53 protein-coding genes and 1 pseudogene (1 of these 54 running past the window's edge) are annotated in these 57671 nt (G+C 37.6%); 30 read left to right on the top strand and 24 right to left on the bottom strand.

Translation table 11 applies throughout. The annotated features are described in order from the left end of the window. The 4 genes from typA to EZ449_RS04470 form a co-directional block, all read left to right on the top strand. A protein-coding gene (gene typA, locus EZ449_RS04485; RefSeq protein ID WP_131556779.1) for a translational GTPase TypA crosses the window boundary here: on the top strand, positions 1–18 show its final stretch. The gene continues 1788 nt to the left of window position 1, outside the view; only the last 18 of its 1806 coding nucleotides appear in the window; the start codon falls outside the window, past its left edge; it ends in the stop codon at positions 16–18. Positions 19–1198: 1180 nt separating this feature from the next. Then, positions 1199–2125: a lysophospholipid acyltransferase family protein gene (locus EZ449_RS04480; protein WP_131556778.1), complete on the top strand. Its 927-nt coding sequence runs from the start codon at positions 1199–1201 to the stop codon at positions 2123–2125. Positions 2126–2169: 44 nt separating this feature from the next. Beyond that, the gene (locus tag EZ449_RS04475) at positions 2170–3360 is read left to right on the top strand and encodes a serine hydrolase domain-containing protein (RefSeq protein ID WP_131556777.1); all 1191 of its coding nucleotides are present in this window, start codon (positions 2170–2172) and stop codon (positions 3358–3360) included. Positions 3361–3486: 126 nt separating this feature from the next. Then, positions 3487–4530 carry a hypothetical protein gene (locus EZ449_RS04470; RefSeq protein WP_131556776.1) on the top strand — a complete coding sequence of 348 codons (1044 nt, stop codon included), beginning with the start codon at positions 3487–3489 and terminating at the stop codon, positions 4528–4530. Positions 4531–4595: 65 nt separating this feature from the next. Here the strand turns inward: EZ449_RS04470 and EZ449_RS04465 are convergent, their stop codons facing one another. The 5 genes from EZ449_RS04465 to EZ449_RS04445 form a co-directional block, all read right to left on the bottom strand. Next, positions 4596–5156, bottom strand: coding sequence for a type 1 glutamine amidotransferase domain-containing protein (locus tag EZ449_RS04465; RefSeq protein WP_131556775.1), 561 nt, complete (start codon positions 5154–5156; stop codon positions 4596–4598). A 71-nt stretch (positions 5157–5227) separates the two neighbouring features. After that, positions 5228–5920 carry a hypothetical protein gene (locus EZ449_RS04460; RefSeq protein WP_131556774.1) on the bottom strand — a complete coding sequence of 231 codons (693 nt, stop codon included), beginning with the start codon at positions 5918–5920 and terminating at the stop codon, positions 5228–5230. A 3-nt stretch (positions 5921–5923) separates the two neighbouring features. Beyond that, positions 5924–6670 (bottom strand): glycosyltransferase family 2 protein, encoded by a 747-nt coding sequence (locus EZ449_RS04455; protein ID WP_131556773.1) that lies wholly within the window; start codon positions 6668–6670, stop codon positions 5924–5926. Position 6671: 1 nt separating this feature from the next. Then, positions 6672–7763 (bottom strand): PDDEXK nuclease domain-containing protein, encoded by a 1092-nt coding sequence (locus tag EZ449_RS04450; protein ID WP_131556772.1) that lies wholly within the window; start codon positions 7761–7763, stop codon positions 6672–6674. A 7-nt stretch (positions 7764–7770) separates the two neighbouring features. Continuing rightward, entirely contained in the window at positions 7771–9042 is a 1272-nt protein-coding gene (locus tag EZ449_RS04445; RefSeq protein WP_131556771.1) for a glycosyltransferase, read from the bottom strand. 84 nt (positions 9043–9126) lie between these two features. Here EZ449_RS04445 and EZ449_RS04440 point away from each other — a divergent pair, with 84 nt between their 5' ends. Next, positions 9127–12312 (top strand): S41 family peptidase, encoded by a 3186-nt coding sequence (locus EZ449_RS04440; protein WP_131556770.1) that lies wholly within the window; start codon positions 9127–9129, stop codon positions 12310–12312. A 160-nt stretch (positions 12313–12472) separates the two neighbouring features. Next, positions 12473–13255: a class I SAM-dependent methyltransferase gene (locus EZ449_RS04435; RefSeq protein WP_131556769.1), complete on the top strand. Its 783-nt coding sequence runs from the start codon at positions 12473–12475 to the stop codon at positions 13253–13255. On the opposite strand, the gene EZ449_RS04430 is transcribed toward EZ449_RS04435, so the two are convergent. The 12 genes from EZ449_RS04430 to EZ449_RS04375 form a co-directional block, all read right to left on the bottom strand. Beyond that, the gene (locus EZ449_RS04430; protein WP_131556768.1) at positions 13223–14671 is read right to left on the bottom strand and encodes an alpha-L-fucosidase; all 1449 of its coding nucleotides are present in this window, start codon (positions 14669–14671) and stop codon (positions 13223–13225) included. The genes EZ449_RS04435 and EZ449_RS04430 overlap by 33 nt on opposite strands. 42 nt (positions 14672–14713) lie before the next feature. Continuing rightward, positions 14714–15628, bottom strand: coding sequence for a glycosyltransferase (locus tag EZ449_RS04425; RefSeq protein ID WP_131556767.1), 915 nt, complete (start codon positions 15626–15628; stop codon positions 14714–14716). A gap of 227 nt (positions 15629–15855) precedes the next feature. Beyond that, entirely contained in the window at positions 15856–16617 is a 762-nt protein-coding gene (locus EZ449_RS04420) for a class I SAM-dependent methyltransferase (RefSeq protein WP_131556766.1), read from the bottom strand. A 17-nt stretch (positions 16618–16634) separates the two neighbouring features. Next, on the bottom strand, positions 16635–17282 hold the full coding sequence (locus EZ449_RS04415; protein WP_131556765.1) for a class I SAM-dependent methyltransferase: 648 nt from the start codon (positions 17280–17282) through the stop codon (positions 16635–16637). Further along, complete coding sequence (locus EZ449_RS04410; protein ID WP_131556764.1) at positions 17279–18607, bottom strand: flippase; 1329 nt, start codon at positions 18605–18607, stop codon at positions 17279–17281. Before EZ449_RS04410 ends, EZ449_RS04415 begins: the two co-directional genes overlap by 4 nt. Positions 18608–18639: 32 nt before the next feature. Further along, complete coding sequence (locus EZ449_RS04405; RefSeq protein ID WP_131556763.1) at positions 18640–19332, bottom strand: hypothetical protein; 693 nt, start codon at positions 19330–19332, stop codon at positions 18640–18642. A 39-nt stretch (positions 19333–19371) separates the two neighbouring features. Then, positions 19372–19890: a DinB family protein gene (locus tag EZ449_RS04400; RefSeq protein ID WP_131556762.1), complete on the bottom strand. Its 519-nt coding sequence runs from the start codon at positions 19888–19890 to the stop codon at positions 19372–19374. Between the two features lie 24 nt (positions 19891–19914). After that, positions 19915–20616 carry a YjjG family noncanonical pyrimidine nucleotidase gene (locus EZ449_RS04395; protein ID WP_131556761.1) on the bottom strand — a complete coding sequence of 234 codons (702 nt, stop codon included), beginning with the start codon at positions 20614–20616 and terminating at the stop codon, positions 19915–19917. 48 nt (positions 20617–20664) lie between these two features. Further along, the gene (locus tag EZ449_RS04390) at positions 20665–20982 is read right to left on the bottom strand and encodes a low molecular weight protein tyrosine phosphatase family protein (protein ID WP_131556760.1); all 318 of its coding nucleotides are present in this window, start codon (positions 20980–20982) and stop codon (positions 20665–20667) included. Between the two features lie 66 nt (positions 20983–21048). Continuing rightward, positions 21049–21702 carry a uracil phosphoribosyltransferase gene (upp, locus tag EZ449_RS04385; protein ID WP_131556759.1) on the bottom strand — a complete coding sequence of 218 codons (654 nt, stop codon included), beginning with the start codon at positions 21700–21702 and terminating at the stop codon, positions 21049–21051. 75 nt (positions 21703–21777) lie between these two features. Continuing rightward, on the bottom strand, positions 21778–23046 hold the full coding sequence (locus EZ449_RS04380) for a DUF7033 domain-containing protein (RefSeq protein WP_131556758.1): 1269 nt from the start codon (positions 23044–23046) through the stop codon (positions 21778–21780). 136 nt (positions 23047–23182) lie between these two features. After that, entirely contained in the window at positions 23183–23695 is a 513-nt protein-coding gene (locus EZ449_RS04375) for a DUF6702 family protein (RefSeq protein ID WP_131556757.1), read from the bottom strand. Positions 23696–23786: 91 nt separating this feature from the next. On the opposite strand from EZ449_RS04375, the gene EZ449_RS04370 reads away from it, so the two are divergent. From EZ449_RS04370 to EZ449_RS04350, 5 genes are all read left to right on the top strand, one after another. Further along, positions 23787–24371 (top strand): HupE/UreJ family protein, encoded by a 585-nt coding sequence (locus tag EZ449_RS04370; protein WP_131556756.1) that lies wholly within the window; start codon positions 23787–23789, stop codon positions 24369–24371. 13 nt (positions 24372–24384) lie between these two features. Then, entirely contained in the window at positions 24385–26757 is a 2373-nt protein-coding gene (locus EZ449_RS04365) for a M1 family metallopeptidase (protein ID WP_131556755.1), read from the top strand. A 354-nt stretch (positions 26758–27111) separates the two neighbouring features. Further along, complete coding sequence (uvrB, locus tag EZ449_RS04360; protein ID WP_131556754.1) at positions 27112–29154, top strand: excinuclease ABC subunit UvrB; 2043 nt, start codon at positions 27112–27114, stop codon at positions 29152–29154. 55 nt (positions 29155–29209) lie between these two features. Continuing rightward, positions 29210–29407 carry a YwbE family protein gene (locus EZ449_RS04355; protein ID WP_131556753.1) on the top strand — a complete coding sequence of 66 codons (198 nt, stop codon included), beginning with the start codon at positions 29210–29212 and terminating at the stop codon, positions 29405–29407. 114 nt (positions 29408–29521) lie between these two features. Further along, positions 29522–29776, top strand: coding sequence for a DUF4834 family protein (locus EZ449_RS04350; RefSeq protein WP_131556752.1), 255 nt, complete (start codon positions 29522–29524; stop codon positions 29774–29776). 116 nt (positions 29777–29892) lie between these two features. Here EZ449_RS04350 and EZ449_RS04345 read toward each other — a convergent pair whose 3' ends face one another. From EZ449_RS04345 to EZ449_RS04325, 5 genes are all read right to left on the bottom strand, one after another. Then, a complete protein-coding gene (locus tag EZ449_RS04345) occupies positions 29893–30345 on the bottom strand; it encodes an SRPBCC family protein (protein ID WP_131556751.1) in 453 nt (150 codons plus the stop codon). Positions 30346–30469: 124 nt separating this feature from the next. After that, positions 30470–31396, bottom strand: coding sequence for a TIGR01777 family oxidoreductase (locus EZ449_RS04340; protein WP_131556750.1), 927 nt, complete (start codon positions 31394–31396; stop codon positions 30470–30472). Between the two features lie 5 nt (positions 31397–31401). After that, a complete protein-coding gene (locus tag EZ449_RS04335; protein WP_131556749.1) occupies positions 31402–32217 on the bottom strand; it encodes a DUF393 domain-containing protein in 816 nt (271 codons plus the stop codon). A 96-nt stretch (positions 32218–32313) separates the two neighbouring features. Continuing rightward, positions 32314–32820, bottom strand: coding sequence for a GbsR/MarR family transcriptional regulator (locus EZ449_RS04330; RefSeq protein WP_131556748.1), 507 nt, complete (start codon positions 32818–32820; stop codon positions 32314–32316). Between the two features lie 66 nt (positions 32821–32886). Continuing rightward, positions 32887–33972 carry an alginate lyase family protein gene (locus EZ449_RS04325; protein WP_131556747.1) on the bottom strand — a complete coding sequence of 362 codons (1086 nt, stop codon included), beginning with the start codon at positions 33970–33972 and terminating at the stop codon, positions 32887–32889. 126 nt (positions 33973–34098) lie between these two features. Here EZ449_RS04325 and EZ449_RS04320 point away from each other — a divergent pair, with 126 nt between their 5' ends. From EZ449_RS04320 to EZ449_RS04310, 3 genes are all read left to right on the top strand, one after another. Continuing rightward, positions 34099–36594, top strand: a complete 2496-nt coding sequence (locus EZ449_RS04320; RefSeq protein ID WP_131556746.1) for a YfhO family protein — start codon at positions 34099–34101, stop codon at positions 36592–36594. A 328-nt stretch (positions 36595–36922) separates the two neighbouring features. Next, complete coding sequence (locus EZ449_RS04315) at positions 36923–37777, top strand: UDP-2,3-diacylglucosamine diphosphatase (RefSeq protein ID WP_131556745.1); 855 nt, start codon at positions 36923–36925, stop codon at positions 37775–37777. Between the two features lie 20 nt (positions 37778–37797). Further along, the gene (locus EZ449_RS04310) at positions 37798–38787 is read left to right on the top strand and encodes a glycosyltransferase family protein (protein ID WP_131556744.1); all 990 of its coding nucleotides are present in this window, start codon (positions 37798–37800) and stop codon (positions 38785–38787) included. Positions 38788–39409: 622 nt separating this feature from the next. On the opposite strand, the gene EZ449_RS04305 is transcribed toward EZ449_RS04310, so the two are convergent. Then, positions 39410–40507, bottom strand: a complete 1098-nt coding sequence (locus tag EZ449_RS04305; protein ID WP_131556743.1) for a transposase — start codon at positions 40505–40507, stop codon at positions 39410–39412. A 1-nt stretch (position 40508) separates the two neighbouring features. Then, the gene (locus tag EZ449_RS04300) at positions 40509–41357 is read right to left on the bottom strand and encodes a sigma factor-like helix-turn-helix DNA-binding protein (protein WP_131556742.1); all 849 of its coding nucleotides are present in this window, start codon (positions 41355–41357) and stop codon (positions 40509–40511) included. A gap of 256 nt (positions 41358–41613) precedes the next feature. Here EZ449_RS04300 and EZ449_RS04295 point away from each other — a divergent pair, with 256 nt between their 5' ends. The 16 genes and pseudogenes from EZ449_RS04295 to EZ449_RS04220 form a co-directional block, all read left to right on the top strand. Beyond that, positions 41614–42015 (top strand): helix-turn-helix domain-containing protein, encoded by a 402-nt coding sequence (locus tag EZ449_RS04295; protein WP_131556741.1) that lies wholly within the window; start codon positions 41614–41616, stop codon positions 42013–42015. Positions 42016–42196: 181 nt separating this feature from the next. Then, positions 42197–43177: a DUF6427 family protein gene (locus EZ449_RS04290; RefSeq protein ID WP_131556740.1), complete on the top strand. Its 981-nt coding sequence runs from the start codon at positions 42197–42199 to the stop codon at positions 43175–43177. Positions 43178–43335: 158 nt separating this feature from the next. Then, entirely contained in the window at positions 43336–44070 is a 735-nt protein-coding gene (locus EZ449_RS04285) for a type III pantothenate kinase (protein ID WP_131556739.1), read from the top strand. A gap of 1 nt (position 44071) precedes the next feature. Next, entirely contained in the window at positions 44072–45364 is a 1293-nt protein-coding gene (locus EZ449_RS04280) for an outer membrane protein transport protein (RefSeq protein ID WP_225872229.1), read from the top strand. Continuing rightward, positions 45364–45936: a hypothetical protein gene (locus tag EZ449_RS04275; protein ID WP_131556737.1), complete on the top strand. Its 573-nt coding sequence runs from the start codon at positions 45364–45366 to the stop codon at positions 45934–45936. Before EZ449_RS04280 ends, EZ449_RS04275 begins: the two co-directional genes overlap by 1 nt. A 294-nt stretch (positions 45937–46230) precedes the next feature. Further along, complete coding sequence (locus EZ449_RS04270) at positions 46231–48309, top strand: SurA N-terminal domain-containing protein (RefSeq protein WP_317130423.1); 2079 nt, start codon at positions 46231–46233, stop codon at positions 48307–48309. 62 nt (positions 48310–48371) lie between these two features. After that, entirely contained in the window at positions 48372–48890 is a 519-nt protein-coding gene (locus tag EZ449_RS04265) for a DUF2480 family protein (RefSeq protein WP_131556735.1), read from the top strand. Positions 48891–49305: 415 nt separating this feature from the next. Continuing rightward, on the top strand, positions 49306–50079 hold the full coding sequence (locus tag EZ449_RS04260; protein ID WP_131556734.1) for a DUF3108 domain-containing protein: 774 nt from the start codon (positions 49306–49308) through the stop codon (positions 50077–50079). Positions 50080–50081: 2 nt separating this feature from the next. After that, positions 50082–50651, top strand: coding sequence for a DUF3109 family protein (locus EZ449_RS04255; RefSeq protein ID WP_131557007.1), 570 nt, complete (start codon positions 50082–50084; stop codon positions 50649–50651). 468 nt (positions 50652–51119) lie between these two features. Further along, complete coding sequence (locus EZ449_RS04250) at positions 51120–51392, top strand: plasmid mobilization protein (protein WP_131556733.1); 273 nt, start codon at positions 51120–51122, stop codon at positions 51390–51392. Positions 51393–51534: 142 nt separating this feature from the next. After that, positions 51535–52338 (top strand): relaxase/mobilization nuclease domain-containing protein, encoded by an 804-nt coding sequence (locus tag EZ449_RS04245; RefSeq protein ID WP_131556732.1) that lies wholly within the window; start codon positions 51535–51537, stop codon positions 52336–52338. A 1206-nt stretch (positions 52339–53544) separates the two neighbouring features. Continuing rightward, positions 53545–54597 (top strand): dTDP-glucose 4,6-dehydratase, encoded by a 1053-nt coding sequence (rfbB, locus tag EZ449_RS04240; protein ID WP_131556731.1) that lies wholly within the window; start codon positions 53545–53547, stop codon positions 54595–54597. Continuing rightward, a complete protein-coding gene (rfbC, locus tag EZ449_RS04235) occupies positions 54597–55145 on the top strand; it encodes a dTDP-4-dehydrorhamnose 3,5-epimerase (RefSeq protein ID WP_131556730.1) in 549 nt (182 codons plus the stop codon). The genes rfbB and rfbC overlap by 1 nt, the downstream gene beginning before the upstream one ends. Beyond that, positions 55138–55998, top strand: coding sequence for a dTDP-4-dehydrorhamnose reductase (gene rfbD / locus EZ449_RS04230; RefSeq protein ID WP_131556729.1), 861 nt, complete (start codon positions 55138–55140; stop codon positions 55996–55998). Before rfbC ends, rfbD begins: the two co-directional genes overlap by 8 nt. A 56-nt stretch (positions 55999–56054) precedes the next feature. Continuing rightward, positions 56055–56915 carry a glucose-1-phosphate thymidylyltransferase RfbA gene (gene rfbA / locus EZ449_RS04225; protein ID WP_131556728.1) on the top strand — a complete coding sequence of 287 codons (861 nt, stop codon included), beginning with the start codon at positions 56055–56057 and terminating at the stop codon, positions 56913–56915. Between the two features lie 120 nt (positions 56916–57035). Then, a pseudogene (locus EZ449_RS04220) lies at positions 57036–57671 on the top strand (hypothetical protein); the annotation flags it as partial.

The raw sequence follows: 57671 nt of genomic DNA, 5'->3' as shown, positions 1-57671 counted from the left end.
GGAAAGCAATTCGCTTAAAAAGCCTCACCCCAGCCCTCTCTGAAAGAGAGGGAGTTGGAAAATATAAATTTAAAGCCTCGATGTAATCGGGGCTTTTTACGTTAGAAGCCCCATCTAAATCCTCCCCAGAAGGGAGGACTTGAAAACCAAAGGCACTTGAGAATACCTAAGCTTGATGCAGTTTTTTTGATTATGGGTTTGAGATTACTGCCCTTTTGTATCCCTCTCTTTCGGAGAGGGACGGATACTAATCTGCCGGAGCAGAAACTTTAATAGGGTGAGGCTTTTTACACCACCTAAGAAACAGCTAAGCTTGGTGTGGTTTTTTTGCTGATGGTTTGAGATTACTGCCCTTTTGTTTCCCTCTCTTTCGGAGAGGGACGGATACTATTTTGCCGAAGCAGAAACTTTAATAGGGTGAGGCTTTTTACACCACCTAAGAAACAGCTAAGCTTGGTGTGGGTTTTTTGCTGATGGTTTGAAATTACTGCCTTTGTATCCCTCTCTTTCGGAGAGGGACTGTTACTAATTTGCCGAAGCAGAAACTTTGATAGGGTGAGGCTTTTTACACCACCTAAGAAACAGCTAAGCTTGGTGTGGGTTTTTTGCTGATGGTTTGAAATTACTGCCTTTGTATCCCTCTCTTTCGGAGAGGGACTGTTACTAATTTGCCGGAGCAGAAACTTTAATAGGGTGAGGCTTTTTAACCACCTAAGAAACAGCTAAGCTTGATGCAGTTTTTTTGATTATGGGTTTGAGATTACTGCCCTTTTGTATCCCTCTCTTTCGGAGAGGGACGGATACTAATCTGCCGGAGCAGAAACTTTAATAGGGTGAGGCTTTTTACACCACCTAAGAAACCTAAGAACAGCTAAGCAAGATGCATTTTTTGCTTACTGAAGATCACTGCCTTTTGTATCCCTGCTTTCGGAGAGGGACGGGTATTCATTTGCCGAAGCAGAAACTTATATAGAGTGAGGCATTTTCAGCTTTGACAACTTTCTTTCCCTCCCAGGCTATTAAGGTTGTCAAAGCTTATCGAGATTTTTTTAAAATCGCACTAAAACTTAATCACTCGATTGATTTTCTGTCAAACCTATTTCATAAAACTTTTGGGAATAAAAAACAAACAATTCGATGACATTTGATTTTTCTCTCGACGTTAATTTTGTGCCATCAAACTAATCAACCCCCTATTATGATTAATAAGAGCCTATCCTATTTAGGGATATTTTTATTAAACGCACTTTCTCTTTTGCCACTATTTCTATTATATAGATCAGCTGATGCCTTTTATTTATTAATTTTCTACGTTTTTAAATATCGTAGAAAAGTGGTGAAGGAGAATTTATACCATGCATTTCCAGATAAAAGTGCTGCGGAGCTTAATGCTATCGAAAAAGAGTATTACAAATTCTTATCATCGCTATTTGTAGAGGTAATCAAAATGAAAAGTATCTCCAAAAAGGAACTTTCAAAGCGTGTAAAATTCAAGAATGTCGATTTGGTTGAGGCCTATCTTCAAAATAACGAGAGTGTACTTTTCTGCTCTTCGCATTATGGTAATTATGAATGGGTTTGCATGGCAATCGGATTAAATTTTTCTGGTCAGCATTACCCAATCTATAAGCCTTTAAGCAGTGAAGAATTTGATAATTGGTTTTTAACCATGAGAAGCAAGTTTGGAAACAATATGGTTGCCATGCGCCAAACTTTAAGAGCCATTCAATCAAGTAAAGGTTCGGCGAATATGTTCACTTTCGGGAGCGACCAAGCGCCGGCAAAAGAAGAATCTATTTATTGGACAAACTTTCTAAACCAAGAAACTTCTGTTCAGCTTGGTATAGAAAAAATTGCAAAGAAAACCAATCGTCCGGTTTTTTATTTAAAAATTAACTATTTAAAACGCGGCTATTACGAAGTTGATTGTGTTCCAATTTGTTTGCATCCAGATCAAACTGCGGAATTTGAGATCACCGAAGCGCATACGCATTTCCTAGAGGAAATGATTCAAGAAAAACCTGCTTATTGGCTATGGAGCCATAGAAGATGGAAACATAAGCAAGAGAGAAAAGCTCCGAAAATTGAAGAATTAAGACAGGATCTTTCTGATAGTATGGCTTAAAATTTCCATGCTATATTTTATATTTGTTGGCCTAAGTTTTGTCAATGAAATTCTTTAAAAAAATTATCTTTTATTTCTTCTTGCTAATTATCCTAACCTTTGGTGGGTTATTTATTTGGCAACCGTATTTAATGCGGGTTCTTTATTACCGTCAGCCTGATTCGGTAACTTACAAAGCATTTCCGCAAGATGTCACTCATAAAAGCAATTCCATATTTCATTTTATACGTTCGCCTAAACTAAGAAATGATATAGATACTCTGCATGTTTTAGATGGTAATAATCAATCTATCCCATTTAAAGATTATTTTAAAAATGGTAAATTAAATGCTTTTCTTGTCATTAGGAATGATAGTATATTATATGAAAAATATAGTTCGGGTTATAGCGACAGTACATTAACTACAATATTTTCTGGAGCAAAAAGTCTGGTTTCCATTATGCTTGGAGAGGCTTTGGCTGATGGAAGCATTAAAAGCCTTAATGATCAAGTAACCCAATATATTCCCGAGTTAAAATCTAATCCTGCTTTTAATAATATTACGTTAAAAAATCTTTTGGATATGAAATCAGGATTGGAATTTCAAGATGCATTGGGTGGAGTTGTGAAAGCTTTCTTTTCTGATGAAGCAAAGTATTACTATACACATGATATGGAAGCAGAGCTGATGAAAGTTAAGCTCGTAAACACACCAGGAACAGTTTGGAAATACAAGAGTATTGATCCTATTTTATTGGGTTGGGTAATGGAGAAAGCTACAGGGAAATCAGTTGCAAAATATTTTGAGGAAAAGATTTGGCAGAATATTGGAACGGAATACAATTCCACTTGGGGCTTGGATCATCCAAATGGATTGGCAAATACAGCAAGTCGATTTCAGGTTACCGCAATAGATTTTGCTAAAATTGGGCGTTTGTACTTAAATAATGGGAGATACAATAATCAACAGATTATACCAGAAACATGGGTAAATCAGTCCATCGGTATAGGAAATGAAAAACCTGCATCGGCAAAAGGTTGGCAAAAATCTGCCCATCACTTTTTGTGGTGGATTCCGCAAGAGGGAGAAAATGGCGATTATGCTGCTGAGGGAATGCTCGGGCAAAGACTTTACATCGATCCAAAAACGAATACCATCATTGTCCAATTTGCAGATCATGGTGCAGGAAATTATCCATATAGAAAAATCAGTAGGTATTTAGCTGAGTTGCCGTTTAGTTATCCAAAGTACTAATGTTTTTAACCGCAAAGGGCGCAAAGTTTTTCGCAAAGAAAATGAAGTTTAGCGTTTAACTTTGTGTTCTTTGCGCTTGCTTAAATTCTTTGCGGTTAAATTTTTAAAATGCTACATTGCTGATCAATGGAAAACGACGATGTAAAAATTTCAAAAAAGAAACCGATTTTTCCGGTTACGCCAGCTTTGCAGAAGTATTTGCGAACTTACCAGCGGGAGGCTAAATTGCCGATCAAGTATAGCGATTTAATGCAGTTCAATGAGGCTTTTCCGTTGATGGATAAGTTTGGTAAAGATTCACTTTGGGAGGGGCCGATTTATGCACAGGATCTTATTGATAAACTGCACAATGGCTTAAAGGAAATTTACGCCAGTTTAAAGGCCTCGGGTAATCTTCGAATAGTTGAGCATAAGTACATCGATAAAATTGAATATTGTACTTTCGGCAATACCCATCCGTTTCGCATTCGTATTGTAAACCGACTGAACGATGTATATGATTATTTTTACATCAAAAAAGCAGATGCTTCTCGTATTTACGGATTGGAGATGGAAGAAATTTTGTCACCAAATCAGGTAAATTATTTAGTTGATGGCGATACTTTGGTAGAGGAACATATTGCGGGGATTCCTGGCGATGTTTTTACAAAAGGACAATTATACACTCCAGAATTTAATCCGACCAGAATTGCTAAGGAGTTTGTTAAATTTAATGAACGTTGCTTAATTATGCTTCTCGGCGATATGCGGGCATACAATTTTGTGGTGCAGATTACGCCTGATTTTGATGATATTCAGTTTCGAATCCGAGCAATTGATTTCGATCAGCAATTTTACGAGGGAAATTTAAAAGTCTATTTACCTCAATTTTTTAAGGAGAACTTGCCTTATGTAAAAATGAGCATGGAGCAATTAACCGAAAAAACAGTTTTGCAATATCAGCAGGAGGAAAGATCGTCTATTGTTCACCGGGTTCGTAGCGAACGCCACCGGTTAACCGATCTACGTGATGTTTCGAATAAGGAAGCGCTAACCACTCCAGAAAACATCGCGATGCTAAAACAAGGCATGAGTGAATATTTTAAAGATAATAATTACCTCAGATGTAAAACCATGACGGATATTATCGAGCTAAATATTAAAAATGTAATTAGACAGGTTAAGCTGTAAAGCAAAACGGTCGGCAATAATGCCGACCGTTTCTTGAGTAAATCTAGAAAGAGCGTCCAAAACCCTTAGGCATGCTGACCCTCGTGTACTCCCTCTGCAAATTCCTCTACAATTTTATCGTTAAAAGCAGGTAAGTCTTTTGGCGTTCTGCTGGTTACCAAACCTTGATCTACCACTACCTCCTCATCACTCCAAATCGCTCCCGCATTGATTAAATCTTGAGAAATATTCTTAACGGAAGTCAACTTTCTTCCTTGAACAACATCTGCATTAATTAAGGTCTGCGGTCCGTGGCATATAGCTGCAACTGGTTTTCCATCGGCAAAAAATAATCTTACAAATGCAATGGCATCATCATTTATACGTAATTGATCTGGATTGATTACACCTCCCGGCAAGAGCAAGCCATGATAATCTTCGGCATTTGCTTCTGTAATTGTCTTATCTACCTCAACTTCTATCGACCAATGGTCATGATCCCAAGCTTTAATTTTTCCACTTTTTGAGGAGATGATGTGAACGGTTGCACCCTCTTCTTTTAACCTTTTTACTGGTTCGGTTAATTCAACTTCTTCAAATCCGCTTTCTGAAAGTACAGCAATGGTGCGGTTACTTAATTGTCCCATAATCTTTAAATTTTTAATAGGTGATATATTTAAAGACAGTGGCGAGGGAAATTTTGTTTTTAGAAAATTTCTTATTTAAAAATTTGAAGAGTTGTTTGGTTATCTAGATTTTGAAAGTTAAATACATCAAAAATAACTCTGCTGATAATTTGCTTCAAAGGAATAGCATCTCTAAACCCTGCTAAATCATAGGTTAGGATTAATGCATTCATTTGTTTGTCTTCTCTAAAGCCAATTAATTTGAGTATATTCCTCTTGTCTATATCCAGAATGTATTCTTTCTTCAATTTTTTAAAATTCGAAAGCAAAACTAAAATTTCATGACCAGTTTTGGTAAACTTTAAAGAAAGATCACGACTTTTGTTGAGGTTAAAGATGAAACTTTCTATTCTATTTTCCGCTAAATCAAATACAGCATCGTCAAACTCTTGTCCATCGTTAAAGTAGCCAGTCGTAAAGCTATTCAATAAATCAAGTTGATGATCGATTTGTTTTGAAATTTCTTCATGATAGTTGAAAGCATTATTCTTATTACTTAACTTGTTAAGGTATTCTAGTCTGTTCTTTACTGCTTCAAGCTTAGCTGCATTAGGATTAGTTAGCTTTTCTAGAAAATTAATTTTACGCTGAATTTTGTTCAACACTAAGGAGTGTAAGTGTATAGCCTGATGATCCTGATCAATAACGTCTTCTTTAATCAGGGATTCGATTAATGATTCTTCATCTTTATAGTAAGAGATTAGCACTTTAAGTTCTTCATTCATAGGCTAGTCGTTCGTTCTTCTATGCTTAACAAAGTAAAAAACTAAATTGCCCGCAATGATGATGTGGTTGAGGATATTAGGCATTAATCCATAATATTTTGTGAAGATTTTAAACCTTTCTTTTAGGCTTTCACGATGTTTTTTCTTGCTCATGCCGCCAACTAGGTACTTCGCAACATAACGATGAACGTTTATAATACTCGATGCTTTTTTAGTGGCCTTGATAATCCAATCGATATCGGAGCTGTATTTGTAAGTCATATCGTATGGCGCAATGATACTTCTCTTAATATATATGGCTTGATGACTGATATTCATGCCATATTTAAAGCTGGTCCAATCGAAAATTTCTGGTGCTTCGTGTCGCCTGCGACCTAAACTTTCCCAATTATCGTTATACATTTCAGTTTCGCCATAATATATATCTGCACCTGGTGATGAATCAAAAACATCCTCTACAGTGTGTTCATCGTAAATTTCATCACCCGAGTTCATGAACAAAACATAGTCTCCAGTGGCCAGCGCCAAGCCCTTATTCATCGCATCGTAAATTCCTTTATCAGGCTCTGATACAATTTTAGAAATACTTTCTTTATATTTTTCGATAACTTCAAACGTGCCATCCGTAGATTTCCCATCAATAACGATATACTCTATGCTGGTAAAAGTCTGGTTGATAATGGAGTTTATCGTACGCTCGATATCTCGAACATTATTGTAAACGATGGTGATGACAGAGAGCTTTGGCATATTAATCCATTAATTTTTTAAGGGTTTCAACATCGGGTAAAACACCTTTGTATGCTGCGGGTAAAATAGTGCTTGTTTTATAGGTGGAAACACCCATTGCCTTATTGAAATCCCTGAATGAAAACTCTACTACTTTGTTTTTCTTTTCCTTACAAAGTATAATTCCTATTGAAGGCTGTTCATGTGGTTGCTTTATGTATTCATCCAAGGCAGATAAATAGAAATTCATCTTGCCCATATATTCAGGTTTAAACTTACCTGTTTTCAGTTCGAAAACAACCAAACATTGTAAGCGACGGTTAAAAAACAGTAGATCTAAAAAATACTCTTCATCTTCTACAATTAGCCGGTATTGATTGCCAATGAAAGCAAAGTCTGATCCTAAAGACATTAAAAACTTCTTAATGTTTTGCACGATCTCGCTCTCTAAAACTCGCTCATCTTTTTCGTCATTATCTTCGATGTTGATAAAATCTAACAGATACTCATCCTTAAAAGATTGTAAAGCTTTCTGTCTTATTTCGTCGTTCGTTATTGTTTTTGAAAAATTGTTTGGTAAACTGCCTGTTTTCTGAAAAGTTTGGTTGTTAAGGTGGTTTTTTAATGTGCTTAAACTCCAAAATTCAGTAGCTGTTTTTTGGATATAGAATATCCTTTCGTCTATTTTTTGAGTGCCTTGAATGATTTCTAAATGGTGTGAAAAGCTTAGACCGAAAAATGTTTTTTCTATTTGGGCCGACACTGTCGGTCTAAATTCAATCGCCTCTAAATCAATTACTTGCAATTGGACCGACACTGACGGTCTAATTAGAGAATGCTTCTCCCAAGACTCAAAAAAGAGCCGCATTCTTTTGATATTTGTTGCCGAAAAACCTCTTAATCCCGGCAGTTCGAGTTGCAAATCAGCAGAGAGATTTTCAATAACTTTTGCTCCCCATTTCTCCTCATTAATTTTATTTGAAATGAACTTACCAACCGCAAAGTAAAGTGTTAAAAGTTCTTTATTAACGAGTGTTGCTGCTCTATAACGACTTTGAAGAATCGCCGATTTCAATGCCTTAATGTTATCAAGATGGTTTTTTGAGAGTTCCATAAAGCAATTATTTTGGCTGTAAATCAATTAATGTTTCATACAAATGGATATGCTCTGCTGCAATAACTTCCTCCGAAAAATCAGTTAAAATGCTCAATCTAGCCGCTTTTTGTACTTCTTCCTTGTTTGGGCGATGATACAACCACTCAATGCCATTTGCCAAATCTTCAGCATTTTCATATTCGGCTAAATAACCGTTTTGCATGTGCTTCACCATATCAGGAATGCCGCCGGTAGTAAAAGCGATAACAGGTGTGGCACAGGCCAAACTTTCCATTACAGTATTAGGCAGGTTATCTTCTAACGATGGCGTGATAAAAGCATCAGCAGCAGAATAACATTTCGCCAAATGGTCATCTTTGTTTATCGTTCCTAAAAAAGTTGTCTTGAATGGAAATTCGGGCATTTCTGCGTTTTCCTTATTCCCAAAAATAACCAGTTCTATATTTTCCTTTTTAATTCCAGCCCTACGAGATAAGATTTCCAAAGCCTCAATTAAATATGAAGTGCCTTTATGTTTATCATTTTTTGAGGGCATGAAACCACTCATCAACACAAATTTATCAGGATTGACCTTTAAAATTTTCTTAGCCTCTGATTTTACGTAAGGCTTAAAAATATTTGTTTCTATCGTGTTCGGAATAACTGTTGTTGTCCTAGTACCCAATAAACTACTAAACTTAATTGATTTAGCCATCCAATTGCTTGGCGCAACAATATGAAAGTTTAATTCTTGATAAGCTTTCTGCTTACGCAACCAAGTTTTGTGTGAAATATCATTGTTGCCACTAATTTTTAAAATAGGACAATTGCCACATTGCTGATGAAAATTTTCGCAACCATAACGTACATGGCAGCCACCGGTAAAGGCATTGCTATCATGAAAAGTCCAAACGATAGGTTTCTCCAGTTCATCCAGCTCTGCTAAAAATTTAGGAGTTAAGAAACCATGATTAACCCAATGAAGATGAATAATATCTGCACTCTTCACTTCAGGATGGTTTTTTATCGAGCGGCCAAACCATTGTAAACTGAAAGGCGTTTTAATAGATTTACTCAGCCATTTGGCATAATATCTTTCTGATAAAATATTAAAAACTGCTTTAGCTTTTTGAAAAGGAGATTTGCTAAACGTATCAATTTTTGGATTTTGCCCAAATTTGTAATACACCAAAACTTTTGAATCAATGCCGCTGGCTTTCAGCGCATCGCTTAAGCGTAAACAAGCTCGGCCGGCGCCGCCGTTTCCATCGTATGTATTTAGGTGTACTACTTTCAAATCAATTCAAAAATACATTTTATTGTTTACGAATATAAAATCTGTTACGTATTTTCATCCATCCAAAGCCAAACAAACAAAATCATGATCAAAACCCTATTAAAATCGCTTGCAGCAATGGCATTGTTGCTGCCTTTTCATTCCTTTGCTCAAAATCAAACCTATTTTGCTGCATATCCAGCTTTAACGCCAGATGCGCAAACCATAGTATTTAGTTATGATGGCGATATTTGGAAAGTTCCTGTAAAGGGTGGCGTTGCTTCCAGAATTACGGCCATGCAGGGGGAGGAAGTCAATCCAAAAATTTCTCCCGATGGTAAATGGCTGGCTTTTTCATCTAACCAGTTTGGTAACTATGATGTTTATTTGATGCCTTTAACTGGCGGAGATATTAAGCAGTTAACTTTTAACGATGCCTCAGACGATGTGGATAACTGGAGTTGGGACTCGAAAACCATTTATTTTACCTCAGGGCGTTATAATTCTTTTTCTAGTTACAAGGTTGGTATCAATGGCGGTACGGCTGTTCGATTGTTTGATAACTATTTCAACACTACCCATCATGTTGCAGAATCTCCAAATGGCGAACTTTTTTTTAGTGATACTTGGGAGAGCATGCGTTTTGCAAATCGTAAGCATTACAAAGGTGCTTACAATCCTGATATTCAATCTTATAATCCTAAAACAAAAGCTTATAAACGTTACACCGATTATATTGGTAAGGATTTCTGGACAAGCGTTGATCAGAAAGGAAATATATTTTTTGTTTCTGATGAGGGAAATGATGAGTATAACCTTTACACTTTTATTGGAGGCAAAAAAACCAGTTTAACCAATTTCGATACTTCTATTAAACGTCCGTTTGTGGCTGCAAATGGAACTACTGTAGTATTCGAAAAAGATTATCAACTATACACGTATGATGTTGCATCGAAAAAAACGGAAAAAGTAAGCATTAGCACTTCCAGAAATCAGGTTTTAAGTAAAGAACAAGAGTACGATGTTAGAGCGAATATCTCTGCTTTTGATGCCTCAACAGATGGTAAGAAAATTGCTTTTGTTTCCCGAGGTGAGATTTTTGTGAGTGATGCTGATGGAAAATTTATTCGCAAGATTACCAATAGCGGGGAACGTGCCATGGAATGCAAATGGCTGGCAGATAACAAAACGATTTTATTTAGCCAAACCGCAAGTGGCTATCAAAATTGGTTTACCATTACCGGCGATGGCAAGGGAACCATAAAACAGTTGACAAAGGATAAGGCCAACGATCGCGATATCACCTTAAATAAAACCAAAACAATGGCAGTTTATTTGAGTGGTAGAAACGAGTTGAAGCTGATGGATTTAAAAACATTGGAGAGCAAAACCTTGGTAACTGATGAATTTTGGGCGTTACAGAGTGCGACTCCAAGCTTTTCTCCAAACGATGAGTATGTATTGTTTACGGTTTATAGAAACTTCGAGCAGGATATTATGGTGCATAACATCAAGGGAAATAAAACCATTAACTTAACCAATACTGGTGTTACGGAAACCGGTCCAGCATGGTCGCCTGATGGAAAATATATTTTCTTTACCAGCGCCCGCACCAAGCCATCTTACCCAACTGGAATGAGTAACGCTCATATTTATCGTATGGCGCTGAATAATTACGACGAACCTTATCGCTCTGATAAGTTTGATGATTTATTTAAGGAAACCAAATCTGCAGAAGTTAAACCAGTGGTTACAGAAAGCAAAACTAAGAAAGCAAAAGCTGATACTGCCAAGAAAACGGACGTTAAGCCTACACCAAAACCAGCGAATGTAATTACCATTAATACACAAGATATTTTAGATAGGATCGAACTTGTTGGGCCAAATTTTGGTGGTCAGTATGGTACGGATGCTTTTGCGAAGGGCGATAAAACCTATGTTTTTTTCTCTTCAAACCATGAGGGCGGTGCACCAGGACTTTATCGTACCACAATCGAGCCTTTCGAAGCAAATAAAACAGAGAAAGTTTCCGAGGGTGAAGATTATTCTATTATTTCGGCTGGTGATAAATTTTTTGTCTTATCGAGAGGTGTAATTAATAAATATACTTTGGAGGGCAACAAACTAGATAAGATTGATCATGGATACAAGTTCACTAGAAACCTGAATGCGGAATTTAACCAGATGTTTTACGAAACATGGGTTGGCCTTGATGAGAATTTCTACGATGAAAAATTCCACGGTGTAGATTGGGATAAAATGAAAACCCGATACGCTGCTTATTTACCTTATGTGAACAACCGGAGTGATTTAAGGATTTTATTGAATGATATGTTGGGCGAATTAAATTCCTCGCACATGGGCTTTAACAGTCTTGGAGCTGAAGAGAAGAAAAATCTTACTTACATCACCAATGAAACGGGAATCATCTTTGATAAGGAAAATTCACTTAAAGTAGAACGTATTGCAACAAAAAGTAATGCTAGTCGTACAGGAACAAATATTTTAGCTGGTGATATTTTAACTGGGGTAAATGGGATAAAGGTTGATGAAAAGATAGATCGCGATTATTATTTCAGCAAGCCATCACTAGATAAGGAAATGACATTAACTTTTGCTAGGAGTGGCAAGCCGATTTATGTAAATGTCCATCCCGAAAGCTCGGCCGCACTCAGGGGAAATCTTTACGATGAATGGATTGCCAAGAATAAGAAAAATGTAGATAAATGGGGGAATAATCGAATCGCTTACTCTTATATGAAAAATATGACTGGAGGAGAATTGGAAACGTTTCTTTTAGATATGGTAGAACAGGAAGAAAATAAGGAAGCAATTATCCTAGATCTTCGCTATAATACTGGAGGGAATGTGCATGATGAGGTCTTAAAATTTCTTTCGCAACGACCTTATTTGCAATGGAAATATCGTGGAGGTAAAATGGCTCCCCAAAGTAATTTCGGTCCGGCGGCTAAACCAATTGTGTTGCTGGTAAATGAGCAATCGCTAAGTGATGCAGAAATGACCGCCGCTGGCTTTAAACAATTAAAATTAGGTAAAATCATCGGAACAGAAACCTATCGCTGGATCATTTTTACTTCTGCAAAAGGTTTGGTTGATGGCTCTTCTTACCGCTTGCCATCGTGGGGATGTTATACCATGGACGGCAAAAACCTCGAGAGTGAGGGCGTTAAGCCAGATATTTTTGTGAAGAATACTTTCGAAGATCGCTTGGCTGATAAAGATCCCCAGTTGGAAAGAGCAGTGGCTGAGATATTGAAAGATTTGAAGTAAAGGTTTAACTGGTAATTGTTTAAATCGGTTAATTGTATGGCGATGTCTTACAGTTAGCCGATTTATTTTTTATATACTCAACCATTTTGCAGTTTAAACAATTTTACACTTTAAACAGTTAAGCTTTTTCCGTTTCTTTGGGGTTGGAATTATTTAAAACATGGCAAACTTATTAACCGACAGGGCTTTTTGGGTAAATTATTGGGAAAGTAAAAAAGGACTTGCAGTTCAGCTACCATCAAACTATTTATTTTATCGCCAACTGGCGGATGTTATACAAAAGGGTAACGTTAAAACGGCCATTGAGTTAGGAGGTTTTCCGGGTTATTATGCTGTTTTTTTAAAGAAATATTTCCAGTTGGATGTTACACTTCTAGATTATTTTGTTCATCCACCAGTGGTTAATGAGCTTTTGAAAATTAATGAATTAACCGAAAGTGATATCCATATTATCGAAACAGATTTGTTTAATTATGAGCCAGCCCAACAATATGATCTAGTGCTAAGCTGCGGGTTGATTGAGCATTTTAATGATACAACGGATATCATCAATCGCCATATTGCCTTTGTAAAACCAGGTGGAACCTTATTTATTACGCTTCCGAATTTCAAGGCCGTTAATGGATGGTTTCAAAAAAACTTCGATAAGGAAAATTACGATAAGCATAATATCGATAGCATGAACCCTGCCTTACTCCAGTCGATTTGCGAAAAAGCCGGCTTGAAAGAAGTTAAATCGAGTTACTTTGGTCGGTTTAGTGTTTGGCTGGAGAACGAAGCTCAAAAACCAGTTGGCGTAAAACTATTTAAAAAAGCAGTTTGGCTAACAGGAAAAATTTTCACTAAAATTATTCCTTTCGAAAGCCAAGCATTATCTCCGTATATCATTCTGGAAGCGAAGAAGCCACTATTAACTTTTTTTGTAAAGTCCAATCTCACTTAAGGTAATGCAAACTGGAGATTTGGTGATGTTCAATCTCACTTTTGAGGTGGTAACCGGATTTTCTAGTTTGATTAATCGTTTTGCGCCGATGCTCGTTCCATCGTAAATTTTCTTCCAGCTATTATTTTCATAAATCTCAATGTTATACACTTCTATTCTTTGTCCCAATGGAATGTATTCTTGCAGGCTGATGATATCGAAAGTTTTAGGCGTTTTTAAATCAATCTCTAAACTAGCTTCATGAGCCTTATCTGTAGTCGCCCAGTAACTTTGTTTATTATGATCCAATAGGCTAACAACGTTATAATTTTTACCTCGGGAGTTTGTTGCTGTGATTTGTGCATCTTTTGCTAGGTTATCTGCAAAGGTGTGCTTAACCATGTCGCCAAAAGTTTTCAGGGCAGCAACATCATCATCATGCAGCTGACCTCTTGTATCCGGCGCAAGACCTAAATCCAATCCTGCACCTCGTCCTACACTTTTCAAATACAAATCGAAAAGCATTTCCGGTGTTTTTGGTTTTTCTGTTGGATGGTAAAACCAACCTTTACGCAGCGGAACATCACATTCTGCAGGCATCCAAAATTTGCCATTCCTAATTCCCTCGGGACTTTGTGGGTAGTTGGCCTGACCAGGAACGGCAACGTTTTTTCCCTCCGGAGGAAGCGGCGTAAAAGTTGCCCAAGAAGTTTCTGCAGCATTGCCATTTTCATTACCCACCCAACGAATATCTAAACCTATATCGCTAAAAATATTGGCCATTGGTTGCATTTTTCTGGTGATTGCCCAAGTATTATTCCAATCGTAATAAGTGGTATTATCGATAGAGCGTTTCTCTTTTGCACCGCCATAAAAACCATCGCCACCGTTTGCACCATCGTGCCAGCTCATAAAAAGTTCTCCGTAATTGCTATACAATTCCTTAAGCTGCGCTTGATAAATCGCTAAATATTTATCCGTACCATAAGTTGCATTATTTCTATCCCATGGAGAGCAATAAACCCCAAACTTCAATCCATTTTTGCGGGTTCCCTGCTCGATTTCCTTAACTAAATCTCCATTGCCATTTCTAAAAGGGCTTTTTGTGATGTTATATTCAGTAGTCTTAGTTGGCCAAAGGGCAAAGCCATCGTGGTGTTTAGCTACAAGAATGATTCCTTTCAATCCTCCTGCCTTAGCGGCGTTAATGATTTGCTCAGCATTAAAATCTGATGGATTGAACGTCTTAGGATCAGCATCTCCAAAGCCCCATTCCTTATTTTCGAATGTGGTGGGCGTGAAATGGATTAGGCCATAAACCTCAACATCATGCCAAGCCAATTGCCTTTTCGATGGTAACGCTCCATAAGGTTTAGGTGCTGGCTGGGCATAAATATTAGCCGAAATGAATAATAGTAAAATGAAAATAGACCTCATAATTAATAGCTTAGATAAGCCAAAATACAAAGAATTATGGAACTACTTTGAAAAATATTGAGCTAATTTTTCTCTCACAAAACGCTTTATTCGTGTAGCCATGCTTCCCTTACGTGTGGTTAAGAAGCTTTTAATGGTTTGATAAGCCTTTTTGTTTTCCTCTATTACCCTTGGAAATTCGGTAATTGGTTTTGGATTAATGATCACATTGTAGATGTCATTGATTCCAGAATGGACACCAGTTCCATCGTGCCCAATATTGTTGACTAAAGATTGCGCTGGATTAAGCGTTAAACCCCCTTTTAAAAAGATAGAGGCATACCAACGAATGGCCCAACTATTGTTTTTGCCTTTTTTGAATTCCTGCATCTGCTTCCAGAAATTCATTTTGTTCTCGATGGAAAATGCAGACTTTTTCTTTTTATCGAACTGTTTTATCAAGATGTCGATATCGGGCTCAAAGTTTTTCCAAGCTCGATCCCATGTAGCCCAGCCCCAACTTGTGGCCGCTCTATAAAAAAATGATTGTGGTAAATCATCAGCTTTTAGCGGATACATGTAAGCGCCAATGTGCATCACTTTTTGCTCATCCTTGTAATGGTTCAGGGCATTATTGAAATAAGATAGTGTGTGTGGTGATGTGATTAAATCATCCTCAAAAACTATTATCTGGCCATAATCATTAATTAATTGGGAAACACCAGCGATCACAGAATTAGCTAAGCCAGCGTTTTCTTTACGCTCAATAATCTTGATAGATTTAAAGCCATCTACCTTATTAATGATTGCCCTAACCTCGGCTACTTTTTCATCGTCACTAGCAGTTTTTGCACCATCAGAAAATATAAAAAGCTTGCTCTCTTCCGCAAGGTTGTTTTGTTGCAAAAATTTTATTGTTCGCTCCGTATGTTGCGGACGATTATAAACGAAAAGGGCAATTGGGGCAAGGTTTTGCATGATGATTCTTTGTTGTTTACCACTTAAGGTTTTTTACCATTTAAGGAAAGACTTTTTTCATAATTCATAAACAAATAATTAAGGACACCATCATTGCGAGGCACGAAGCAATTTTACAACGATAAAAACCTATATACATACGCTTTAGGATTGCTTCGTGCCTCGCAATGACGAATCGTAAATAAAACCTAATGTAAGTTTCATATAAGCTTAGAACTTATTTTATTTTAAAATATATGCAGATTTTGATCTGATTTTTGGGTTAAAACAGTATAGGCATTGGCATATTGTTCTTGCTTTTTCCGTCCCAATAAATTACCAAGCGTTTTTTTGATTCTATATTCCAACTCAATCCTTAAGTTTTTGGCAAAGGTTTTGGGTGCTTTTCTATTTACAAACTCATTAAATTTTACGGTTTCTGGAGCGGTCATCGAAACCTTATCTTCCAGGATTTCGAGTCCTTCACTTTGTAGTAAAAATCTTAAGGAAGTGGGCGTGTACATGTTGATGTGTCCGTAATCCAAGAAATGCTTCATTCGTTCATCCACACCGAAACGATAATCTTTTGGTACTTCTACAACGATGTATTTGGCTACTCTTTTGAGCTCGCGAATTAGCATTCGTTCATGTTCTACGTGCTCTAGTACATGGGCAAGAATAACGAGATCAAAGCTGTCGTCTTCGTAAGGAATTTTATAACCATCAAAAACTTTAGCTTCTTTCAATCGAGCTAATTTTCTCTCTTTAATAATATCAACACCACTTTCAGCAATCTCAATAGCATAAAGTTCTGGTGCGAAGTGCCAGTCGTTTAGGAAATGGAGAATGCTACCGTCTCCAGCGCCAACTTCCAATACTTTTTTAGGTTTTATTTCCTTGCAAACATCCACAATGTTTTGTGCCTTATATTTCGCACCAAGCATGCGCCAAGCAACATCACTATTGGTGTAAAAATTATCGTATGCCGTTTTTAAGTTTTGATCAATCATCTGTTAAAACCTAAATGTTAAATGCCCAAACAGTTATCTGCCTTGTAAAAAACAGAGGTTGCTTTCTCATAAAACAGTCCGGGAGAAATTCCACTGAAACTGATTTCCTTAAAACCCTGTTCCTTTAATAATATTCGAGCAGGATGATAAACCTCACGTTCACTATCATCCAAAATGATTACGCCATTGCTAGATAAGGCCTCAATGCTGTATTTGCAACACCTTACCCTGTCTCGCCCATCAACAATAATAATGTCGAATTTCTTATTTAATAAGGCAGCTTTTTTAGCATATTCTCCATCTCTTTCCAATTCGCAAAATATCATTTCTGCATTTGCAGGACTGCTATTTTTCACCTTATCGAACCAATTCTTATCATGTTCAACCGAAGTAACCGTTGCTGCTCGTTCAGCATAGAAAATGGTCGAGTTACCAGAGCCATACTCGAAAATATGCTGTGTTTTGTTTATCCTTTCCTTAATAAAATCGATAAAAGAATAAGTTACCCAAGGCAATGCTTTGCCTTTACCATCTACAGCTTGTTTTTTATCGAATGCTGTCAACCAACCAATACTATTTAGGTAGCCTTTATGTCCGTATGATAGTAATGCCTTAAGCCTGCTTGGCTTAGCTATTAGTGTTGTTAGTGCTTTTAGTGTGCTCAACTTTTAAATATTTTTTGAAATGCGGTGATCAAAAATAATGATTTTAACATCATTATCCCTTGTTGACGAGTTTTAGGAATTAATAAAATAAAAAATGTAGCAGTAAAGTATGCAACTAATGTAGCAAGTGCAGCTCCCATTATGCCATATTTTGGAATCCAAATTATGTTTAGTAGAATATTTACAATTGCTCCTGTACCCGTTCTGAGCATAGACAACTTTGTATATCCCTCGGCAATGAGGTATTGTCCGCTAGCGCTTCCTAAAAACACAAATATTCCTGCCCAAACATGAACAGTCAAAACATGTGCTCCGCCCCAAAATTCAGGTTTGTAAACCAAATGATAAATGATAGGAGAAGCAAATGTCATAAATAATGCAACGCTGAGGCTTATCCAAACCATGATATCATACATATTTTGTAATCGCTTGGCATATCTTAAAGCATCATCTCTCTTGGCATTCATTATTGCAGGAAATACAGAAGTAACTATAGCTACAGGAATAAAATACCAACTTTCGCTTAATTGAACTACCGTAGAATATATGCCCAATGCACCCGTTCCCAAATAGTTTTCGACCATTAATTGATCTATTTTCATATAAATAGAAACCAAAACAGCAGATAAAGCTAATGGCCAGGAATTTTTTATAAGGTATTTGGCCAATTTGGAATCGAATACCCATTGGAAAATACTGCCTACTTTAATTTGATAGAAATAAATATAACCTATGGCTAATATTATAGTATCAAGCAATAGTGCAAATACAAACCATTCAATATTCAATTTTAGAAGAATGAAAACTAATTTAATAATCGCAGAAAGAATATTTCCAAAAACCTGTACCCGCATTACATATTTGGCTTGTACTTTGGATTGGAAATAACTATCGGTAATATAGAATGCTTGAGAGATTCCGGTTAAGCCAATAATTAAGATGTATAATAGTGGTGTTTCAATAGGTTTAAAGCTATTCCATAAGGTATATGCAAAATAAATCAGAGGAATAATAGCTAAGCCGCCGATGATTTTTAACCAGAATGCTGTTCCTAGTAACCGATCTTTATTTTCGGGCGTTTTTAAAAGTTCACGTGTAGTAAAGCCATCTAATCCTAAGGCAGCAGCTGCAATAAAAAAGGTTGTAAAAGCCGTTGGATAATTTAAAATTCCATTAAGTTCTTTGCCAAGGTAATTTGTTATTGCAAAGCCAACAAGAATCTTAATTACCAAGCTTCCAACTCGGGCTAGCATCAACCAACCCGTATTTTTTAAATACTTGTTAAATGCCTCTTCATCAAAACCTTTTATGGTAGGTAATTTCATTGGCTGCAAAGATGTAAAAAAATGTCCGTTAATTAGCTTAGTGGAGCGCCAACAGCGATATCGCATCGGTGATTCGGTTCGCCATGTTTCGGGTTAAGCATTACTCCATTTTTTGCTTCCAAGGTTTTTGCCTCAGGTGTAGCCATTGGCGATGGAGCTGCAACTGATTTTGCAGCTTGCACTGGTTTAGCATTTAGTGGTGCTCCAACGGCAATATCACATCTGTGGTTTGGCTGCCCATGTGGGGGATTCAGCCCTTTGCCAACTTTCGCAACAACAGGTTGATTAATTACGGTTGGTTGTGCTATGTTCGTTTGGGCTACTTGCACTGGTTTAGAATTTAACGGTGCTCCAACAGCAATATCACATCGATGATTCGGTTCGCCATGTTTCGGGTTAAGCTTTTGTCCACTTGTATTCGTAACTGCTTGCACAGGAACATTTGTTGTTGCGGGTTGACTTGTAGTGTTTTGTTGAGGTTGAGCCACTACTGTTCGGTTGAGCGGTGCACCAACAGCAAGATCGCAAGTGTGGCCAGCCTGGCCGTGTGGCGGATTAAAAATAAGGCTACTTTTTGCGTTTTCCTTTACTGGCGCAGCTACAGTAGATTTCTGTAATCCCTGCAATCCAGTTGGTGTTGCAATAACTGCTTGAGCTGATTCCTTTTTCTCACTGTTGCAAGAAGTAAAGACAATGATAATCAGAATATAGAAAAAGTGTTTCATGTAAGCGCTTGTGATTTAATCAAATATGGTAAAATAATCTTAAGCCCGAAAGCTATTTTCGATTCTATTCAATTGTTTCAGGTGATGTTTCAAGTGAATTTCTATAAATCTAAGCCATTGTTTTGCGTTCAAATAACCTAAACGAGGATGTTTGGTTTTGGCATGATGATCTGCTTTGGCAATCTCTGGATAGGTATTTTTTAAGTCATCCTCAAATTCTAAAATAAAATCCAAGGCTTCGGTTTTGGTGATTTTCTTTACCCGATCTGCTAACCTTTTCGGAACTTTATATTTTTTTGCTGGAGGCAAGGAGCCAAAAAATAAAATCAGTTTTACTGCAAAATGAGTGGGCTTATCTTCACCTTTTCCGTTGATGCTATTTTGTAGAGCGATTAAGGAAAGTAAGCTAGAATCGAAAATATGGGAATACACTTCGCTGTAGCTCCAGCCATTAATAGGCGGGGTAACCTGAAAAACCTCATCAGGGTAAGAAGAAAGCTTTGCTTTATATGCATCAACAATTTGGTGTATTGAGGCTCTTACTTTTGCAGTTGTCATAATAATAAAGATAGTACTATCAGCTTAAAATAGAAGTAATAATTCCTTTAAAGCCGTAATTTGCTTGTCCACATCTGCAGGTTTTTCCTTTTCAGTAGGGTTGAAGAAAATTGCATCCATTCCAAAATGGAGCGCACCATAAATATCGGCCTCTAAGCTATCACCAATCATAATACTTTCCTGCTTTGACGCTTTTGCCTTATCCAGAGCATATTCAAAAATGATCGGATTAGGTTTGTTTACGCCAACATCCTCAGAGATAATGACGTGTTGGAAGTAAGGATTTAGCTTCGATAAATCCATTTTGGTCAATGTCGTTTCCTTAAAGCCATTGGAGATAATGTGAAGTGTATATTTTTCCTTGAGGTAGCTTAAAACATTTTCGGCATCTTCAAATAGATTGGTTTTTGTAGGAGAGATGTTTACATAATCATCCTCAAATTGATGAGGAACTACATCTGGATGAACACCCAATTGAATAAATGTTTTGCTGAAGCGTTCGGCCCTTAAAAAATCCTTGGTAATTTTTCCCAGGTGATAATCTGCCCAAAGCTGGTGGTTGTTCTCCGTATATCGGGTGATGAAATCGGCACATGATTTTAGGCCAAGTTCTTCCAGTTTATGAATATGATAAAGCTCATTGAGGGTTTCTTCTGCATTGCGATCAAAATCCCAAATGGTATGATCGAGATCGAAGAAGATGTGTTTTTTGTTTTGATGTTGCAAAATTGATAAGGCTGATTGTTTGCAAGTAAAGGTAGGGAATTCGTCAGACTATAAATACGGAGAAACCTTAGTGTCGATTTCTTCAATCAACTCTTCATCCATATATTGATAATCATCAGGAATATCCAAAACTATTATTTCCTTTCTGATGGCTTCTTCCCCAAATTTTTCGGAGATCCTTTGCTTATGTTTCTTCTCCATTACAAAAATCAGATCGGACCAAACAATATGTTTTGCAGTAATTTTTACTTTGGCAGACGGTTCCGTTCCGGCAGAACGAACATCATGTTCGGGATGGTTCCTGTACATGGTTTCGGCCGTAGCACTTCTCCATTTATTCCGGCTACATACAAAAAGAATATTCATCTATTCAACACTGTTTATTTTTTCCTCCCAAATCCTGCCTTATCCTTAAATCCAACTCATCCTAATCTATACTTTCTCTCCATAAGCCAAATCTCCAGCATCGCCCAATCCAGGAACGATGTAAGATTTACTCGTCATTTCCTCATCAATTGCACCCAACCAAAGCTTAGCTTTTGGCAAGTTCGCCCGCACATGCGCAACGCCCTCCGTACTAGCTATTGCAGCTACAATATGTAGTTCGGTTATTTTATATCGAGCAATCATTTCCTTACAGCACATCACCATACTTTGCCCTGTGGCCAGCATAGGATCGGCCATAATTAAAATCCGACCGTCCAAATCTGGAGTAGAAACATAATCCATTTGGATGATAAAATCACCATTCTTTTTCGTTTTACGAAAGGCCGAAATAAAGCAGCACTCCGCTTTGTCGAAAATGTTCAGTAAGCCCTGTTGAAGCGGTAATCCTGCCCGAAGAATGGTGGCTAAAACAGGCTGCTGCTCTAAAACCTCACAGTTGGAAACTCCAAGCGGCGTGGTAACCTCCTGACTAACATATTTCAAGGATTTGCTAATCTCGTAGGCAAAAAACTCGCCCAATCTTTCCAAATTCTTGCGAAAGCGCATCGAATCTTTCTGGATATTTTCATCCCTAAGTTCGGCGATAAAAGTGTTGGCAATAGATTTGTTTTTGCTGAGATCAAAGGTCGTTGTATTCATTTTGCAGGATAACGATTCTAATTCGCCGTTCTCTAAAATTAACAATTCTACACTTACAAAGTTTATAAACTTAAATTAATTCCCAGCATCATTCAACATTTCGTTAAAAATGGTTTTAAGCTTTTTATATTTGAGGTGAGTGGATAAACTCCTTAATCTCCAACTGCTATAAAATGAGCCATTTACCACTTTAACGGCATTGATATAGTGTTTAAGGGTTTTTCTGGCAGCTTCAATTGGCTTATGTTCAAAAAGGTGATCGGTTAGGCAATAAGAATTTATGATGAGTGGCGTAACCTTTTCCAGTTGTAAATCGTACCAGTTAAAAGGAGTACAGGTTCCCGCCCTAAAGCCAGCATGATCAGCATAACCCATCGAATAATCTGAAGTTATACCAGCGCCAATGAGGTTAAGATAGCAAATCGGGAATTTCAAAACCTCCAATTGCTGACTGATTAAATTCACTTGCTCTGGATGGATTTTTTTTATTTTAAGTATTCCCTCCCTAATCTGGCCGGCTTTTTCTTTACTACTGGCGCATGGGCGGAGGAGGCCAACCGATTGATCTACTAATGCCCTGGAGATGCCATTTGAACTTAAATAATCTAGTGGCACATTTGGGAAATCGATAAAGTAAATTGGTTTAATCTTTTTGTTGGCCAGCATTTTATTCACCTCATCTAAAACGCTCTCATTATCTACGGCCATGCCAGTAAGGCGATCGATTTTGGAACTGATGTAATTGTTTTCCTTGGAGAAAACTGTACTAAAGGCAAATTTTGTTCTGTTGATAAAACCATCTGGCGCATGGGGAACTGCACTTAAATTGATGGTTGGTTGATGCGTAAAAGTTTTTTCTGGAAACTTAAAGTTTAGATGTTTTTTCTTGATAATGCTTTTTAAAATCAGCGCCCATTCATCAATAATTGGCCTATCTAATACTTTCCATTTATGCTGATAACTTTTCGAAAATCTAAAATCATCTTCATTTTTTTTCTGATGGATGTATTCCTCATATCGGCTAACAATGAAAAAGGAAGCGGCAAAAACATCGAAAGGTAGCAAAGAATCTTTTACTGGAAATGGAACAGAATATTCGCCAAATGTTGTTGTTTTCGGGCTGATATCCTCCAGCTTATTTGATAGAAGCAATGAACTATTTTTGAAGAAAAGCTCATCGGCAAGTGGCGCATCACCATAACTTACCTTAACATTTTCACTCTGCAAAAAATATTGACTATTGCCAGTAAATTCTACCTCGGCTTTTAGTATATCCTTAAAAATAAAGTTGAATATGTATTTTATTCGAGGCGTTAATAGTTTGGAGAAAATGATTAGATGCATAACTTATTTTAACAATAGGGCCTTTAAAAAAAGATACAAGAAATATTTTTCGAATGATGTTACCACAAAGTAAAAACGGGATATTAAACTTAACAGTATTTTAATGTTGTCCCGTTATCTAGTACAAAAATTACGATTAAAAGTTTGCGGTAAAGGTCTTGTCGGGATAAAGGATTTTGGTGCTCTTTCTGGTCGTTCCCTTAACTAGGTGCACAATACTCATCTGATCATCAAACATGTCGTATAAAATGGTATCGCTTACCTCCAATGATTTTACAGCAGTAATTTTATCAACCTCAAGATAGATATTTGTAGCTTCATGATCGATCTCAAAACCAACATAGACCATCGTTACGGGCTTTCCATTGGTCTTAAGCTGTAAGTGTGTGGTAATATATTTTTTTATCAAATTATCCATCGCAACTTTCATGGCAGCATTGGATAGATCTGTCTTTTGCTTGTAGGTTTTTGCTAGAATGGCTTCAAAATCATCAGAAAAGATTCTGCAGCTTACCTCAAGCGTTTTGTCTTTTGCATTAAAGTTAACTTCGGTAGTGCTTACATGCAAGGGATGTTTCTCGCCTTTTGAACCTCCAAAAAAGATTAAAGCTAAAATTATGGTAACAAATTTGGTATTTAACACTTGCATTCTATTCAGTTTTGCCTTTTTAATAATTAAAACTTTAATTTTAAGCTTTCAAAAGTACTAAAAGCGAAATACAATAAGCTAATTTGTTATAATGCCCTTTCAAGATTTTATATTTTACTTCAAATTGGGGTGGGAGCACATCATAAGTGCTGATGCTTTAGATCATCAGCTTTTTATTTTAGCGCTCGTGGCAATTTATAGTTATACAAATCTTAAACAGGTATTAATTTTGGTTACCGCTTTTACCATCGGGCATTCATTAACATTGTTATTAAGTGTTTTGGATATCATTAGGTTTGATAGTAAATGGATAGAGTTTTTAATTCCGTGTACCATTGTAATCACGGCGGTAAGTAACTTATCCAGGCGGAATTTTTCCATGAATGCGGTAAAGATTAATTACTTTTTGGCACTAGGCTTCGGCTTGATACACGGAATGGGCTTTGCAAATTCCATCAGAATGATGTTGGCAAAAGATCAAAACATTGGATGGGGTCTTTTTGGTTTTAATGTTGGTCTAGAAGCCGGACAAGTTTTTATGGTGATGATCATTTTGTTCATCACGTATTTAGTTTTTAATTACACTAAAATAAAACGCCACAGTTGGGTTTTGTTTATATCAGCAGCCGTTTTTAGCCTGGCTTTAAAAATGGCTTTAGAAAGAATCCCTTATTAACTAACTAAGAATTATGAATAAACTGTTTACATTAATCGGTCTCCTGCTTTTTTCAGGTAGTTTGGCCATGGCTCAAAATATTCAGAACAATCCTGGGAGCAACCATGGAAATAAGTTCGAACAATTGGGTACTATCTTGCCAACGCCTAACGAGCAACGTACGGCGAGTGGCGCACCAGGCGTTAAATATTGGCAGCAACGTGCAGATTATAATATTAAGTGCGAACTTGATGAAAAAAATCTGCTCCTAACAGGTTCGGAAACGGTGACCTACACCAATAACTCTCCAGATCCATTAACTTATATTTGGTTGCAGCTGGATGAGAATGAGCACAGCACCGATAAAAGTGCCAATTATCAGGATGCTACCAAAATGCCGATGACAGGCACTACCCAAAGTTTGGATCAATTGAGCGCGAAAGCCAATAACGGTTATGGTATTAATGTGATTAAGTTAACCGATGCAACAGGTAAGAACCTGAAATATACGGTTAACAAAACCATGATGAGGGTTGATTTACCAGTAGCTTTAAGAACTGGTCAAAAATTTATCTTCAACATCGATTGGAATTATAAAATTACCGATAGAATGAGCATTGGCGGTCGTGGAGGTTACGAATTCTTTCCAGCGGATGGAAACTATTTGTTCACGATGACGCAGTGGTACCCCCGTTTATGTGTGTATAGCGATTTCCAGGGATGGCAAAACCACCAATTTACCGGTAGAGGTGAGTTTGCCTTAACCTTTGGCGATTTCAAGGTGCAGATGACTGTTCCTGCCGATCACTTGGTAGGTTCTACAGGCGAATGTATTAACTATAGTGCGGTTTTAAATCCATCACAATTAAGCAGATACAATGCAGCGAAAGTAGCTACGGCTCCGGTAGAAATTCAAACTTTAGCCGAGGCAAAAACTGCTGAAACTAAGAAATCTACAGCGAAGAAAACTTGGGTTTTCAATGCCAATAATGTTCGCGATTTTGCCTGGACTTCTTCTCGTAAATTCATTTGGGATGCCATGCCTCAAAAAATCCAAGCCAATAACAACACCGTGATGTGTATGAGTTTTTATGGTAAGGAAGCATACAATTTATATAGCAAATACTCTACCCGTGCAGTTGCGCATACCATCAAAACCTATTCAGATTTCACTATTCCTTATCCGTACCCAGTGGCGCAAAGTATAGAAGCGGCTAATGGAATGGAATATCCAATGATCTGCTTTAATTATGGTAGAACCGATGTGGATGGAACGTATAGTGAAAGTACTAAAAACGGGATGTTGGGTGTAATTATTCACGAAGTTGGGCATAACTTTTTCCCAATGATTGTAAATAGTGATGAGCGCCAATGGACTTGGATGGATGAGGGTTTAAACTCTTTTGTGGAGTATTTAACAGAAGAACTTTGGGATAACAAATTCCCAAGTAAAAAAGGACCAGCTTACACCATTGTTGATTACATGAAATTGCCTAAAGATGAGTTGGAGCCAATTATGACTAACTCTGAAAATATTGCTCGATTCGGTCCGAATGCCTATTCTAAGCCTGCAACAGGTTTAAATATTCTTCGTGAAACCATTATGGGAAGAGAATTATTCGATTATGCTTTTAAGGAATATTCTAGAAGATGGGCTTTTAAACATCCTGAACCAGCAGATTTATTCCGTACCATGGAAGATGCAAGTGGTGAGGATTTAGATTGGTTTTGGAGAGGTTGGTTTTACGGAACTGAGCCCTGTGATATTGCCTTAGATAGTGTAAAATTCGCCAAAGCTGATTTTCCTAAAGAGGTTCCTGCAGCAAGATCGAGAATGATTAAGGTTGATAAACCTGCCGTAAATGCTTTTGAGGATATCTCGAAAATTAGAAACCGTGAGGATAAGAAAATCAGTTTCTATGCAGATAAAACCCCTGCGGCTCAAGATTTTTATTACAAATACGATAGGGGATTGGTTACGGTTGATACTGCAACAGCAACCAAAGTAGAAATGGCTATGCCAATTGAGGTTGTGCCTGCTGCAGATCAAGGAAAGTACGACAACAAGTTCCTGTACGAGCTAAGTTTTAGCAATAGAGGAGGTTTAGTCATGCCAATTATTGTTGAATTTACTTACAAGGATGGCACCAAGGAAATAGATAGAATCCCCGCTCAAATTTGGAGACACAATGAATTGAAAACCTCTAAATTTTATGTTAAGGATAAGGAAGTAGAATCAATCCTTGTAGATCCATTACGCGAAACGGCAGATATTGATACCGCAAACAACACTTGGGGTGGCAAGGCAAAGGAAAGCAAATTCAAAACTTTTAAATTGAAAGCTGGTGGTGCGGTGAGGGGTCAATCTGTTGGCACAAACCCAATGCAAAAAGCGGCAAGTAAATAATCAACTTGCAAAAGTTTTTAAGGATGAAGTTAATCCTCGCTGAATTTATTTCAGCGAGGATTTTTTATTGCTTAAATTTCGAGCTTTCTTTTAATTGTTTTCCGTTGTTTATACTTCTTTATTTTGCATTTACAAAGGTCCTATTTTGAAATTACATAACTTTTATTTTGAATTTGCATAACTTTTATTTTGAATCTACATAAAATCTGCTCTTGATAATATTTAAATTTTGCCACAACAAACTGCTTTTACTATCAGTATTCTGTTTGTTTCCAAAATAATTCCATCCACTCAACTTTCCTGACTTTTTCCTGTTTTAGTCTTTGCAGCCTTAATCGTATATTTGATTTGCACATGAAATTCAAAATCACATCAGAATATCAACCTACCGGAGATCAGCCTACTGCTATAAAACAATTGGTAGATGGCGTAAATGCCAACGAAAATTACCAAACTTTATTGGGTGTAACAGGCTCTGGTAAAACATTCACAGTAGCTAACGTTATTGAGCAAACTCAAAAGCCGACACTTATTTTAAGTCATAATAAAACCTTAGCGGCGCAACTTTACGGAGAATTCAAGAATTTCTTTCCTGAAAACTCGGTAAATTATTTCGTTTCCTATTACGATTATTATCAGCCTGAGGCATTCATTGCATCGAGCAATACTTATATCGAAAAAGATTTAAGTATTAACGAAGAGATAGAAAAGCTTCGCTTGCGCACCACTTCTGCCTTAATGAGCGGTCGTAGGGATGTTATTGTGGTTTCATCGATCTCATGCATTTATGGTATGGGAAACCCGGAAGATTTTTCGCGAATGGTTTTTCGATTTGGTGTGGGTTTGAGGATTTCGAGGAATGCATTTTTGCATAGTTTGGTGGAAATAATGTACGCCAGAACCACAACTGAATTTAAACGTGGAACTTTTCGTGTTAAAGGCGATACAGTAGATATTTACCCAGCCTATTTGGATCATGCTTATCGCATCTCATTTTTTGGAGATGATATTGAAGAACTTTCAGCCATAGATCCAGTTTCTGGTAAGACAATAGAAAAATTAGAGGATATGGCAGTTTATCCAGCCAATTTATTCGTTACTCCGAAAGATCGTTTTAATTCATCCATTTGGGGCATTCAAGAGGAATTGGAGATTCGTAAAAACCAACTCATTGCCGATCGACATTTATTAGAGGCAAAACGTTTAGAGGAACGAACCAATTTTGATATCGAAATGATGAAGGAATTAGGTTATTGTTCTGGTATAGAAAACTACTCTCGCTTTTTTGATGGCAGAAGTCCGGGGATGCGCCCTTTCTGTTTATTGGATTATTTTCCAGAGGATTATTTAATGGTAATTGACGAAAGTCATGTTACGGTTCCACAAATTAGGGCCATGTATGGCGGCGATAGATCTAGAAAGTTATCGCTGGTAGAATATGGTTTTCGTTTGCCAGCTGCGCTTGATAATAGGCCGCTAAACTTCAACGAGTTTGAGGCTTTGGCACCACAAACTATTTACGTTAGCGCAACGCCGGCAGAATATGAGCTAGAAAAATCGGAGGGTGTTGTGGTAGAGCAGGTAATTCGCCCAACGGGTTTATTAGATCCAGTAATTGAAATTAGACCAGCAATTAATCAAGTGGATGATTTGTTGAATGAAATTGACATCACCATTAAAGATGGCGGCCGTATTTTGGTCACCACTTTAACCAAGCGCATGGCCGAGGAATTAACCAAGTATATGGATCGCCTGAACATTAAAACGCGATATATCCACTCCGAAATTAAAACCTTGGAGCGTGTGGAAATATTGCGTGGTTTGCGTTTAGGGGAGTTTGATGTATTAATTGGAATTAACCTACTTCGTGAGGGATTAGACTTGCCAGAAGTAACCTTGGTTGCCATTTTAGATGCCGATAAAGAGGGTTTCTTGCGTTCAGAAAAATCATTGATACAGACTATTGGTCGTGCGGCTCGTAATGATAAAGGTCGAGTAATTATGTATGCTGATGGAATTACCGACAGCATGGAGAAAACCATTTCTGAAACCAATCGACGCAGAGATATTCAGATTGCTTACAATTTGGAACATGGCATTACGCCGAAAACAGTTGGTAAATCTCGTGAGGCGATATTGGAACAAACTTCTGTTTTAGATTTCTCTCAAAAAGCAATCGATAATAAAGCCAGAGCATATATTGAGAATGCAGAAATCAGTATAGCTGCGGATCCGATTGTGCAATACATGGGTAAGAGTGAGTTGCAAAAAGCAGTGGATAAGACTAAAAAAGACATGCAGAAAGCGGCAAAAGATATGGACTTTTTACAGGCTGCTAAACTTCGTGATGAAATGTTTGCGCTAGAGAAAATGTTTGCAGAAAAATTTGGCAAGTAGGGTGAAAAGGATTTAGAAATTTATATTTGTCGATTTAAAACCTAGAGTATTAACAATGGACGGGCAAAACAGAAAAGATATTTATCCAGGGTTGGAAGTAGGCATTATCTTGAAGAAAGATCAAAGATCGGGTAACATTACTTATGGCATTGTTCAAAATTTACTTACCTCATCTGCATTTCATTCCAGAGGGATAAAGGTTAGATTGGAGGATGGACAGGTTGGACGTGTGGCTGAGATCGTAGAAGATTAAAACTTTTAACCCCGATATTGCGTATTGTATTTGTAATCAAAATGCAATTAAAGGCACAAAAAGTAACAAAATAAATTTTGCGACGTCTATATTTGTAACAACAGTAAATTAAGAATGGCATTTATAAAATTCATTTTCATAGCAATCTTGGTACTTTGGCTCATCAGAATGTTGATTCGATTGATATTACCTATGCTATTTGGCAACTTGGCCAGCAAAATGCAGCAGCAGGCAAGCTGGCAGGGACAGCAACAACAAAAGCGATCAAAACCTGAAGGCGCTATATCAATAGATTACATGCCTCCAAAACCGGATCAAAGTAAAACCGATAAACTCGGCGACTTCGTAGATTACGAAGAAGTTAAATAGAAAACATAAGCCTCGATAAAAAATCGAGGCTTTTTTATTGCATTCGTCATTGCGAGAAAAGATTTTTCTTCGTTTCGCGGCAATCTCATTTGGGCAGTGCTTTTTATAAGAACTACTTACAATTTTTCTGCCTCTTTTTTGATCACCTTATTTCTTTCCACTAGTAAATTCTTCATGTAGCTTTTAAGGATTATTTTTTCCACAAGTTTTCCGAGTATGCCAAATGGAGCTTCAAACTTAAAAATATCGGTCATTTCTGTTCCTGAATCTATTACCCTAAACAGATGCTGGTGATGAAGTTTCTTAAAGGGGCCTTTTGTCATCTCATCGGTGAAACAAGATGATTTTTCCATTGCTGTAATCTTGCTAGACATGGTAAAGTTCAATCCAAAATGTTTTGCTTTCCATGTAACCATTTCATTAAGGTTAATCAAACCGGAGGTCTTTCCATCTATTGCTTTCTCATTTGAAGATTGCATAGAATGGACATGCAGATCGATGCTTCTGGCTAAATCGAAACAACCTTCTATCGGAGCATTAATTATCGTTCTTAAAATTATGATTGACATATTAATTGTTATGTAAGCATAGATTAGTACTATTACAGTGCTTTATCCCTAGCGGGAGCTAAGCGTTAAGGTGGCGATGCTTACTGATAAACTATTTTATAAGCTTGGCAAAAGATGATTCCAATTAAATCTCCTTATCCAAGATTCCATGAACCGCCTCATCAATATTTTCATATTGAAACTTAAATCCATTATCCAATAAAACCGCTGGCTTTACCCATCTGCTTTTTAAAATCAACTCGGTTTCTGTACCAATAATCAGTGCGCCTATAGTTAAAAGCCAAGCAGGAGTAGCTATTCCAAAGGGCATTCCCTTAGCTTTTCTAATACTTTGCATTAAAGTATTGTTGGTTACTGCATTTGGAGAAGTACAGTTGACTATTCTATTAATGTTATTATTTCTTAATAACCAATCTATACTTTGGATCGCATCTTTTTCATGTACCCAGTTTACATATTGTTTCCCATCACCCTGTTTCCCACCCAAACCAAATTTCACTAAATTCAATAATCTTGGAAAGGCGCCATCTTTTCTTCCCAATACAATTCCCATACGTAACGCTATTTTTCGAGTTTGAGGAGTTTCGCTTTCAAAAAAACTACTTTCCCAGGCTTTGCAAACCTCAACAGAAAAACCAGTTCCAATTTCACCATTTTTTTCATCTTGCCAGCGATCTTCAGCATGGCGATATATTGTTGATGAAGTAATGTTAATCCAGAGCTTGGGTGGATTCTGAATTTCACTTATAACTTTTCCAAGTAGGCGAGTAGGAACTATTCGAGAATTGATGATCTCTTCCTTATTCTTTTTAGTGTACCTGCAGTTTACGTTTTTGCCACAAAGATTAACGAGTAAATCTGCATCTTTAAGTAGCACTTTCCAACTGTCCTCAGTTTTTCCATCCCAAAGGACTGTGGTGATGTTTCCCTTTTGGGCATGAGGCTTTCTGGCTAAAATAATCACTTCGTCGGCTAAATGGCTAAAATGATTTGCCAATAATCCTCCCAAATATCCGTTTCCTCCGGCAAGAACAATTTTTTTGTATATCATGATTTCTATAAACTAAAGATTAATCCCAAAACAATTAATCGATAAACGGCCCAAGTTATGCTCATAGCCAAACCGAGCTTTAAGATTTTACTTCTGCGCAAATGTTCCAAAAACATCAAGCCAGCTACAAGCAAAAAGTACAGAATGAATATAACAGGCATGATATGGAAGTATTTCGCAAGGATTATAACAGGCAGTAACAACATTGATCCAGCAAAAGAGATCGTCATCATGTTGCCCAAATATTCCCAAAGTTTTTCCTTTTTGTAGAAAAATATAATAATTCCCTGGAACACCATTTGGCCGCCACAAATTAAATATTCCCTATACTTCCCGCCAAGCGGAACAAAATCAGTTAATAAATGGGCGTAAACCGTTAAGATATACGCCGTAGCTAGCCAAGTAAGCAATAAATAGACTATGCGATAAAGAATTTTGAAGCTCGGTTGTACACCATCTTCCTTAACATCTGCCGGAATAATTACCTTTCTGTTATAAGAAATAAAGGCGTAAAACTTTGTCATTATCCAAATAAAGGGTGAGAATTGGAAAAGTGGTTTAAAAACGGGCATCGCATTTCCGATAATTTTGAATAAGCTTGAAATGCCATAAGTCACTTCGCCATTCGCTGTATTTACCAAGGCAATTTCGTTAGCGGCTCGCTGTTTATCTATCAATGGACAAATAGCTATAGGCATATTTTGGTAAGCCTCCCGACCATTACCCGGCAACATACCAACCTTAATAAATGCTTTTGTATAAGCATAACACATTGGGCATTCATTATCGAATAAAATAACATGGTTTTGAAGCGTTTTCATGATTTTGTAGTTTCAGTAATAAATGAAAGTTTAGATTAAAAAATAAAGCCGCTTAGGCTTTTAAGTCCTCCCTTTCAGGGGAGGGTTTGGGAGGGGTTATTTAAATACTTTCAGCACCGAACCCCAAAACCAACTTTCCTCAGCTTTTAACATGGTTTCTAAGGTTTTATCAACATTGCCTGCCAGTTTATTGATATCCGTTAGTGACTTTTTGAATGTTTTATACGCTGGGTCTTTTTCATCTCCAGTAACATTTGATAATTCATTTAAAACCTTAAGCACAGGTTCTAGTTCTCTTTTCTTGCGCTCCTTTGCCACCTGACGGGCGATATTCCACACATCTTTATCGGCAAAGAAATATTCCTTTCTTTCTCCAGCTTTGTGTTGTTTTTCGATTAATCCCCAACCGATAAGGTCGCGAAGTGTCATATTCGCATTACCTCTAGAAATACTCAAGGCCTCCATAATTTCCTCTGTTGTTAATGCTTCTGGAGAAATTAAAAGTAAAGCATGCACTTGAGCCATGGTGCGGTTAATGCCCCATTCTGAACCCAATTTCCCCCAAGCCTCGATAAATTTCAGTTTTGCTGCTGCTAATTCCATACACAAATATAACTATATTTTTAAACTTTCAAATATTATTGAAAGTTTATTTATTTTGAAAATTTACTAACGAGCACGCTTAATCTTATCCATCACCATTTGCCAGTTTTCTCCTTTGGAATTTATATCTGTCAATAATTTTTCTTGTGATGGATCAAAGTAAATGGACAACTCTAAAACAGGAATAGCCAATTCAGGCTCAAACAAGGTTCCAGGTGCAAAACCTGGCTCGTTGTTTTTTGCCCTGTCTCGATCAAATTTCACCGTGGTATTAACATATTCTTCGTGCTGCTTTTCTACCTTGATGTACGGCATCAACCAATCCACAGATTTTTTAATCGACGATCCTTTTGGAGATTCATAAATATAAAAATTCTGTCCTTTATCCCTGTTGATCATAATGGCAAGTTTTAGCATGGGGTCCAAATCATAAATATGGTAATGCATGGCATCTCTTTCCTTAAAATCGAGACTGGTTCCATCTGCGTTGAGGTTGATGTTGATGTGGCTTTTGAGGTTTTCGATAGTCCAATTGATAAATTCTTGATTCTTTAACGCATAACCGATTTCTCCAACCTCCTTTAATCGGTGTGCATTCCAATTATTGATGGCGGTTGCTCGGCCAGTTTTCATTCGTTTACTGTTAATTTCAGCTAACGCCGTTTCAGTAAGCCATTTTTCGATTGTTTTTTTAGCCGCAACAGGAATCTCATTCTTGATCAGATCATAAGCTTCTACGGCCTTATCCAGATTGGTATCATCAATGGGATCACCATTTGGACGATTAATTTCTGCCCAGGCAAGCAAAAAATCTATGCATTTATTGAGGTATTTTTTGTCACCTTTCAAACGGTACTGTAAGGCCAAAGAGAACATCTTGTTCATATCTGCCAATGCCAATTGGGTCTTCACTTTTTTAGGATTTCCTTTCAACAATCCCTCCGTTCTAATCGTATCGATAGGATTTGGTATTTCGGAAAGATAGCTTAATGCAGCTTTTTCAAATCCTGAGTAGAGTTTTTTCGTTTCAACGTTATTGCTAATCTCGGTTTTCAGTTGTTTAATTTCCCTTGCGTTTAAACTTACGATTTGGGCAAAGCTGCTAGCGGTGATGATAATTAGTAGCGGAATAATGATAAACTTTCTCATCATAAATAGGTTGAATTGAAATTCGAGAACACAAATCTAATTTTTTATTCTGCTCACATTTAATTTATTCCTTTTTTATCCCGCTCAATTTTTTATTTTTGACGTTCGTTTAAACTTAAACAAACCTTAATGAATAACTGGTTCAACAAGAATGGCATTCATCTCGCCATAATTGCATTTTTTGTAGTCATCACTTTTGCCTACTTCAGTCCTGTTTTGCAGGGTAAAGCGCCACAACAAGGCGATGTTTTGCAGGCAAAAGCCATGCAAAAAGAAATTATGGATGTGAAAGCCGCCACTGGCAAAGGTCCACTTTGGACTAACCAAATGTTCGGAGGGATGCCAGCTTATCAAATCTGGGTGCAGTATCCATTAAACATTACCACTTATGGTATCGATGTTATCAAAGGTGTTTTTCCTGATCCAGTGGGGACAGTTTTATTATACTTGCTAGGTGCATATTTACTTTTTTGTGTATTAAAAATTAACCCATGGCTTGCCGCTGCGGGTGCAATTGCGTTTGCATTTACATCATACAATTTTATTATTATAGCCGCCGGGCACAGTAACAAGGCCTTGGCAATTGGTTTTTTTGCACCGCTGCTTGCTGCGATTATTCTCACACTACGAGGAAGATATTTGGTTGGTGCCAGTTTGGTTGCCTTATTCATGGCATTGGAAATCCGTTCCAATCACATCCAAATGACTTATTACCTTTTCATCGCTTTATTTATTTTAGCTTCTATCGAGCTTTATCACGCTTTTAAAGCGAAACAATTGGCAAGTTTTGGTAAATCTATTGCGTATATCGTTGCAGGGTTATTTTTGGCTGTTTTGGTAAATGCAGGTACTTTGTGGACTACTTACGAATACGGCAAAGAAACCATTCGTGGCAAATCGAACTTAACAACCGATAAAGCTGAGCCAGCTAACGGTTTAGATAAGGAGTATGCCTATCAATGGAGCCAAGGTGTTGGCGAAAGTTTTACTTTTCTTATTCCAAACTTGTATGGTGGTGCTAGCAGTATTGATGAGATGATCAAGCCTGAAAGCAATACCTACAAGGCGGTAGAAAAGAATCTTCAAGGTGTAGATCCTCGACAAGCGATTGGTTATGTTGCGCAAAACTTGGGCACCAATCAATATTGGGGCAACAAACCAGGAACATCTGGTCCGTATTATTTTGGTGCGATCATTTGTTTACTTTTTGTATTTGGTTTGTTCATCGTTAAACACCGTTGGAAATGGTGGATTTTAGGAACAAGTATTTTATTGTTGTTCCTTTCGTTCGGACAAAATCTTCCTTTTATCTCCGATATTTTCTTCGATTATTTGCCAATGTATAATAAGTTCAGGGCAGTAGAATCAATCTTAGCGGTAGTTGGTTTCCTGGTTCCCTTGTTGGCCATGTTGGCCATTAAAGAAGCACAAGAGGGTAAACACGATCAAAAATATCTGGTACAACGCTTAACTTGGTCGGCAGGGATTACCGGTGGTTTGGCCTTGATTATTGCCGTTATGCCAACTGTATTTTTTAGCTTTACACAAGCCAACCAAGCACAGGTGTTAGATGCCTTAACACAAACACTGCAAAATAATAGAGGTGCTGCAATTGAGATCCTAAATGGTATCGTTGCAGATCGTGTTGCACTTGCTCGTGCAGATGCTTTGCGTACTTTATTGTTCTTGGCACTTGGTTTCGGTTTAACTTGGGCGTTCATTACTAAAAAGATGAATATGCAATTGGCTTTCGGGCTTTTAGGTTTGTTTATCCTGATCGATCTTTGGCAAGTTGATCGTCGTTATTTAAACAACGACAACTTTGTAAGCAAATCAGATCTAGCAAATCATTACAAGGAAAGAGATATCGATCCATTAATCTCTGCTGATAAGGATCCAAACTATAGGGTTTTCGATTTATCGTTGGGCGATCCATTTAAGAGTGCCGAAACATCATATTTCCACAAGACCGTAGGTGGTTTCCACTCGGCCAGATTGAAACGTTTTCAGGAATTGGTAGATAATCAATTGACTAAAAGCATCAACCAAGATGTTTTGGATATGTTAAATACCAAATACATCATCACCCAAGACCCTCAAAATGGTTCATATAAAATGCAACGTAACTCAACGGCAGCCGGTAACGCATGGTTTGTTCAAAGTGTACAGTTTGCTAAAAATGCTGATGAGGAAATGAAAGCCATTAGTAGTTTCGATGCCAAAAAAGAAGCCATTGTAGATGAAAGCTATAAAAGCTTAATCGATACCAAACGTTTAGGTACAGGAACTGAGGGCTTTATCAAGTTAACAACTTACACGCCTGATCACTTAACCTATGAATATTCTTCTGCAAAGGATGTAATTGCGGTATTCTCGGAAATTTATTACAACAAAGGTTGGAAAATGTATGTAGATGGTGTTGAGAAACCATATTTCAGGGCAGATTACGTTTTACGTGCGGCCCAATTGGAAGGTGGCAATCACAAATTAGAGTTTATTTTTCATCCAACATCTTACTATACTGGAGAGAAAATTTCACTAGGTGCTTCAATTTTATTGGTTGTGGGCCTAGGTTTCGGTTTTTATTCAGAAAATAAGAAAAAAAAGAAAGCAGTTAAAGCTTAATTGCTTTCAGAAATAATCTGAAACCCGTGGGCATTTTGCTTACGGGTTTTTTTTTGCTTTGTCATGTTAACATCTTTTCTTAATCAAATGATTAAATTTAACAATCTCGTAACATTTGTTTGATATACAACGTCTTACCTTTGTATTGTAAATCAGATGAGATGTTAGAATCATTCTTCGCCGTGTGCCTGTTAATCGTTGTACTTTATTTCTTTAGTCCTTTTGAGGTTAAACTCGATGAGGAAGAAGAGTGGTAAAACGCCCTTACTATATCTAAACTGCTTATTTCGAGCGGTATCAAATTCTTTGCCCCAAAAAATTCCCGTTTATGAGTAAAAGAAATGTCGATGTAGTCGTAATATCCGACGTGCATTTGGGCACCTATGGTTGCCATGCAAAAGAGCTTTTAAAATACCTAAAGAGTATTAAGCCGAAAACGTTAATCCTTAATGGCGACATTATCGATATCTGGCAGTTCAGCAAAAGCTATTTTCCAGAATCCCACATGAAGGTGATTCGAAAGCTCATGAAGTTTGTTTCTGAAGGTGTTCAAGTACATTACCTCACTGGAAATCATGATGAAATGTTGAGAAAGTTCGACGGAATGGAAATGGGTGGATTTCACCTCCAAAACAAACTGATTCTAAATCTTGATGGAAAAAAAGCATGGTTCTTTCATGGCGATGTTTTCGATGTAACCATGCAACATTCCAAATGGTTGGCCAAAATGGGTGCTGTTGGTTACGATACACTCATCTTGATTAACAGTTTTGTTAATTGGGTACTTACTGCTTTTGGTCGCGAGAAGATGAGTTTTTCTAAAAAGATAAAGGCCAAATTTAAGGATGCCGTAAAATTCATCAACAGCTTTGAACAAACCGCTGCAGAACTGGCCATAGAGAAAGGTTACCAATATGTAGTTTGTGGGCACATTCATCAAGCAGAAAAGAGAGAGATCAGTACCGAGGCTGGAAGTGTTACCTACCTTAACAGTGGCGATTGGGTAGAAAGCTTAACGGCATTGGAGTATGAAGACCAGCAATGGACGATCTTTAAATATGATCACCTAGATTTTACAAAGGATGAATTGGATGAGGGAATTCTTTCTGATACAGATGATTTAAAAAGTAAACTTGATATAAATATTCTTTTGCAGCATATAAAGTATGAAATTGCCCAATAATTTTAGATATTCGGGCATAAATGAAGATACTCTACGCGATACAGGGAACAGGCAATGGCCACATCAGCCGTGCCCGCGAAATTATTCCATTGCTCCAAAAATATGGTGAGCTAGATATTTTGGTCAGCGGTACACAGGCCGATGTTAAACTTAGTCAGCCAGTAAAATATCAGCTACATGGTTTCAGTTTCATCTTTGGAAAAAAGGGTGGGGTAGATCATTTTGCAACTTGGTTAAGCATGAATCTTTTCCGTTTTAGAAAAGATATGAAGCAGCTGCCGCTCAAGGATTACGATCTTATTGTGAACGATTTTGAGCCCGTTAGTGCATGGGCCTGTAAGCTTCAGGGAATAGATTGTGTTTCCTTGAGTCACCAAGCGGCCTTTAAATCCAAAAAAGTTCCTCGCCCGCGGACGCTGGATTGGGGAAAGCTCATTTTAAGTCGCTACGCACCTACAAAATACCACATCGGCTTTCATTTCGTTCGGTACGATACCTTTATTCATACCCCGGTAATCAGGGCAGAAATTCGGGCAATGAAAACCGAAAACCTCGGACACTATACGGTTTATCTGCCTGCCGTTGATGATAAAAGGTTGGTAAAGCTTTTTACACAAATTCCCAATGTGAAATGGGAAGTTTTTTCCAAACACAGTAAAGTGGCCTATGAGGACGGAAACGTTTTTGTAGAGCCAGTTAACAACGAGAAATTTAATAAGAGCCTGGCCACCTGCGAGGGATTATTCACTGGTGGAGGTTTCGAGGGGCCCGCCGAGGCACTTTATCTAAAGAAAAAATTGTTGGTTGCACCCATGCGATTCCAGTTTGAGCAGCAGTGTAACGCCTTTGCATTGAAGCAATTTGGCCTGCCTGTAATCTGGGGCAGTACCAGAAAGTGGCTTCCAATAGTTAAAGATTGGGTGGAAAAACCGCAAGAACATGAATTCGATTTTCCTGACGAAACCGCGCAGATCATTGATGATATGGTCAAGAGATATTCAAGAGCCTAGCCAGGTGTCGGGGCCTGGGGCTCCCACTTAATTCTGGTTTTGATAGCAAAGGCTCCTGCTCAGCTGCCATTGGTGAGCTGCTTTTTTTGAGTCTTAAGGCAATGGTTTGAGCGCAGTGAGCTATAAGGCCAAGGTCTTGAACTGCCTAGCTTTCTCTATGCTACTGCCCCTGGAGAAAACCATGGTTTGGCCAAATTTCAAGTCGTAAATCGCTCCAAACTACCGTTGCTCGGACAAGATCAGTATGGTTTTCCTTAAAAGATAGACATCTATTTCAGCTTGCTAGGAAATTTGGTTCTATCATCGCCTAACTAACTTGTAATTGCTCCATGAGCGTTTTTTACCCTAAACATTTTTAAATGGATTTCCTTTCAAATCATTTCCAAGGCCTTAACATCGTTATTTAACATGAAGCCCGCCATTGCATTTCCTTAAAGTATAGTAAGGATTAGTGAAAACAAAATTGTTTCACCCTACGACTGTGCAAGCAGTCTCTCTGTAAATTCACTTTTGTTACGATCGCATTAAATGAGCATTCCTCAATGCGTGCAAAGTTTAATAAGTTAAATTGGAGTCCGTCTGTCAACATCGCTAACTTCCCAAACAAAACAAACTCTTAACGCTATTCTTCGATGACCTGGATCCCAGCTTTTTCAGCCTTGTAGCTAATTTTTTCCTTCAAGCTGTAATAACTCCAGTTTTTTAAGAGAAATGCATCTCCTTTCGCTATCTCTTCCCTTTGTTGCTGATTGACCAGAAGTATTGTTCCAGCCCCGTATTTTATGCAAAAGTCGATCACCATCCGACTGTAGAGATGTAGTTTTTGCTCTACGTATCGTTTCTCCATGTGCTTATAGTCCTCAAGGCCTTTCATTTTCCTTTTCTTCCCATGACCACCACGGTTGAAAGCTGCCCCTATTTTCACCCTATGGATAGCGGCCTGGATCGCAAGCCTACGATGCAGAAACTCTTCCTTAGACCCGATGGTCTGTTCGCGAATTCCGATCCTGATCGTTACAGGGTGCTCAATTGAGAGCGCAGCTTCCGCAATGACCGCAGCGTCGAGCGAATGTTGATCTTTTTCTATGTCAACAGCTGCCAGCAGGAACACCTTTCCCTTATCAAGCTGTAACTGGCTGGTGCGAAGCTTCAAATCTCCTGACATAATCCGTTTCAACATCTGCATCTTATCGGACTTATCCTTTCCCAGATAAGTTCTAAAAGGAATTTGAAACAGCCTAAAACAAAGGTTCTTATTGTCCGTGGTAAATGTGAACTTGGAAAGTACCTCTGGGCCGAATGGTAATGGAATATTCCGCTTGTAGTTCCTTAAGGATTTTTCACCTTTCCAATAACCATCTTTTTCCTTATTGAAATAGGAGATCAGGGTATTATTCAGATTACTGAGGATGTTAGTTGGAATCTTTCCCTTAAAATGATTGGACAGTAGCCTGTAGGTTGTGTTTTGTCGTGAGGAGACCAAGATACCATTTTCATCTTTTTTTTGATCGGCAATCTTCATCTTTATTTCTTGGGTGAGGTAAAAAAAATCCGCTACCTGCTCCTGTATAAATTGATGGCTCATTATCATATTTGCAGATCGAAAACATATCCTTTGCCAGTTGTAGAGCTGTTCCTTTGCCTGTATGATGAATTCCCTGTCCTCTGAATCGATTAGCAATTGAATCTTACGGGTAATCACTAGTACATTGCTTTTCATATCACATGATTTTGGTTTTCTTTATTTTTAATGATGCATTGACAAAGGCCTGTTGAATATGCCGCTGGTTGAGATTCAGTTCATGGGCAATTTCTTCAAAGCTGTATTGGAGCTCATAACGCATTCTTAGAATAGCCTGCTGCTCCTTTGATATATCACCCTCGAACTTGAACCTGTCCGTTTTTCCTGTAACATTGAGTTTTTTGGTCTCTGTTATGATTGATTTTAAGCGATTGAGTGCTCTTTCCACTTTAACTGCTACCTGATAATCGGAAATTCCTCCTATATGCCATGCGATCCGGCCATAATCGAACGAGTACTTGATACATAGGCGAATAAAGAGTTGTTGCACTGTGGTCAGGGTTGAGAGGGTTACCTCGACCTCTTCCCATTGTCTTCTTATATTCATCTCCTCTTTTGGATCGCAAAGAATTTCATTGTCAACTTCGTAAGTGCCATCACATCCAACCATAAAATCCTGATAATTCTCTATCTCGTCCAATCTCAGCATATTGCGGTTGAAACGATTACTAGAAGTCTTAAAATACGCTTTACATCCATCCGAGGTCAGTTTAGAAACAAAAGTCCTGACTTGGCTTGCATCTGTAATTTTTTTTCTGGCAAGCCACAGCCTTAAAAATGCCTCATTGACAATACAGTCTGCATTCACATCATCCTTGATATACCTTAATCCACTATAATATAATGAGGGGTACAGGAGTTTGTAAAAAAATTCAAGGCCTTTTTCATTTCCTTTTTGGAACTGGATGAAGTTTTCTTTGTGTTCGGCGGAAGAGGGATGCATCGATGGACTCATTGGATCTTGTTTAAATTCAGGTTTAGTGAACATCACCTTTCCTTACAAATTATTTAAATTATTCTCGGTTTATTTTCTGCTTAGGATATTCTATGACACTACCTTGAAAAAACAAACAAAGTGGCGATTCTGTGCACTCACTAGGTTTTATTGTTTCTTTTTCATATCTTCATAATTAATTGTGATTGCAATTTCGGATATAAAAGGCATGTACCGAACCACATCAGGTTGTATAATACAAGCGTCCGTTTGTTTTTCACTGCCAAAAAATTTTAAATATATTTACGACATGGAAACCTCAGAAAAAACAAGTAAAATGCACCTTGGTAGAAAAATTAGCAGAATTCGTGAATTGCGTGGCATGAAACAAGAAGAGCTTGCAATAGCATTGGGAATCAGTCAGCAGGCAATTAGTAAGTTAGAACAGAACGAACAAGTTGAGGATACCACTTTGGAAAAGATAGCCGAAGTATTAGGAGTATCAAGTGAAGCAATTAAAGGGTATTCTGATGAGGCTGTTTTCAATATTATTTCAAATACATTTCATAATACCAGTAGTGACAGCTCAACGCTTATAGCGAGTTCTTTGAATTATCAGCCCTCTTTCAATACAATTGAGAAAATTGTCGAGCTTTACGAACGACTTCTTGCAAGTGAGAGAGAAAAACTCGATCTATTAAAAACCAAATAAAATATTTTTCAGCAAAGTATTTATAAGGGTTATTGTCAAACATTAATAATGTATTTCAAACTAACATTCCCTGTGAGGACTTATTAATAGTATCGGCTCAAATCGCTTTATGTCGCATAAGTATTCTTTCTGACTCTACTCTGAATTTATTTTCCTTACTTTGCCTACTCTTTAAAAAGGCATGATTAATCAGTTTCGAAAGCTAAATCCAATTAACCTCTTATTACTGCTGGCTTACACGTTTTTTATGCGTATTGCCATCTTTAATGAAACACATGCCCAGCTGAATTTCGATTTTTTGGAGCCTTTTGCCAGGCTATTGATTAATATAGATCTCGATAACGCATTTTCTCCATCAACCAATATCTTTCTAGCGGCCGTTTTGGTTTTTATACAAGCACTCATTTTTAATAGGGTAGTCAATAATCATAATTTATTGGCCAAGCCTAGTTTTCTACCGGCATTAATGTTTGTTACAGGCACAAGCTTATTTATGCCATTTATGATTTTAAGTCCGGCGCTGATTTGTAACTTCCTACTCATTTGGGTAATTGATAAATTCTTAAAGCTCGGTAAAACTCCAAATTCCATCACTACGGTTTTCGATATCGGGATGATTATTGGCGTGGGGACGTTGATCTATTTCCCGTTTATGGCCATGATCGTGATGATCTTTTTAGCGCTTTTGCTCTTCAGATCTTTTAATTGGAGAGAATGGGTTGCAGGCTTAGTGGGCTTTATTACGGTTTTCTTCTTCCTTGCCGTATTTTATTATTGGAAAGATAATTTAAGTTCATTTTATCAGATTTGGAAACCACTAAGCAATAAATTTCCATCGGTATTTAAAATTAATTATAATGATTACTTGGTACTCATTCCGGTAGCGGTGATTATCATTTTGGCCTCGTTGCAGTTAAGGGAGAACTTTTTCAGGAGTTTTATTAGCACAAGAAAAGGGTTTCAAATGTTATTTTTTATGTTCATTGTAGCTGGAGCGAGTTTTTACCTCAAGCCCGATTTTAGAACTTGGCATTTTCTACTTTGCGTTCCACCTGGAGCGGTGTTGTTGGCCTATTATTTTAGCAATGCCGAGAAACGCTGGTTTTACGAAACCTTATTCCTTTTATTCGTGCTTTCGGTGCAGTACTTTCTGTTTGTTTAACCTTTTTTAACAAAAAACTAGAGCGAAACTTGACAAAGATTAATAGCTTTGTGGCATGATTTTGATGTTGAAGTTTTTTCAGACTTTAACTCGTTGATCGAAAAAATGATCATCACAAATTTCTAATGATTTAATAATTAGCAGATTGAGATTTTTACGTGCATAGATTAAGCATTGATATAGGGAACTCCTCAGCGAAGATTGCGGTTTTTAAGCATCGGGAAATCATTCATCATCAGCGCTTAACCAAGTTGGGTACTTTAGATTTGGCCCAATTGATCGAAAAGTTTTCTCCTAAGAAATCAATCATCAGTAGTGTCAACCAAGAAATTGGTCAGCTGGAAGAATTTTTAAAGAAGCATACAAACTATACCCGTTTCTCAACCTTGTTGACCAATGGAGTGCAAAATAAATATAAAACACCCGCTACTTTAGGATTAGATAGGTGGGCAGCCCTACTCGGTGCCAATGGATTGTATCCAGAAAGTGCCAGTTTTATTGTGGATGCTGGGACTTGTATCACTTATGATTTATTAAATCAAAAGAAAGAATATTTTGGGGGAAGTATAAGTCCAGGAATTTCCATGCGTTTTAAGGCTGTACACGAATTTACGGGCAGACTGCCAATGGTAATCTGGGAGGAGAAAGAGGGAATTGTTGATGGAACTGATACCCAATCTGCCATAAAGAATGGGGTTTTGCAAGGTATAATAAATGAAATTGACGGCTTTATTGCCATAAATAATAATAAAGAAAGTGCTTTAAAGGTGATTATAACGGGGGGCGATGCTAATTTTTTGTATAAGCAATTACAAAACAGCATCTTTGCGCCTCAAATTATAAAAGATCCCTACTTAGTATTAAAAGGATTAAATGAAGCTATTGCAGATTAAAATGTACAAAAGAATAAATTATATTGCAGCCATACTCGTGCTAGTTTGTGGTTTAGGTGCTCAAGCGCAGGTTACCACATCATCACCATATTCTAGGTATGGACTTGGAAATATAAAGGGATCACTGTTACCTCAATTAAGGGCAATGGGTGGCATCTCTACCGCAGTTAATAAGGTTACAGGTTTCAATTATATCAATATGCAGAACCCTGCATCGTACTCTGGTATCAGTTTAACCACTATCGATATTGGTATGAGCGCAGGTTTAACCAGTTTACAAAGAAACAGCTTAAAGGAAACCAGTTTCAATTCTACTTTTAGCCACTTGGCTTTTGCGGCACCAGTTACCAGAAGATCGGCTTTGAGTTTTGGTATTCTGCCTTATTCTGATTTGGGTTATTCTTATAGAAATACAGTAAAGATCGATACTACAACGGCACAGCAGCTTTATGAAGGTGAGGGTGGTTTATCTAAAGCATATTTAGGTTATGGCTATCGTTTTGGCGATCACTTAAGAATTGGTGGAAACTTGGAATACATTTTCGGGAACCTTGAAACTACCCGTTCAACGGAATACAGTTCGGTAGGAGCCTACAATGCAAAATTGCAGAACAAGAACAGTGTAGGCGGTGTAAATTTTTCTTATGGCATTCAGTACGACTTTAATGTTGGTAAGAAAACCATTGTTACCTTAGGGTATTCTGGAACGAATTCTGGTACCATTAACTCCACACAAACCTTTTATGCTACCCGTTATTTAAGAGACGCAGCAGGAAATGAGGGATTGGCCTTAGATACCTTAAGTGCAGTTGATAATGGTAAATCAAGTTTGAAGCTTCCCTTAACACATAATTTTGGTATCTCTATTCAGCAGAATGATAAATGGTTAATTGGTGCCGATTTTAGAATGGGCAAGTGGTCTCAAACTAGTATTAACAATGTAAACCAAGGCTTGCAAGATAGTTGGGGCGCATCTTTAGGCGGCCAATGGACACCAGATGCTTTTTCTTACAACAGTTATATGAAACGTATTGATTACCGCTTAGGTGTTAACTACGATAAAACCTATATCCAGATCGGTAATCAAGATATTAAGCAAATGGGTGCTTCCTTAGGTTTTGGTTTTCCATTGCCTACTGCAACTGGCGGCACTGCATTTTATAAAATTAACTTCACAGCCGAAGTAGGACAGAGGGGTACTTTAACCAACAATTTGGTTAAGGAGCAATATGTTAATTTCCATTTGGGCTTTACACTTAACGATACCTGGTTCCGTAAGTACAGGGTAGATTAATGAATGCAAAGGTATTTTTATATGGCCTGTTTCTTGCCCTGCCACTTTTTCTGGCATCGTGTAGCGACGACGATTTAAAAAAAGCCGATGCCGTAACTGGTAAAAAAGTTACTCTTAGCAGCGACCGTACCCTTGGAGTGGATATTATTTATAGCGATTCTGCGAGGGTGAAAGCAAAAGGTTACGCCCCAATTTTAGATAAGGTTACTCCGGTAAGTGGCAGTACTTATCAGGAAATGATCAAAGGGGTAAATATCGATTTCTACAATGAAAATGGTACTGTTGACGGCAACCTTGTTTGCGATTATGCCATTCGTAAGGATCAGGAACTCAAAACAGAATTCAAAAAAAATGTGGTGGTGAAGAATAGTAAGGGCGATACCTTTTCTTCGCAGGAACTGATTTGGGATGAACAGAAAAAGATCTTTTATTCTACCCAGCGGGTTTACGTTAAAGGCATTGATGGAAATGTGGGAGATGGAATTAACTTTAAGGCCCCACAAGATTTCAGTACCTATGAAATGGAAACGGGCAGTGGTGAGCTGAACATGAAAGAGGGGATAGCACCGTAATAATGAGTGAATGAGTGGTTTTGAATGAGTGAATGTGTTCTCAGATAATTGATTGTAGGAATTTTAAATGAATGAATTACACCACGACTATTTAATAATTTAATCTTTCCTATCCTGATCATTCACTAATTCTATCATTCAAAATTCAATCATTATCTTCTAAAACAGGCTTCTATTTGCTTAAAAATTAAACACTTGATAAATAAAATTTTGTGTTTTCTTTTTTGAGGCAAATTTGTATCTTGCGCCCTCTTAAAAAAAACTAAATAAATTTATAATTACAATATGGGATTAATGACATTTTTGCGTAATCGTGCGGGCTATATCCTAGTCTTTGCTATCGGTTTTGCAATTGTTGCATTTTTAGTAGGTGATGCAATTAACGTGGGTAAGCCTTTTTGGTCGGCAAATCAAAAAGTAGTGGGATCTATTGATGGTAATGATATCAATATTGATGAGTTCGGTCCGAAAGTGGAACAAGGCGTAAACCAAATGAAACAACAATATGGCGGGAGTGCGAATGCACAAATGACTGCTATGGCTGTAGATCAAGCTTGGAATGCTGAATTGGGTAAGGTTTTATTAACTAAGGAATATGATCGTTTAGGATTAACCGTTTCTGAAGATGAATTGTTAGATCTTTTACAAGGTCAAAACCCAAGTCCATTAATTAAACAATATTTCTCTAATCCTCAAACTGGTCAAATAGATCGTGCTGGCTTAATGAATTTCTTAAAATCTAAGGAACCTCAAGCTTTACAGCAATCTAACATGTTGCAACAGGAAATTGCCAATCAGGCGTTACAAACTAAATACACCAATTTAATTAAAAATTCTGTTTATGTAACTTCATTAGAAGCTACAGATGAATATACTAATCGTAACAAGTTGGCTAACTTTAAATATGTAAGCTTGGATTACACTTCAATTCCTGATGCTTCCGTTAAATTGAGCGATGCGGACTACAGCGATTATTACGATCAAAACAAAACACGTTTTAATAATCCACAAGAAACACGTGCTTTCGAATACGTTACTTTTAGTGTTAGCGCAACCAAGGCAGATTCATTAGCCATCAAAACTCAGGTTGATAAAATTGCCGCAGACTTTAAGGTTGCCAAAAACGATTCATTATTCGCAGCGATTAACTCTGATGTTAAGGTTCCTTTTACTTACTTATCAAAAGGTAAACTAGGCGATCCAGCATTAGACTCAGCAGTATTCAATATGCCGGCTGGAAGTTTTTACGGACCAAAATTAAGTGGGAATTCTTACAAGATCGTAAGGGTTGTAGAAACTCGTTTTTCTCCAGATTCGGTTAAGGCAAGTCACATTTTATTAGATCCAGCTAAATTAGGCGGAGAAGATAAAGCGATCAAATTAGCAGATTCGTTAAAAGGATTAATAGCCAAGGGCGGAAACTTCGCTGAATTGGCAAAACAATATAGCGTAGATGGATCTAAAGATAAAGGCGGTGAATTGGGTACTTTTGCTCGTGGTGCTATGGTACCTGAGTTCGAAAATGCAGCTTTCGATGGTAAAGTAGGCGATTTGAAAATTGTAAAATCTCAATTCGGTTACCACATCATTAAAATAGAGAAACAAATTGGTTCATTAAAGGTGGCTAAGTTGGCTTATGTAGAGAAAGCATTAAGCGCAAGCAGCAAAACCAAAGATGCGGCCTACAAAGCGGCAAGCAGCTTCTTAAATGAGGTTAAGGGCAGCGATTTCTCAAAGGTAGCTTCTCAAAAAGGCTTCAAGGTTGCTGTTGCAGATAAAATTGCAGCAACTCAAGGTTTTGCCCCAGGTTTAGATAACCCACGTAAATTAATTCAAGATGCTTATGCTGCTGATAAAGGTGATGTTTTACCTGAAATTTACAGCATGACAGATGCTTATGTGGTGGCACACTTAACTAATATTAGTCCAAGGGGTACTTTAACCTTGGCTGATGTTAAGAATGAAATTAAGCCAATGGTAATTAATGCTGTTAAGGCTAAAATGTTAAAGGATAAATTGACTGCTGCAGGTAAAGGTAGCTTAGATCAAATTGCCGCTAAAGTTGCTCGCCCGGTTAATCCTGTTCAGAACATTGTATTTGCTAATCCTGTAATTCCAGGTGTAGCGCAAGAAAATGCATTAGTGGGAAGCGTATTTGGTGCGCAACCAGGTAAGGTTTCTGCTCCAGTTCAAGGTGATCGCGGTGTATATGTATTCTCGGTAGATGGATTTACCAATCCTGCTCCAATTGCGAATATGTTCAAGCAAAAAGAAAGCATGTTGTTGTCTTTAGGTCAACGTTCATTGCAATCGGCTTTCCAGGCTTTACAAGATAATGCCAAGATAAAAGACAATCGTGTGAAATTCTATTAATTAGAAAATACGTAATTTTGTAACCGTTCCGATTATCGGAACGGTTTTTTTATTTATAGGCCATGGAGATCCAAGAAAACATTATCAACAAAGTAGCTAATAGCGGTTTAATCACCTTAAATCTCGAAGATTATTATCATCAGGGTGAAAGGGTGGTTTATGATATTAAGGAAAATCTTTTTCATGGCTTAATGCTTAGGGAGAAAGACTTTAGGGAGTTTATTAAAACACACGATTGGGCACAATACCAAGATCAAAATGTGGCTATCATTTGTTCGGCTGATGCGATTGTACCCACCTGGGCATATATGCTTTTGGCTAACAAAATGAAATCTTATGCCAATGAAGTGGTTTTTGGTGGTTTAGATACTTTGGAAGCTGTTCTGGCTACCAAGGCGCTTAGCAAAATTGATCCACAGGTTTATGCCAATGAACGTGTGGTAGTGAAAGGCTGTGGCGATATCGATGTTCCTGTTTCAGCTTATGTAGAAATTACGAATCTTTTAACGCCTGTAGTGAAAAGCATCATGTTTGGTGAACCATGTTCTACTGTTCCGGTTTATAAGAGGAAAGATTTATAGGAATTTGGACTCTTGGCCAGACAGGCTTTTTTCTTTTGATGTCAAAAAGACCAACGAAGTTAGCTTGAACACGATTAAAAAAATATAAAAGTGTGAAAACACAAAAAACACCGACTGAAAAACCTCACCTCCGCCCTCTCCTAAAAGAGAGGGAGCTATTAACCGAATTGATGAGGCGAGATGTTAGGCGAATTGAAATACAACGGAGATTTGCTACGTGGGCTTAGCTAGATGGGTAATCAATAATAAAGATATTCAACACATAAAATAAATGGTTACAAATTAATTATGTAATCTATGTTTATACATTTGGTTTGCTTTTTGTATATATTTCAAAATGATTACAACAGATTAAACGTTATTGGGTCGTTGTAGTCTCACACAAACAAAACACACAAACAAAACACACAAGCAAATGAAACATATATTTTTAATGTTGATGGGTATCGTTATTGGCCGATCAACCATGGCCCAAGAGCTGCCATTAAAAAAGGATCCTGTATTTCAACAAGGGGAGGTGCTGCAATATAAGTTGAGGTATGGTTTCATCACCGCTGCGGAGGCTACGATTAAGGTAAGTAATTCTGACCTTAAATTTGATAATAGGCCCATCTGGAAACTAACTGTCGATGCCCAAACCTCGGGTACTTTTGATGTATTCTATAAAATTAGGGATCACTACGATTCATACATAGATAAAACAGATCTGCTGCCTTATTTCTACCAAGAGAACATCCGAGAAGCGAGCTATAAGCGTCAAGATAAGGCGAGATTTACACAAGATGCTAAAAAAGTAGTCTCGAACAGGGGAACATTCACCACGCCAACCACCCAAACCTTTGATTTGGTTTCTGCATATTACTTTGCAAGAAGCTTGGATATTAGTAAAATTAAAATAGGCGATAAGTTTAAATTAAATTATTTCCTGGGTGATGAAATATCAGCCTTGGAAGTAGAATACGTGGGTAAGGAAACCGTGAAAAATAAATTGGGTAATATTCGTTGCCTAAAATTCAGTCCTTCGATTAAACCTGGGCGGATTTTTAAAAAGGATAGTAGGTTGTATCTTTGGGTAACCGATGATGGCAATCGTGTTCCTGTTAAAGCGCAGGTAGAGATTCTGGTAGGTGCAGTAACCATGGAATTAAAATCAGCTGCCGGACTAAAATATGCCTTAGCAAAAGAATGATGATGATAGAAGTAGAACAAGTGCTGGTGCACGAAGATGTATTAAAGGAGAACTTCGTTTGTAATTTAAGTAAGTGCAAGGGGATCTGTTGTGTGGAGGGTGATTCTGGTGCACCATTGGATAATGATGAGAAAGCTGTGCTGGAAGAGATTTATCCAAAAATAAAACATTTGTTAAATGAAAAGGGCATCAAAGCAATTGAAGACCAAGGTGTTTATGTAGTGGATGAAGACGGCGACTTGACTACTCCCTGCGTGGATAAAAATAAGGAATGTGCTTATGTCTTATTCGAGGGCGGCATTACTAAATGCGCTATCGAAAAGGCTTACGAACAAGGTATTGTAGATTGGCAAAAACCCATCTCTTGCCATTTATATCCTATTAGAATTACCAAATATCCAGAATTTGAAGTCTTAAATTACGACCGATGGCATATTTGCCACGATGCCTGTACTTTCGGAAGGGAGCTTAAGGTTCCAATATATAGCTTTTTAAAAGGGCCACTGATCCGCAAATATGGAGAAGAATGGTATAGAGAGTTGGAAAGTTCCGTGGCTGCAATGTCGATTTAAATGGCTATAGTAAGTTACTGTAAAGGCTTACCATGCTGCTGATTAATTGCTGGTCGCTTTAGTTTTCTTTATGCTAAATATTCTATCTGTTTTATGGTTTTCGAAAACTTAGGATCTATCATTAGGATCTTCCGGGATCTTCTAGATTAACAATACCAGACGATTAGCAGTAATGCAACGGGTGCGACTAACTCCATTCTATAGTGGGCTGCTGTCAGATTTACAATTTTTTCCTTTCATGAAAATTCCCAAAAATCAGCGGAGGATCACGATTTATTTTTACTTTTTTTCTTTTTCGAAAAGTTGTTATCTGGGTGAATCAATGCGAAAACTCCTTTTGCTTATCAAGTGCTACTCCAGTAGCTCAAAATCGGCTAAGTTATGGCTTATTTTAGCACAATTTAGTCCATAATTTGCTCTAAGTTTTTCTTCTTTATAGTTTGTAGGCATTAAAAAAAGATGGGTCCTATGAAAAAATCATATAAAGGGAATGAACTGCGTAACCGAAAAGCAATCTGCTGCCTCACCGATGAAGAACATAGAGAAATAAAAACAGATATCACCAAGTTAGGCGTTACGATGTCTGAATATCTCCGACGGATATTATTTGACAGGAGGGCGCATCTTATCATCGATTCAGCACAGTTAATAGAATGGCTGGACAGAATTGCAATTGAATCAAGTGCCCTCAACACGTTCCATACGAGAATTCATCCTAAAGCCTTTTATAATCACTGCTAACCCATACCAGTTGGATGAATTAATAAAACTGGTGATGAAATGTATTGAATGCCAAAGCAATATTGGGAAATGCATGAAAAAGCTGATCAAGCTAATGGAGCATAATTAATATCTAATATTTATTTATCAGGCTGTAAAAACAATGATCGTCCAGTTTCTTTCATCCAATAGCAGGTTTCCGGCTGTAAAGTATAATGCCGATAAAGTAGCTTCGGGCAAGGCTGAGCTCATGTCTGTCATAAACTTTCAGAGCCTATCCGTCTTAGAAAAACCCAGGGCTGCAGATTTCAAGTCCTATCTGCAAATGATCGGAACACTTAATCCAAAGGTCAGAAATAAGCAGCTACATGTAAGCATTATGGCTAAGGGAACTTCCCTCAGTAAACATGAGCTGACTGATATAGCCCATCTTTGGTTAAAAAAAATGGGATACGCCGATAATCCTTATCTGATTTATTTTCATAATGACAACCCGAACAACCATGTCCATATCATTTCTGTGAGAGTTTGTAAGGATAGAAAGTCGGTACCATCAAGTTATGAAAAATTTAGGGGCTCTGTGACACTACATGAACTCATCGGTTTTGATCCGGTTGCACAGGCTAAGGTAGATGCCAATAACGCACTTACTTACGGTTTTACAAGCTTGGATCAGTTTAAAATTCTTTTAAAGAACATGGGCTATTCTGGTTACATCAAAGATTCTGCGTTGCATATAGTGAAGCATAACAGGACACTTCACTCAATAGATCTCAATATAATTAATGATTGCATAAAAATGTATCATCCCCTCGTGGAGGCTACTTCAGCACTCCAACAAGTTTTTGAGGCGGCTTTACGGATTGTATCCGGCAAACCGTTTCGTCATCCTTCTTTCTGGCATCTTTACTTAAGAAAAAATTTAAATCCGATCTCGGTAGTCTACTATCGACGATGGGAAATTTAGATATCGTTTATCACAGTTCCGGTAAGGATGTCACCGGGTTCACACTAATCAATCACGGTACCAAAAGGGTACATGATGGGAAAGAGATAGTTGACTTCGGGAGGATGGTCAAACCTTTAGAAAATCCAGAGGGGTTGATACTTGGGGATAGGGTAATATTCTATGATGAGCGAACCTTCCAGGATCAATATGACCAATATAGATCAAAAGGTCAAGCGCCTGGTACTGAAAAAGAAATTAGAAAGAGAGGTCGATGATAACTGCAGATCCTTTCATTATAATAATTTTGTAATTGATTTAGTTGACAATTTTGTCCTCGTGTTTAATGGTAATGATAAATTTGTGCTTAAGCTGAAAGTTGAGCTATTATGGGATATGGTCAGTGTTCTAGCCGTTAAGCCGAGTGAAATGCTTCTTAGCCACAAATTATTCAATTAAGTTGTTCACTGATAAAGTACGCTGATCGGAAACGAAATTGGAAAACTTAGGTATCTAATATATTCCCTTTAGTGCGAATGCTCTTCTGTAGTGAATTTAATTTTTACCAGATGAAGATCTAATTCACTTTCATTATCGCTGTGGATTTTTCAGATGAAAAGGAGCAGTTCAGTGTTGTCCCCAGGGAATCATTAAAGTATTTTTAATAAACTAAGCGAGGTATATTGATTTGAATGTAATTCATCAATGTCTAATAAGTACTCGTGAAACATGATCTCAGGTACACATAAATATTTTGTTTAGGGAATAGTCGATAATAGAGTATATCTACTGTTTAATGAAAATCATCAGATGAGTATAGGTATGTTGCAGTATTCATCCAATGACTATTGAAGCTAAACCCATGGTTAGTGGCTCGCTAAACGTTTAACAAATTATCTGCCAATTAAAAGGTATGCTCACCCAATGTAGGTTATGTGGGTTACTCAATCTCTATCCCTCGATGATCTTCAACTCGCAGAAATCAATAACTGAAAAGCAAAGCTAGGTGTAAAGTATTGTACAACGTAATCTGGCATTTCTTAGCTTTTATTAATTTGTATACAAGTTCATATTCATCTACTTTTCCGCTTCTTTGATCTGCCCATTAGTATTCAATCGTATTAAATAATTGGTTGGGTATAGCCTTTTTTAGCCATTTCATTAAAAAACATTGGTAAATTGTAATATGTGTGTTATTTTAGCCAATTGAAAATCATTTAATAAACTGTGAAAAAAATTCTCATAACAGGTGGTGCGGGCTTTATTGGCTCACACGTTGTACGTCGTTTTGTAAACAACTACCCACAATACGAAATCGTAAATCTTGATAAGTTAACTTATGCTGGTAACTTGGCTAACTTAACTGATATCGAAAATAAACCCAATTATCGTTTTGTAAAGGAAGACATTACAGATGCGGAAGCCATGTTTGAGCTTTTCAAGACGGAGAATTTCGATGCCGTAGTTCACCTCGCTGCCGAAAGCCATGTAGATCGTTCTATTTCAGACCCTACTGCTTTCGTAATCACTAATGTGATCGGTACAGTAAATTTATTAAATGCCGCTCGTGAATATTGGAAAGGCGATTATGATAAAAAACGTTTTTATCATGTCAGTACCGACGAGGTTTATGGCGCGTTGGGTGAAGAGGGCATGTTTACGGAAACCACTGCTTATGATCCACATAGCCCATATTCAGCTTCTAAGGCAAGCTCTGATCATTTTGTAAGGGCTTATCATGATACTTATGGCATGGACTGTGTAATATCAAACTGTTCAAACAACTACGGCTCACATCATTTTCCTGAGAAATTGATTCCATTAGCCATTAATAACATCAAGAATAATAAACCTGTTCCAGTTTATGGTAAGGGTGAGAATGTTCGCGATTGGCTTTGGGTAGAAGATCATGCCCGTGCCATTGATGTAATCTTTCATAATTCCAAAACCGGAGATACTTATAATATTGGCGGTCATAACGAATGGAAAAATATCGACCTGATCAATTTGCTTTGTAATATCATGGACCAGAAATTAGGGCGTGAGGCAGGTGAATCAGCTAAGCTAATCACTTATGTAACAGATCGTGCTGGTCATGACTTACGTTATGCCATCGATTCAAGCAAGCTGCAAAACCAATTGGATTGGGTGCCAAGTTTGCAATTTGAAGAAGGTTTGGCGAAAACTGTAGATTGGTACCTGCAAAATGAAGATTGGTTAAATAATGTCACCTCTGGTAATTATCAATCTTATTACGATCAACAATACAGCAATAAATAATGGAGATCGAACAAACAGGCTTAAAAGACTGTATCATCATCAAACCTAGGGTTTTTGAAGACCCAAGGGGATATTTCTTCGAAAGTTTCAATAAAGCCACTTTTGAGGAAAAAACAGGTTTATCAGGCGAATTCGTTCAAGATAATCAATCCTATTCCTCTTATGGTGTCATCAGGGGGCTCCACGCCCAAACCGGTGCCTTTACGCAAGCCAAATTGGTACGGGTAACCAAAGGCGAGGTATTGGATGTAGCGGTTGATGTTAGACCAGGTTCACCAACCTATGGAAAACATGTAGCTGTTCGTTTAAGTGCAGAGAATAAACTTCAATTGTACATCCCTCGTGGCTTCGTACACGGCTTTTCCGTATTAAGTGAAACTGCAGAATTCCTATATAAATGCGATAACTTCTTTAATAAAGCCTCAGAAACTGGTGTCATTTATAATGACCGTGATTTGAATATCGATTGGTTGATTCCGCAAGATAAACAATCTGTTTCCGACAAAGACCTCATCCTAAAACCTTTCGCAGCATTACAACATGGGTAAAATATTAATAATTGGTGCAGGTGGACAATTGGGCCAATGTTTAAAAGTGGTTGCCGAGAGAAGAAACATCGATGGGGTTATCTTTCCAGCAGAAGCTGATGCCAACATTCTCAATCAAGAAGGTTTAAGTGCCTTATTGGAAAAAGAGCAACCTGCATTCGTGGTCAACTGCGCAGCCTACACCGCCGTGGATAAGGCAGAAGATGAAGTGGAATTGGCCAAGGCCGTAAATGAAACCGGGGCAGCTAACCTCGCCCTTGCCTGTAAGGCAAATGGTGCAACCTTGATTCATGTTTCTACCGATTTCGTTTTCGAAGGAAATGAAGTGAAGTTGCTTTTGGAAGATGATATCGCTCAGCCCATTAATGTATATGGGCAAACGAAACTCGATGGAGAAAAGGCAGTAATCGCCTTGCTACAAGAACATTTTATCATTCGTACCAGTTGGTTATATTCTGAATATGCCAATAACTTCGTTAAAACGATGTTAAAACTTGGTGCTGAAAGAGATGAACTGAACATCATTGCCGATCAGGTGGGTACGCCTACTTATGCCATAGATTTAGCAAATGCGATTTATGATATTATACAGTCAGAATCTACCGCATACGGATTATACCATTTCAGTAATGAGGGGGTAACTTCATGGTTTGATTTTGCCAAGGCAATTTTCGATATTAGTGATACATTGGTAAAGGTAAATCCTATTCCAGAATCGGTTTATCCTACTAAAGCTACTCGTCCTGCATTCTCGGTAATGGATAAATCAAAGATTAAAAGCACTTTCAATATTTCCATCCCTTATTGGAGAGACAGCTTGGTAGAATGTATTTCTAAAATCAAGGCACAATAGAAATTTATTGGGTGTATACAATTAAAAAATTTGAATGATAATCAAATAAACAATATATGAAAGGTATAATTTTAGCTGGTGGCAGCGGGACCCGTTTGCATCCATTAACGCTTGCTTGTAGCAAACAAATGATGCCAGTATACGATAAGCCGATGATCTATTATCCGCTATCAACATTAATGCTGGCAGGGATTAAAGAAATCCTGATTATTTCTACTCCTCACGATCTTCCTAATTTCGAAAAATTATTAGGTGATGGAACTTCGCTAGGTTGTAAATTTAGTTATGCAGTACAGGCCGAGCCAAATGGTTTAGCACAGGCATTCGTAATTGGTGCAGATTTTATTGGAACCGATAAGGTAGCATTGGTATTGGGCGATAATATCTTTCATGGCGATGGGATGGCAAAATTATTACAAGCTAGCTCAGATCCTGATGGAGGAGTCGTATTTGCTTATCAGGTATCTGATCCAGAACGTTATGGTGTTGTGGAATTCGATGCAGATAAAAAAGCGATTTCGATAGAAGAGAAACCTGAAAATCCTAAATCAGATTATGCGGTTCCAGGATTGTATTTCTATGATAATGAAGTGGTAGAAATCGCCAAAAATATTAAACCTTCACCTCGTGGTGAATATGAAATTACAGATGTAAACCGTGTTTATTTGGAAAGAGGTCGATTAAAGGTTGGGGTGCTGAGTCGTGGCACGGCTTGGTTGGATACCGGAACTTTCACTTCATTGATGCAGGCAGGTCAATTTGTACAGATCATCGAAGAACGCCAGGGCCTAAAAATTGGATGCATTGAAGAGATCGCTTATAGAATGGGCTTCATTGATGCAGAACAGCTTAGGGCAATTGCTACACCATTGGTGAAAAGTGGTTATGGCAGTTATCTATTGAAACAGATTAAATAAACCTCACCCTTTCATCCCCTCTCCTTAAGAGCTAATCTTTACACACATTTATTTAGCAGATATAATTAATTAATGCGTTGATTATCAGTTAATTACGGTTTATTTTTCGTATATTTAGTGATGTTAGATCATTGCTATTCAGGTATTTACAAGGGTTTTTTATCAGATAATCGTATTGCTGCCAGATTGGAAAGTTGTCTATCAGATTTATTATCTTCGGGAACAGCAGTTATCAATCAGTTAGCCAAGACTCATACCCTAAAAACTGCTTTTTACCGTATGCTATCAAATACTCGACTAGATCACGATGATATCCTGGAAGGCGGCTACCGTCTTTGTAGTGCCTCCACTAATGCTAACAAACATGTTTTGTGTATTCAGGATACTACAGAATTTAACTATCGCGGCATCAAGAATAAACTGGGTGAGCTCGATCCAAACATCGGTCCAACGGGAAATAAAACCATTCCAGGTTTCTTTTGCCATCCGATGCTGGTTGTAAATGCTGAAAGTTCATCTATACAGGGGCTGTCCTCGGTAATTATCTATAATAGACAGTGGAACCAAAAAGATAAAAGGGAGCGTAATTATGGCCGGTTGCCTATTCAGGAGAAGGAGTCCTATCGATGGATCAGGAGTGCTGAACTGAGCAAGGATCGGATTGCGGAAACGACAATGATGACCATAATTGGTGATCGTGAGAGTGATATCTACGAAGAATTTGTTGTGGTTCCAGATCAGCGAACCCATATTTTA

The sequence above is a fragment of the Pedobacter frigidisoli genome (genome assembly GCF_004331675.1).
GTDB classification, from domain to species: Bacteria; Bacteroidota; Bacteroidia; order Sphingobacteriales; family Sphingobacteriaceae; genus Pedobacter; species Pedobacter frigidisoli.
This window is presented reverse-complemented; position numbering and strand designations above follow the sequence as displayed.

Excerpts from the sequence above, each read along its gene's own strand:
- EZ449_RS04325 (WP_131556747.1), bottom strand. The coding sequence starts at position 33,972 with ATGATGAGAAAGTTTATCATTATTCCGCTACTAATTATCATCACCGCT.
- EZ449_RS04340 (WP_131556750.1), bottom strand. The coding sequence starts at position 31,396 with ATGATATACAAAAAAATTGTTCTTGCCGGAGGAAACGGATATTTGGGA.
- EZ449_RS04375 (WP_131556757.1), bottom strand. The coding sequence starts at position 23,695 with ATGCAAGTGTTAAATACCAAATTTGTTACCATAATTTTAGCTTTAATC.
- EZ449_RS04305 (WP_131556743.1), bottom strand. The coding sequence starts at position 40,507 with ATGAAAAGCAATGTACTAGTGATTACCCGTAAGATTCAATTGCTAATC.
- EZ449_RS04425 (WP_131556767.1), bottom strand. The coding sequence starts at position 15,628 with ATGCAAAACCTTGCCCCAATTGCCCTTTTCGTTTATAATCGTCCGCAA.
- EZ449_RS04470 (WP_131556776.1), top strand. The coding sequence starts at position 3,487 with ATGGAAAACGACGATGTAAAAATTTCAAAAAAGAAACCGATTTTTCCG.
- EZ449_RS04365 (WP_131556755.1), top strand. The coding sequence starts at position 24,385 with ATGAATAAACTGTTTACATTAATCGGTCTCCTGCTTTTTTCAGGTAGT.
- EZ449_RS04450 (WP_131556772.1), bottom strand. The coding sequence starts at position 7,763 with ATGGAACTCTCAAAAAACCATCTTGATAACATTAAGGCATTGAAATCG.
- EZ449_RS04410 (WP_131556764.1), bottom strand. The coding sequence starts at position 18,607 with ATGAAATTACCTACCATAAAAGGTTTTGATGAAGAGGCATTTAACAAG.
- EZ449_RS04380 (WP_131556758.1), bottom strand. The coding sequence starts at position 23,046 with ATGCATCTAATCATTTTCTCCAAACTATTAACGCCTCGAATAAAATAC.
- EZ449_RS04315 (WP_131556745.1), top strand. The coding sequence starts at position 36,923 with ATGAGTAAAAGAAATGTCGATGTAGTCGTAATATCCGACGTGCATTTG.
- EZ449_RS04400 (WP_131556762.1), bottom strand. The coding sequence starts at position 19,890 with ATGACAACTGCAAAAGTAAGAGCCTCAATACACCAAATTGTTGATGCA.
- EZ449_RS04310 (WP_131556744.1), top strand. The coding sequence starts at position 37,798 with ATGAAGATACTCTACGCGATACAGGGAACAGGCAATGGCCACATCAGC.
- EZ449_RS04455 (WP_131556773.1), bottom strand. The coding sequence starts at position 6,670 with ATGCCAAAGCTCTCTGTCATCACCATCGTTTACAATAATGTTCGAGAT.
- rfbC (WP_131556730.1), top strand. The coding sequence starts at position 54,597 with ATGGAGATCGAACAAACAGGCTTAAAAGACTGTATCATCATCAAACCT.
- uvrB (WP_131556754.1), top strand. The coding sequence starts at position 27,112 with ATGAAATTCAAAATCACATCAGAATATCAACCTACCGGAGATCAGCCT.
- EZ449_RS04465 (WP_131556775.1), bottom strand. The coding sequence starts at position 5,156 with ATGGGACAATTAAGTAACCGCACCATTGCTGTACTTTCAGAAAGCGGA.
- EZ449_RS04255 (WP_131557007.1), top strand. The coding sequence starts at position 50,082 with ATGATAGAAGTAGAACAAGTGCTGGTGCACGAAGATGTATTAAAGGAG.
- EZ449_RS04370 (WP_131556756.1), top strand. The coding sequence starts at position 23,787 with ATGCCCTTTCAAGATTTTATATTTTACTTCAAATTGGGGTGGGAGCAC.
- EZ449_RS04270 (WP_317130423.1), top strand. The coding sequence starts at position 46,231 with ATGACATTTTTGCGTAATCGTGCGGGCTATATCCTAGTCTTTGCTATC.
- rfbA (WP_131556728.1), top strand. The coding sequence starts at position 56,055 with ATGAAAGGTATAATTTTAGCTGGTGGCAGCGGGACCCGTTTGCATCCA.
- EZ449_RS04300 (WP_131556742.1), bottom strand. The coding sequence starts at position 41,357 with ATGTTCACTAAACCTGAATTTAAACAAGATCCAATGAGTCCATCGATG.
- EZ449_RS04290 (WP_131556740.1), top strand. The coding sequence starts at position 42,197 with ATGATTAATCAGTTTCGAAAGCTAAATCCAATTAACCTCTTATTACTG.
- EZ449_RS04245 (WP_131556732.1), top strand. The coding sequence starts at position 51,535 with ATGATCGTCCAGTTTCTTTCATCCAATAGCAGGTTTCCGGCTGTAAAG.
- EZ449_RS04440 (WP_131556770.1), top strand. The coding sequence starts at position 9,127 with ATGATCAAAACCCTATTAAAATCGCTTGCAGCAATGGCATTGTTGCTG.
- EZ449_RS04430 (WP_131556768.1), bottom strand. The coding sequence starts at position 14,671 with ATGAGGTCTATTTTCATTTTACTATTATTCATTTCGGCTAATATTTAT.
- EZ449_RS04330 (WP_131556748.1), bottom strand. The coding sequence starts at position 32,820 with ATGGAATTAGCAGCAGCAAAACTGAAATTTATCGAGGCTTGGGGGAAA.
- EZ449_RS04295 (WP_131556741.1), top strand. The coding sequence starts at position 41,614 with ATGGAAACCTCAGAAAAAACAAGTAAAATGCACCTTGGTAGAAAAATT.
- EZ449_RS04435 (WP_131556769.1), top strand. The coding sequence starts at position 12,473 with ATGGCAAACTTATTAACCGACAGGGCTTTTTGGGTAAATTATTGGGAA.
- EZ449_RS04390 (WP_131556760.1), bottom strand. The coding sequence starts at position 20,982 with ATGAATATTCTTTTTGTATGTAGCCGGAATAAATGGAGAAGTGCTACG.
- EZ449_RS04275 (WP_131556737.1), top strand. The coding sequence starts at position 45,364 with ATGAATGCAAAGGTATTTTTATATGGCCTGTTTCTTGCCCTGCCACTT.
- EZ449_RS04265 (WP_131556735.1), top strand. The coding sequence starts at position 48,372 with ATGGAGATCCAAGAAAACATTATCAACAAAGTAGCTAATAGCGGTTTA.
- EZ449_RS04475 (WP_131556777.1), top strand. The coding sequence starts at position 2,170 with ATGAAATTCTTTAAAAAAATTATCTTTTATTTCTTCTTGCTAATTATC.
- EZ449_RS04480 (WP_131556778.1), top strand. The coding sequence starts at position 1,199 with ATGATTAATAAGAGCCTATCCTATTTAGGGATATTTTTATTAAACGCA.
- EZ449_RS04405 (WP_131556763.1), bottom strand. The coding sequence starts at position 19,332 with ATGAAACACTTTTTCTATATTCTGATTATCATTGTCTTTACTTCTTGC.
- EZ449_RS04345 (WP_131556751.1), bottom strand. The coding sequence starts at position 30,345 with ATGTCAATCATAATTTTAAGAACGATAATTAATGCTCCGATAGAAGGT.
- EZ449_RS04335 (WP_131556749.1), bottom strand. The coding sequence starts at position 32,217 with ATGAAAACGCTTCAAAACCATGTTATTTTATTCGATAATGAATGCCCA.
- EZ449_RS04320 (WP_131556746.1), top strand. The coding sequence starts at position 34,099 with ATGAATAACTGGTTCAACAAGAATGGCATTCATCTCGCCATAATTGCA.
- rfbD (WP_131556729.1), top strand. The coding sequence starts at position 55,138 with ATGGGTAAAATATTAATAATTGGTGCAGGTGGACAATTGGGCCAATGT.
- EZ449_RS04250 (WP_131556733.1), top strand. The coding sequence starts at position 51,120 with ATGAAAAAATCATATAAAGGGAATGAACTGCGTAACCGAAAAGCAATC.
- EZ449_RS04280 (WP_225872229.1), top strand. The coding sequence starts at position 44,072 with ATGTACAAAAGAATAAATTATATTGCAGCCATACTCGTGCTAGTTTGT.
- EZ449_RS04420 (WP_131556766.1), bottom strand. The coding sequence starts at position 16,617 with ATGATTGATCAAAACTTAAAAACGGCATACGATAATTTTTACACCAAT.
- upp (WP_131556759.1), bottom strand. The coding sequence starts at position 21,702 with ATGAATACAACGACCTTTGATCTCAGCAAAAACAAATCTATTGCCAAC.
- EZ449_RS04355 (WP_131556753.1), top strand. The coding sequence starts at position 29,210 with ATGGACGGGCAAAACAGAAAAGATATTTATCCAGGGTTGGAAGTAGGC.
- EZ449_RS04350 (WP_131556752.1), top strand. The coding sequence starts at position 29,522 with ATGGCATTTATAAAATTCATTTTCATAGCAATCTTGGTACTTTGGCTC.
- EZ449_RS04260 (WP_131556734.1), top strand. The coding sequence starts at position 49,306 with ATGAAACATATATTTTTAATGTTGATGGGTATCGTTATTGGCCGATCA.
- EZ449_RS04460 (WP_131556774.1), bottom strand. The coding sequence starts at position 5,920 with ATGAATGAAGAACTTAAAGTGCTAATCTCTTACTATAAAGATGAAGAA.